The organism is Bacillus sp. PAMC26543 (genome assembly GCF_014250375.1).
Taxonomy (GTDB): domain Bacteria; phylum Bacillota; class Bacilli; order Bacillales; family Bacillaceae; genus Bacillus; species Bacillus halotolerans.
Window position 1 is genome coordinate 2,137,411 of record NZ_CP060193.1, and the last position, 57,671, is coordinate 2,195,081.

26 protein-coding genes and 4 pseudogenes (2 of these 30 only partly in view) are annotated in these 57,671 nt (G+C 45.4%); 22 read left to right on the top strand and 8 right to left on the bottom strand.

Features of this window, described 5'->3' with window-relative positions; translation table 11 throughout:
• From fenC to H7F27_RS11105, 16 genes and pseudogenes are all read left to right on the top strand, one after another.
• Window positions 1-548 carry the 3' portion of a fengycin non-ribosomal peptide synthetase FenC gene (gene fenC, locus H7F27_RS11030; RefSeq protein ID WP_185847906.1) on the top strand. Its footprint begins 7,135 nt before the window's first position, so the window shows 548 of its 7,683 coding nt (coding positions 7,136-7,683); its start codon lies beyond the left edge, outside the window; its stop codon occupies window positions 546-548.
• A 25-nt stretch (window positions 549-573) separates the two neighbouring features.
• A pseudogene (gene fenD, locus H7F27_RS11035) lies at window positions 574-8,290 on the top strand (fengycin non-ribosomal peptide synthetase FenD).
• 16 nt (window positions 8,291-8,306) lie between these two features.
• Window positions 8,307-15,971, top strand: coding sequence for a fengycin non-ribosomal peptide synthetase FenE (gene fenE, locus H7F27_RS11040; protein ID WP_185847907.1), 7,665 nt, complete (start codon window positions 8,307-8,309; stop codon window positions 15,969-15,971).
• 25 nt (window positions 15,972-15,996) lie between these two features.
• Window positions 15,997-26,793: a fengycin non-ribosomal peptide synthetase FenA gene (gene fenA / locus H7F27_RS11045; protein WP_185847908.1), complete on the top strand. Its 10,797-nt coding sequence runs from the start codon at window positions 15,997-15,999 to the stop codon at window positions 26,791-26,793.
• Between the two features lie 28 nt (window positions 26,794-26,821).
• Window positions 26,822-30,647: pseudogene (gene fenB, locus H7F27_RS11050) on the top strand (fengycin non-ribosomal peptide synthetase FenB).
• A 123-nt stretch (window positions 30,648-30,770) separates the two neighbouring features.
• On the top strand, window positions 30,771-31,163 hold the full coding sequence (locus tag H7F27_RS11055) for a DUF1360 domain-containing protein (protein ID WP_185847909.1): 393 nt from the start codon (window positions 30,771-30,773) through the stop codon (window positions 31,161-31,163).
• Window positions 31,164-31,307: 144 nt separating this feature from the next.
• Window positions 31,308-32,843 carry a glycoside hydrolase family 10-like protein gene (locus H7F27_RS11060; RefSeq protein WP_185847910.1) on the top strand — a complete coding sequence of 512 codons (1,536 nt, stop codon included), beginning with the start codon at window positions 31,308-31,310 and terminating at the stop codon, window positions 32,841-32,843.
• Window positions 32,844-33,169: 326 nt separating this feature from the next.
• Entirely contained in the window at window positions 33,170-33,310 is a 141-nt protein-coding gene (locus H7F27_RS21135; protein ID WP_260627254.1) for a TetR/AcrR family transcriptional regulator, read from the top strand.
• A gap of 169 nt (window positions 33,311-33,479) precedes the next feature.
• Window positions 33,480-34,622, top strand: a complete 1,143-nt coding sequence (locus tag H7F27_RS11070; RefSeq protein ID WP_185847911.1) for an acyl-CoA dehydrogenase family protein — start codon at window positions 33,480-33,482, stop codon at window positions 34,620-34,622.
• Window positions 34,623-34,663: 41 nt separating this feature from the next.
• Window positions 34,664-36,313, top strand: coding sequence for an AMP-binding protein (locus H7F27_RS11075; RefSeq protein ID WP_185847912.1), 1,650 nt, complete (start codon window positions 34,664-34,666; stop codon window positions 36,311-36,313).
• A gap of 13 nt (window positions 36,314-36,326) precedes the next feature.
• The gene (locus H7F27_RS11080) at window positions 36,327-37,661 is read left to right on the top strand and encodes an acetyl-CoA carboxylase biotin carboxylase subunit (protein WP_185847913.1); all 1,335 of its coding nucleotides are present in this window, start codon (window positions 36,327-36,329) and stop codon (window positions 37,659-37,661) included.
• Window positions 37,662-37,675: 14 nt separating this feature from the next.
• Window positions 37,676-37,897 (top strand): acetyl-CoA carboxylase biotin carboxyl carrier protein subunit, encoded by a 222-nt coding sequence (locus H7F27_RS11085; RefSeq protein WP_024121611.1) that lies wholly within the window; start codon window positions 37,676-37,678, stop codon window positions 37,895-37,897.
• A 15-nt stretch (window positions 37,898-37,912) separates the two neighbouring features.
• A complete protein-coding gene (gene ldeG, locus H7F27_RS11090; protein WP_185847914.1) occupies window positions 37,913-38,815 on the top strand; it encodes a hydroxymethylglutaryl-CoA lyase in 903 nt (300 codons plus the stop codon).
• A gap of 16 nt (window positions 38,816-38,831) precedes the next feature.
• On the top strand, window positions 38,832-39,614 hold the full coding sequence (locus H7F27_RS11095) for an enoyl-CoA hydratase (RefSeq protein WP_185847915.1): 783 nt from the start codon (window positions 38,832-38,834) through the stop codon (window positions 39,612-39,614).
• Window positions 39,615-39,633: 19 nt separating this feature from the next.
• Window positions 39,634-41,163 (top strand): acyl-CoA carboxylase subunit beta, encoded by a 1,530-nt coding sequence (locus H7F27_RS11100; RefSeq protein ID WP_185847916.1) that lies wholly within the window; start codon window positions 39,634-39,636, stop codon window positions 41,161-41,163.
• A gap of 166 nt (window positions 41,164-41,329) precedes the next feature.
• Window positions 41,330-42,529 carry a DHH family phosphoesterase gene (locus H7F27_RS11105; protein WP_106021635.1) on the top strand — a complete coding sequence of 400 codons (1,200 nt, stop codon included), beginning with the start codon at window positions 41,330-41,332 and terminating at the stop codon, window positions 42,527-42,529.
• Window positions 42,530-42,587: 58 nt separating this feature from the next.
• On the opposite strand, the gene H7F27_RS11110 is transcribed toward H7F27_RS11105, so the two are convergent.
• The 3 genes from H7F27_RS11110 to H7F27_RS11120 all read right to left on the bottom strand — a co-directional run bounded on the left by H7F27_RS11110 (window position 42,588) and on the right by H7F27_RS11120 (window position 44,616).
• The gene (locus H7F27_RS11110; protein WP_014113955.1) at window positions 42,588-43,184 is read right to left on the bottom strand and encodes an undecaprenyl phosphate transporter UptA; all 597 of its coding nucleotides are present in this window, start codon (window positions 43,182-43,184) and stop codon (window positions 42,588-42,590) included.
• A 73-nt stretch (window positions 43,185-43,257) separates the two neighbouring features.
• A complete protein-coding gene (gene galU, locus H7F27_RS11115; RefSeq protein WP_024121606.1) occupies window positions 43,258-44,151 on the bottom strand; it encodes a UTP--glucose-1-phosphate uridylyltransferase GalU in 894 nt (297 codons plus the stop codon).
• Between the two features lie 6 nt (window positions 44,152-44,157).
• Window positions 44,158-44,616, bottom strand: coding sequence for a GtrA family protein (locus H7F27_RS11120; protein ID WP_081638314.1), 459 nt, complete (start codon window positions 44,614-44,616; stop codon window positions 44,158-44,160).
• Between the two features lie 221 nt (window positions 44,617-44,837).
• Between H7F27_RS11120 and H7F27_RS11125 the strand changes: the two are divergent.
• The 4 genes and pseudogenes from H7F27_RS11125 to H7F27_RS11145 all read left to right on the top strand — a co-directional run.
• Window positions 44,838-44,987, top strand: a pseudogene (locus H7F27_RS11125) (6-carboxyhexanoate--CoA ligase); the annotation flags it as partial.
• Between the two features lie 525 nt (window positions 44,988-45,512).
• Complete coding sequence (gene xynD, locus H7F27_RS11135; protein WP_024121602.1) at window positions 45,513-47,051, top strand: alpha-L-arabinofuranosidase; 1,539 nt, start codon at window positions 45,513-45,515, stop codon at window positions 47,049-47,051.
• A 173-nt stretch (window positions 47,052-47,224) separates the two neighbouring features.
• The gene (locus tag H7F27_RS11140) at window positions 47,225-48,496 is read left to right on the top strand and encodes a glucuronoarabinoxylan endo-1,4-beta-xylanase XynC (protein ID WP_024121601.1); all 1,272 of its coding nucleotides are present in this window, start codon (window positions 47,225-47,227) and stop codon (window positions 48,494-48,496) included.
• Window positions 48,497-49,042: 546 nt separating this feature from the next.
• A complete protein-coding gene (locus H7F27_RS11145; protein ID WP_185847917.1) occupies window positions 49,043-50,188 on the top strand; it encodes an alpha/beta hydrolase in 1,146 nt (381 codons plus the stop codon).
• A 398-nt stretch (window positions 50,189-50,586) separates the two neighbouring features.
• Here the strand turns inward: H7F27_RS11145 and H7F27_RS11150 are convergent, their stop codons facing one another.
• From H7F27_RS11150 to H7F27_RS11160, 3 genes are all read right to left on the bottom strand, one after another.
• On the bottom strand, window positions 50,587-50,847 hold the full coding sequence (locus H7F27_RS11150) for a YnfE family protein (RefSeq protein WP_024121599.1): 261 nt from the start codon (window positions 50,845-50,847) through the stop codon (window positions 50,587-50,589).
• A 76-nt stretch (window positions 50,848-50,923) separates the two neighbouring features.
• A complete protein-coding gene (locus H7F27_RS11155; RefSeq protein WP_024121598.1) occupies window positions 50,924-52,423 on the bottom strand; it encodes a cellulase family glycosylhydrolase in 1,500 nt (499 codons plus the stop codon).
• A gap of 333 nt (window positions 52,424-52,756) precedes the next feature.
• Window positions 52,757-54,154 carry an alanine/glycine:cation symporter family protein gene (locus H7F27_RS11160; RefSeq protein WP_101861293.1) on the bottom strand — a complete coding sequence of 466 codons (1,398 nt, stop codon included), beginning with the start codon at window positions 54,152-54,154 and terminating at the stop codon, window positions 52,757-52,759.
• A gap of 457 nt (window positions 54,155-54,611) precedes the next feature.
• On the opposite strand from H7F27_RS11160, the gene H7F27_RS11165 reads away from it, so the two are divergent.
• Together H7F27_RS11165 and H7F27_RS20870 are read left to right on the top strand one after the other, a co-directional pair.
• The gene (locus H7F27_RS11165) at window positions 54,612-54,962 is read left to right on the top strand and encodes a hypothetical protein (RefSeq protein ID WP_101861292.1); all 351 of its coding nucleotides are present in this window, start codon (window positions 54,612-54,614) and stop codon (window positions 54,960-54,962) included.
• Window positions 54,963-54,986: 24 nt separating this feature from the next.
• On the top strand, window positions 54,987-55,112 hold the full coding sequence (locus H7F27_RS20870) for a hypothetical protein (protein WP_010334426.1): 126 nt from the start codon (window positions 54,987-54,989) through the stop codon (window positions 55,110-55,112).
• Between the two features lie 50 nt (window positions 55,113-55,162).
• On the opposite strand, the gene parC is transcribed toward H7F27_RS20870, so the two are convergent.
• Both parC and parE read right to left on the bottom strand, forming a co-directional pair.
• On the bottom strand, window positions 55,163-57,580 hold the full coding sequence (gene parC / locus H7F27_RS11170) for a DNA topoisomerase IV subunit A (RefSeq protein ID WP_024121595.1): 2,418 nt from the start codon (window positions 57,578-57,580) through the stop codon (window positions 55,163-55,165).
• A 3-nt stretch (window positions 57,581-57,583) separates the two neighbouring features.
• Window positions 57,584-57,671 (bottom strand): annotated as a pseudogene (parE, locus tag H7F27_RS11175) (DNA topoisomerase IV subunit B) (it continues 1,881 nt past the right edge of the window).

Consider the following 57,671-nt stretch of genomic DNA (forward strand, 5'->3'; position numbering starts at 1 on the left):
TTGATATTTCACGAACAGTAGGTTGGTTCACTTCTATTTATCCTATCCTTCTGGACATGAGTGCACCGCATTCATCTGAAGATCAGCTCGGTTACAGAATCAAAGCGACAAAGGACAGGCTGAGAAGAGTGCCGCAAAAGGGAACGGGCTACGGCTTATTAGTACAAAAGGGAGCCATACAGCATAAAGAGCCTGAGATCAGCTTCAATTATCTTGGACAATTCAGCGAAGGTGAGGGTTCTGATTTGTTTCAACTGTCTTCTTATCAGCCTCGTTACGAAATAGCGGGGGAGAGAGAAAGAGAGTACGAGCTCGATATTAATGCTTTGATAACAGACGGACGCCTGCAAGTTAAAGCAGTATACACCCGGGTGTTCCGCGAAAACACAATTCAGTGTTTGATGGACAGCTTTCACAGTCATCTTATCGAGATCATTGAGCATTGTACAAAGAAAAAAGAACGAGAAAAAACGCTGAGCGATTTCAGCAACAAAGAACTAACGCCATCCGCATTATCTAGCATCGAAAATCTCGTTAAAGATCTTTAACTTTTGGAAAAGGTGTGTGGAATTGATGACGCAAGCAACGCAGATCCAAGATATTTATCCGTTATCGTACATGCAGGAAGGGATGCTGTTTCATTCACTGCTTGATTTCAGCTCTAAAGCCTATGTGGAACAAACCTCGTTTACCATTACAGGCAGCCTGTGTATCGATTCGTTTCAAAAGAGCTTAAATCTTCTTGTTTCCCGATACGATATTTTCAGAACCATATTCCTTAAGGAGGTTCCAGACCTCACTGGGCCGCAGCAAGTTGTGCTGACAAACCGTGAATTGACCGTACAAAGGGAAGATCTTTCTCACCTGAAAGATGATGAGCAGCTTGCTCTGATAGAAGACTTTATGCAGCAGGACCGGGAAAAAGGGTTTCACTTGCAAAAAGATCCGTTAATGCGGCTCATGCTTTTTGATAGAGGAGACAGCACATATACATGTGTCTGGACGCATCACCATATCATCATGGATGGCTGGTGCCTGGGCATCATCCTCAAAGAATTCTTCAGCATGTATGACTCACTTAAAAATAACAGGCCTGTACAGCTCGGCAGCATGGTGCCGTATAGCCGTTATATTGAATGGCTCGGAGAACAAGATAAAGAAGAAACCGCTGCATACTGGAGAGATTATCTGCAGGAGTACGGCAATACCGCTTCTATTCCTAAACTAAAAAGCCGCTCAGCGAATGGGGAATATGAAGCCGCAAATATCCGTTTTTCTTTAGAGCCGGCTATCGTTCAGAAATTGACAGCAGCTGCTCAAAATTGGGGAGTTACATTAAACACTTTATTTATGAGTCTATGGGGTGTTCTTCTCCATCGTTACAACGGTACGGATGACGCGGTCTTCGGCTCTGTTGTTTCCGGACGTCCGTCAGCGATTGACGGGATCGAGTCAATGGTCGGCTTGTTTATTAACACTGTTCCGGTGCGTATTCGATCTGCAGAGAAAATGGCATTTTCTACGCTTGTCAAATCCGTGCAGGAGGATACTTTACGTTCTGAGCAGCATGGTTATTATCCGCTTTATGAGATTCAAAACCGCAGTGCTTTGAAGCAAGGATTGATCGATCATATTCTTGTCTTTGAAAATTATCCTGTACAGCTTCAGCAGGCAGTCAATAGGCAAAGCGAAAATGACGAAAACGCATTGAAGCTAGATGACATTTCTATGTCAGAACAAACCAGCTATGACCTTAACGTTGTCATCGTTCCAGGTGAATCATTTTATATTAAATTCAGCTACAATGCCGCCGTTTATGAACGTGAAGAGGTGCTTCGGATTCAGGGGCACCTCATGCAGGCAATGGATTGTATTTTGTCAAATCCCGATATTGCTGTCGACAGCATCAGCATTGTGCCTCCTGAAGAACGTAAGCTCATTCAATCGTTTAACGAAACGGAGCGCCATTATCCAAGCAAAACGCTATCCCAATTGTTTGAGGAACAGGCTCTCAAAACACCTGACGCGGCTGCTTTGAGAATGGGAGATGAGTGCCGGACATATCGGCAATTAGATGAAAGAGCCAATCAGATTGCACACGCCCTGATAGAAAAGGGAGCTGGATCTGGCGGGATTGTCGCTGTGATGATGGAACGGTCAATGGACATGGCTGCTGCCCTGCTTGGAATTTGGAAAGCCGGAGGCGCTTATCTGCCTCTTGATCCAAGTTATCCGAAAGAGCGGCTTTCTTTTCTGCTGCATGACAGTCAAGCAGCTCTCTTACTGACAGAAGAAGAACTTATTTCATCCATCCCGTCAGGCTATAAAGGCAGAATTGTGACATCAGGACATACAACACATTACAGAACGGATTCTCCTGATGCATCGATTGGTGAGCTTGCCTACCTGATCTATACGTCAGGAACGACAGGACGGCCAAAAGGAGTGCTCGTTGACCATCAAGGAATTGCAAATACCTTGCAGTGGAGACGGGAAGAGTACGGCATGAGCGAAGGGGATACAGCACTTCATCTGTTTTCCTATGTTTTCGACGGCTGCGTGACAAGCTTGTTTACTCCGCTTCTGTCCGGCGCATGCGTGCTGCTGACAACAGATAACGAAGCGAAGGACGTGCTCGCCCTTAGACGGATAATAGCTCAATACAAGGTTAGTCATATGCTTATTGTTCCTTCCTTGTACCGGGTGTTATTAGAAGTGCTGACTGCTGAAGATGCACAAAGTCTTCGTATCGTGACATTTGCGGGCGAGGCAGTGACTCCTGACCTGCTTGAGACTAGCAGAAAGATTTGTCCCTCCGCTGAACTTGCAAATGAATATGGACCGACAGAAAACAGCGTGGCAACAACAATCCTTCGTCATCTGAACGAAGAAGAGAGAATCACGATCGGACACCCGATCGCCAATACAAAAGTATATATTTTACAAGGAGAGCAACTGCAGCCGATAGGCGCGGCGGGTGAACTGTGTATTTCCGGCGCGGGTCTCGCACAAGGGTACTATAAGCGCACAGAGCTAACAGAGAAAGCATTCACAGACCATCCATTCCTCAAAGGGGAACGTTTATATCGAACCGGAGATGCAGGGCGCTTCCTGCCTGATGGCACGATTGAATATATTGGACGTTTTGATGATCAGGTAAAAATCAGGGGATATCGCATTGAATTAAGTGAGATTGAAACTGTTCTTCGGCAAGCATCTGGAGTGAAGGAAGCTGCAGTGCTGGCCCGTGATGTTTCTGATGAGGAAAAGGAACTCGTTGCTTATATCGTTCCGGAAAAAGGAAACGGCCTTCCGAATCTGCACCAGCATCTTGCCGGTACATTGCCGTCCTATATGATTCCCGCAAGCATCATCAAAATCACTCAAATGCCGTTAACATCCAGCGGGAAGCTCGACCGTTCCGCACTTCCGGAACCAGAAAACACAACTAACTTAACGTACATGCCGCCACAAACCTTAATGGAAACTGAACTGGCACGCATTTGGGAAGAGGTGCTGAACAAAAATCAAATCGGTATACGCGATGATTTCTTTCAATTAGGCGGACAGTCCTTAAAAGCAGCCACACTCGTATCAAGAATACATAAACGGCTGAATATCGAGCTGCCGCTCAGTGACGTTTTTTCTTATCCGACCGTGGAAAGTATGGCAGCCAAACTGATGAGTTTACGTGAGCATGCTTTTACGCAGATTGAACCTGCGGATTTTAGAGATGTTTATCCGCTGTCTTTCTCGCAAAAAAGATTATACGCTCTTTACCAGTTGGCAGATGACAGCACAGGCTACAACATGCCGGCGGTACTGGAACTGCGAGGACATTTGGATCGCGGAAGATTGAGAAAAGTTCTCACAGAGCTTGTGAATCGGCATGAATCATTGCGTACGGCATTTGAACTGAACAACGGAGAGCCAGTGCAAAAGATTCATCCGGCGCTGGCAGCTGATCTGAAAGAGCTTGAAATTGAATCAGAGCAAATGCTGCAGTCTGCGATCTCGTCCTTTATCAAACCGTTTGATCTTAGCGTGGGACCGCTTTTTAGAGCAAGCTTGATATCTCTCGAAAAAGAAAGAGCCTATTTGTTGCTTGATATGCATCACATCATTGCTGACGGAATCTCTATGAGTACACTCGTCCAAGAATTCACTGATCTTTATTGCAGAAAAGAGCTTCCAGCTTTAAACCTGCATTATAAGGATTTTGCGGTTTGGCAGCAAGAGAAGTTTCCGGAAACGCATTACAGCAAACAGGAGGCCTACTGGCTGAAGCAGCTTGGCGGCAGCCTTCCAGTATTGGATTTACCGCTTGATAAAACGAGGCCGCTTCTGCCTGATTTCAGCGGCGGAACATTTGAAGTAAACATTGATAAAAGAACGGCGGAAGAACTGCACCGCTTGATGTTTGAAACGGGAACGACGATGTATATGCTCCTTCTGGCTGTCTATTCCATCCTACTTTCCAAACTGAGCGGGCAGGAGGATATCGTTGTCGGCTCGCCTGCTGCCGGGAGACCGCACGCTGATCTGGAGCGAGTCATCGGGATGTTTGTCAATACATTAGCTATGCGATGCCAGCCTGAGGGCCGCAAAACGTTCAGCTCTTATTTGCAGGAAATTCGCGAACTTGCTCTGACTGCATACGAGCATCAGGATTATCCTTTTGAAGAGCTCGTCAATAAGCTTGAAACGAAACGGGAGGTAAATCGCAATCCGCTGTTTGACGCGATGCTCGTGCTTCAAAACAGCGAAGATTTCCGGTTTGAAGTGCCTGGTTTATCTATCTCGTCTGTAACGCTGTCACACAATGTATCTAAATTCGATTTGACATTACACGCTGAGGAGCATTCCGATGGCATTCGCTGCCGCTTCGAATACAGTACCGCGCTGTTTGAAGAAGAGACCATTGCAAGATGGGCTTCCCATTTTATTGAGCTGGTGAAAGGAATAACGTCTGATATCCATATGAAGCTTTCGGAAATGCAATTGCTTTCTGCTCCAGCGCGCGAATTGCTTCTTGAAACGATGGGTCAGTATGCTGACTATCCAAGAGATGAAAGCATCGTTCGTTTATTTGAAAAACAAGCAGCTGAACATCCCGAACATACCGCAGTCGTATGCGATCATATACGGCTGACTTATCGCGACCTGAATGAAAAAGCAGAACGGACAGCGGCTATGCTGATGAAACAAGGAGCCCGATCAGGGGATATTATCGGTTTATTGTTTGATCGATCGCCTGATATGGTGATTGGCGTTTTATCTATTCTAAAGGCCGGAGGGGCATACTTGCCGATTGACCCTGAATATCCTCAAGAACGCATCAGCTTTATGCTGAATGACAGCGGGGCAAGAATTCTCCTGACAGAGCACGGACACAACAAGCCGGCGGATTACCATGGGCAAATTTTATACCTGAATGACGCCGAAAACGAATTGATTTCGCCTGATTTGAAAGCGCAAGAAACATTAGCAGACCAGCCAGCTTATGTGATTTATACATCTGGAACCACTGGGCAGCCAAAGGGCGTCGTTGTCGAGCATCGCAATGTGATTAGTCTATTGAAGCATCAGGACCTGCCTTTTGATTTTGGCAGTGAGGACGTTTGGACTTTATTTCATTCATATTGCTTTGATTTCTCAGTATGGGAAATGTTCGGAGCATTGCTGAATGGAAGTACGCTGGTTCTTGTCTCCAGAGAAACAGCCCGCGATCCAAACGCATTCCGCTTATTGTTAAAAAACGAAGGCGTCACAGTACTCAATCAGACTCCAACTGCTTTTTACGGACTCATTCATGAAGAAGAAAACCATACGGACCGATTACATGTGCGATACGTTATTTTCGGCGGAGAAGCTTTACAGCCCGGCATGCTTGTAACCTGGAACGAGAAATACCCTGATACTGATCTGATCAATATGTACGGCATTACTGAAACAACTGTACATGTGACATATAAGAAATTGTCCTCAGCTGATATAGAAAAAAATAAGAGCAATATCGGAAAACCGCTGGCAACTCTTCAGGCTTATGTGATGGATGCTCATATGAATCTTCAGCCTACAGGAGTTCCAGGAGAGCTGTATATTGGCGGAGAAGGGGTAGCCCGGGGATATTTGAACAGAGATGATCTGACCGCGGCCCGATTTGTACCTAATCCTTATCTTCCGGGAGACAGATTATACCGAACCGGAGACCTTGCAAAGCGTCTGGCAAGTGGAGATCTGGAATATATGGGCCGCATTGATGATCAAGTAAAGGTGAGAGGACACCGCATCGAGCTCGGCGAAATCCAGGCGTCTCTGCTTCAGCTTCCAATAATCAAAGAGGCTGCTGTCATCACAAGAGATGATGAACAAGGCCAATCCGCTGTATATGCTTACTTGGTTGCGGAAGATGGACAGGTCGTAAATGAAGCAGATATCAGGGCTGCCCTGAGAGCCGTTCTGCCTGATTTTATGGTGCCTGCCCGCTTGATCCAGATTGACAGCATCCCGCTGACGGTTAACGGCAAGCTCGACCAGAAAGTCCTGCCGGAACCAGATAAGCGCGCTCAAACTGAGAATGATATCAGCCCTAGAAATGAGATTGAAAAGGCGATGGCTGACATTTGGGAGGAACTGCTCGAAGCGGAGGAGATAGGTGTCAACGCGAATTTCTTTGAGCTTGGAGGGGATTCAATAAAAGCGTTGCAGGTGTGTGCACGGCTGAAGCAGCGAGGCTATGAAACGACAGTGCGTGAGATGTTTGAGCATCAGACGCTTGGTGAACTGTCCGCCCGCGTTCGAAAAGCCGTACGCGTAATTGACCAAACGCCAGTCGAAGGCGAGCTGCCTTGGACACCTGTACAGCAATGGTTTTTTTTCACAATCATTGGAAGCCCATCATTTTAATCAATCTGTCATGCTCTACCGGGCTGAACGATTTGATGACATTGCACTCAGAAATGTGCTGAGAAGCTTGGTGACTCATCATGACGCACTGAGAATCATATGCCGTTACAAAGATGGCAAGCCTGTACAGGTTAACAGAGGAGCAGATCTTCCGGATGAGGAGCTATATGCCTTCGATCTGTTTGATATAAGAGATCATCGTTCAAATACAGCCGGAAATGCACAGGGCTTGTCAGCCGAAGCACACAAACAGATTGAAGAAATGGCAAACCAAATTCAGCAAACCATTCGATTGGAGACTGGCCCTTTGCTTCATGCTGGTTTGTTTAAAGCCGATGATGGAGACCATTTGTTTCTGACGATCCATCCCTTAGTCATTGATGCCGTTTCATGGCGCATTTTATTTGAGGATTTTTCAATTGCTTACGAACAGGCAGTCTCAGGAAAACCCATCGTACTGCCGGAAAAAACGGATTCATATTTCACCTATGCACAAACATTGGCTGACTATTCAAAAAGCCGTCGTCTGCAGCGTGAAATCGCGTATTGGAATGAGCGGGAGGACCGGCATATTGAGCGTATTCCCAAAGATCATTCGATCACATCGAACTCATTCAAAGATACAGAAGTAATTGATTTCGAGCTGTCTCGTGAAGATACAGAATTGCTGTTAACTGGTGCAAACAATGCATACAACACGGAAACGAATGATATCCTTCTGACTGCTTTAGGCCTAGCTTTGCAGGAATGGACGGGACTTGACCATTTCAAAATCAGTATGGAGGGCCACGGCAGAGAAGATTATCTTGACAATATTGACATGAACAGAACAGTAGGCTGGTTCACTTCTATTTATCCTGTATGGCTTGATATGAGTGATTCTGACCATACGGATGAAGGTGAGCGGCTAGGACGACACATTAAACAGACAAAAGACATGCTGCACCGCATACCTCATAAAGGCGCAGGCTATGGAGTGCTGAAATATATCAACAAAATTTGGGATTCTGAGTACAGCGACCCGGAAATCAGCTTTAATTACTTAGGCCAGTTTGATCAGGATGTTCAATCAAAAGCTTTTGAGATTTCTGATATTAAGACAGGGGATGAAATCAGCCCGGATTGGGAGCGGCCTTATGTGTTAGATATCAGCGGAGCCGTTTCATCAGGATGCCTGCACATGCACATTATTTATAACCGTCTTCAATTTAAGAAACAAACCATACAAGCATTAGCCGATCATCTTAAACATGCGCTTGAAAACATGATTCAGCATTGCGCGGGCAAAGAAAACCGCGAATGGAGTGCCGCTGATTTTACTGATGAGGATTTAACGCTGGAGGATTTAAGTGAGATTATGGGGGCCGTCAACAAACTATAGGAGAGGAGATTCATTGATGCCGCAGCAACCCGAAATACAGGATATATATCCCTTGTCTTTTATGCAGGAGGGGATGCTTTTTCATTCGCTGTATGATGAACAGTCGAGAGCTTATTTTGAACAGGCGTCTTTTACAATCAATGGGCAGCTTGACTTAGACCGTTTCCAGAAAAGTATGGACGCTGTTTTTGACAGGTATGAAATCTTTCGAACGGCTTTTATCTACAAAAATGTAGCCAAACCTCGTCAGGTGGTGCTTAAAAACCGTCCTTGCCATGTTCATTTTGAAGATATTTCTCATCTTAATGAGAGAGAAAAAGAACATTGTACAGAAGCATTCAAGGAACAAGATAAAAAAAGGGGCTTTGATCTTCAGTCGGATGTACTGATGAGAATATCCGTTTTAAAATGGGCGCCTGAGCGTTACGTGTGCATCTGGAGCCATCACCATATTTTAATGGACGGATGGTGCTTAGGCATCATCATCAAAGACTTTCTCCACATTTATCAAGCGCTGGGAGAAGGGCGGCTTCCATATTTGCAGCCAGTTCAGCCGTACGGAACGTATATTAAATGGCTGATGCAGCAGGATCGTGAAGAGGCAGCTGCATATTGGAAAAAGCGGCTGCAGCATTTCGAGAAAGCTTCTTCTTTGCCAAAAAGAAACGAGCAAGTATCAGAAGGTGAATTACAGCAGGTCACGTTTACCATCTCTGAAAAAGAAACGTCCGATTTGCAGAAAATCGCAGCAGCATCCGGTGCAACGCTTAACACCGTTTTCCAAGCTTTGTGGGGGATTTTGCTGCAAAAATTCAATCGCTGTGACGATGCCGTGTTCGGATCAGTCGTCTCAGGCAGGCCCTCTGAGCTGGAGGATGTAGAAAATATAGTCGGCCTTTTTATCAATACCATTCCCATCCGGGTCCAAAGCAAAGCTCTTTCTTTCTCTGGCCTGGTCAGCCGGATACAAAAGGAAATGACTGAAGCAGAAGCATACAGTTATTTCCCTCTATATGACATTCAAGCACAGAGTGCTCTTAAACAAGAGCTCATTGATCATATTATCGTGTTTGAAAACGTGCCGACCCAGCAAGAAATTGAAGGACTAAACCAGACTGGATCGTTCGGTTTCTCAGTGGAAAACTTTGCGATGGCGGAGGAGACTAATTATGGATGCAGCGTCAAAGTGATTCCAGGCCGCACATTGTTCGTGCGCATCAATTTTCATACAGGTTTATATGAGCCTGGCTTAATAGCTGAGATAAAAGATTATTTACAGCATATGATTTCAGCTGTCATCTCTGATCCTTCTCTTCCTGTTTCAAAGATGACGTTACTAGATAAAGACAAAACACAGAAAATGGTTGCTGAATATAATACGACGGGAGCTGTTTCAGCGTTAGCTCCGACGCTGCACGGGCTGTTTGAACGTCAGGCGGCTTTGACGCCGGATCGGACGGCTTTGCGCTTTTCTGGCGGCTCGCTGACTTACGCGCAGCTTGACATGTACGCCAACAGGCTGGCAGCGCGCCTTACGGCGCATGGTGTCACGAAGGAAAGCATTGTCGGTGTTCTAAGCGAGCGGTCGCCGGACATGCTGACAGCCGTTCTCGCCGTATTAAAGGCAGGCGGAGTTTATGTGCCGCTTGATCCTGTATATCCAGAGGAGCGGCTGAGCTATATGCTGAAAGACAGCGGGGCAGCATTGTTGCTGACGCAGCCGGGATTAAAGGCACCTGATTTTTCCGGAAAGACACTTGAAGTGGATATGACGGCTCTTGCGAATGAAGAATCCGAATATCACTCTCTTCATCAAGCGGACAGCGATTCTCTCGCCTATGTAATCTATACGTCGGGCTCCACTGGACGGCCGAAAGGGGTCGCCGTGGAGCACCGCCAGGCTGTTTCCTTTCTGACCGGCATGCAGATGCAGTTTCCTTTAGAGGAAGACGACATCATTATGATGAAAACGTCTTTTTCCTTTGATGCATCTGTCTGGCAGCTGTTTTGGTGGACGCTTTCAGGTGCTTCGGCCTATCTGCTTCCGTCCGGCTGGGAAAAAGATCCGGCATTGATGGTAAAAGCCATTCGGGAGGAAGGCGTTACAACGGCCCATTTTATTCCGGCCATGCTGAACAGCTTTTTGGATCAAGCGGAAATAGAGGCACCGAGAAGCCTGAAGCGCGTATTCGCCGGAGGTGAACCGCTGGCACCCCATACGGCAGCCCGTTTCGCTTCTTTGCTGCCGGAGACATCACTGGTCCACGGCTACGGGCCGACAGAAGCAACCGTTGATGCGGCATTTTACGCGTGTAATCCTGAGTTGGACAAGGATCGCTTGCGCCTTCCGATCGGAAAACCCGTGCCTGGCGCGCGTCTGTATGTGTTAGATCCTCATTTAGCCGTACAGCCTGTCGGCGTAGCGGGAGAATTGTATATCGCCGGAGCCGGGGTTGCCAGAGGCTACTTGAATCGTCCGGAATTAACAGAAGAACGTTTTCTTGATGATCCATTTTATCCGGGTGAACGCATGTACAAAACGGGTGATTTGGCGCGCTGGCTGCCAGACGGACAGGTTGAATTCCTCGGCCGTCTGGATGACCAGGTGAAAATCCGCGGCTACCGGATTGAGCCGGGAGAAATCGAAGCGGTGCTCAGAAGCATAGAAGGCGTGCGGGAAGCGGCTGTGACTGTTCGTACAGAATTCGGCGAGTCGGAATTATGTGCGTATGCGGAAGGGCTCGGCAGAAATGAAGTGCGCAAGCAGCTTGAGACATTGCTGCCGGGCTATATGATTCCTGCTCATATCATTGAAATGGAACAATGGCCGGTTACCCCGAGCGGAAAGCTCGACCGAAAAGCGCTGCCTGCTCCTGACGGAGCGGCAGATCGGGAAACCTACACAGCGCCGAGAAATCTGACAGAGATGAAGCTTTCCCAGCTGTGGGAGGAAGTGCTGAAAAGCGGACCTGTCGGCATTCACGACAACTTTTTTGACCGGGGCGGCCATTCCTTAAAAGCCACCGCGCTTGTTTCCCGGATCGCTAAGGAATTCGGCGTCCAAGTGCCGCTGAAGGATGTGTTTGCCCATCCGACGGTAGAAGGTTTGGCTTCTGTCATCAGCGAAGGAACGGAAAGTCCGTATGAAGCCATTAAGCCGGCTGAAAAACGCGAGACCTACCCGGTTTCCTCCGCCCAAAAGCGGATGTATGTGCTCCAGCAGCTGGAGGATGGAGGCACAGGCTACAATATGCCGGCAGTCTTGGAGCTGGAAGGAAAGCTGGATCTTACAAGAATGGAGGCCGTATTCAAAAAGCTGATCAAACGCCACGAGTCACTGCGGACGTCCTTTACAACGGACACAGGCGGCGAACCGGTTCAGCGCATCCATGACGAAGTGCCGTTTACATTCCACACCTCTGTGCTCGGCGGACAAACTGAACAGGAAGCCGCGGCAGCTTTTATTCAGCCGTTTGACCTCAGCCAAGCTCCGCTGTTTCGAGCGGGGATCGTCAAGGTATCAGACGGGCGGCATCTATTACTGGTCGATATGCATCACATTATTTCAGACGGTGTGTCAGTCAATACGCTCATTCGGGAATTCGGGGAGCTGTACGCCAATCAGGAGCTACCTGCGCTTCACATTCAATATAAAGACTATGCCGTATGGCAGGAGGCCTTTAAAAAAGGAGACCCGTACAAGACGCAGGAGGCATACTGGCTGAAGCAGCTCGAAGGCGAGCTGCCCGTACTGGACCTGCCGGCTGATTACGCCCGGCCGCCGGTGCGAAGCTTCGCGGGTGATCAAGTTTCATTTACGCTCGATCAAGAACTCACAGCCGGGCTTCACAAACTCGCACGCGAGAACGGAAGCACCCTGTACATGGTGCTCCTGGCAGCTTACACAGCGTTATTGTCGCGCTTAAGCGGACAGGAAGACATCATCGTCGGGTCACCAATTGCCGGACGTCCTCACAAAGACCTTGAGCCGATACTTGGAATGTTCGTCAACACCCTGGCGCTTCGGACACGCCCGGAGGGCGGGAAGCCATTTGCGCAATTTTTGCAGGAAGTGCGTGAGACCGCATTGGAAGCTTACGAACACCAGGATTATCCGTTCGAAGAGCTTGTCGACAAGCTCGGCATGACGAGGGATATGAGCCGAAATCCGCTGTTTGATGTGATGTTTGTGCTTCAGAATATGGACCAAGAATCCATGCAGCTGAAGGACCTGTGTCTCCGGCCCGCAACAAATGTGGAACATCAAGTATCAAAGTTCGATTTAACCCTGTATGCGTACGAGGAAGCCAATGGATCTATGATGTTTCAAATGGAATATAGCACTGATCTCTATCAGAAAAATACGATTGAAATGTGGCTTCACTATTTAATGAATATGCTACGCGCCATCATCCAAGACAGCGAAGCAGCACTTGGAACAATACATGTATTGGACGAGAATGAAACCCATTTCCTTATCCATGAACTCAACTGCACAAAAAGAGAGTATCCGAGACATGAAACCATCAGCAGGCTGTTTGAGTTACAGGCTGCACAAACGCCTGATGCCATAGCTGTGGGCGGCGATGAACAAACATTAACGTATAAGGAGCTGAACATCCGGGCAAACAGGATTGCTGCTGTTCTTCGGAGAAAAGGAGTCGGACCTGAAACTGTAGTTGCATTATTGACAACACGTACTCCAGAACTTGCAGCAGGAATGCTCGGCATTTTGAAAGCTGGAGGAGCCTATTTGCCTATCGCTAAGGATCTTCCCGCTGACCGGATATCATATATGCTGTCAGACAGCGGTGCAAAAATACTCCTTCAATCTGAAAAAGCAAACAATCAACGATTAGACTTAGAACTTACATGTGAGCAAATCGTCATCGAAGAGATTCAAGGACAAGGAGAAACGAAGAACTTTGAATCTCCAGCAGGGCCAAGTTCACTCGCTTATATCATCTATACCTCAGGATCAACCGGCAAACCGAAGGGTGTCATGATTGAGCAGCGAAGTGTGATCCGTCTTGTCAAAAACAGCAATTACATTGAATTTACACCTGAAGACCGGCTTCTGCTGACTTCTTCACTCGGTTTTGATGTCGTTACATTTGAAATACTCGGGCCGCTGCTAAATGGCGCTGCTTTGCATCTCACAGATAAAGAAACATTTCTGGATTCCCATCAGCTTAAGAGATACATAGAACAAAACGGAATCACCACAATGTGGCTGACTGCATCTCTTTTCAACCATTTAACAGAACAGAATGAGAAAATATTTTCCCGGCTCATAAATCTGATTATTGGCGGAGAAGCTCTGTCAGCCAGTCATGTCAATCGAATCAAGCAAGCATGCCCGGAATTGTCAATCTGGAACGGATATGGGCCGACTGAGAATACAACATTTTCGACTTGTTTTCACATTGAAAAACTGTATGAACATTCCATTCCGATCGGCCGGCCGATTGGTAATTCAACCGCATTTATCTTAAATAAATGGGGAATGCTGCAGCCGATCGGAGCTGTCGGTGAACTGTGTGTCGGCGGAGATGGTGTGGCAAGAGGCTATCTTGGTCGACCAGACCTGACGAAAGAGAAATTTGTGCCAAATCCATTTGCGCCCGGCGAACAAATGTACCGTACCGGTGATCTGGCACGCTGGCTACCGGACGGCACAATTGAATATGTAGGCCGTGTCGATGATCAGGTAAAAATAAGGGGGTACCGGGTTGAGCTCGGTGAGATTGAATCAGCGCTTCGTCATATAGACGGTGTCAAAGAAGCAGCTGTATTGGCGCGAACAGGACAATTAGGCAGCAAGGAGCTTTACGCCTATATAAGCGTAAAAGAGGGGACAGATGCTGAACAAGTGCGTACTCACCTTTCTCAAATGCTGCCAGGCTATATGATGCCGGCCTATGTGATAGAAATGGATGCTCTCCCGCTCACTGCCAACGGAAAATTGAACCGAAAAGCACTGCCTGAACCAGATATTACATCTAAACAAACGTACGTCCCGCCTCGAAATGACCTTGAAGAACAGCTTGCGATCATATGGCAGGAGGTTCTCGGGACACAGAGGATCGGAATAGAAGATTCGTTTTTTGAACTAGGCGGAGATTCAATTAAGGCTCTTCAAGTATCCGCGCGCCTCGGACGTTATGGGTGGAGCTTGCATGCAAGCGATTTATTCCGCCATCCGAACATAAAAGATTTATCAGCAGTCATCCGGAAGACAGAAAGAGTAATAGACCAAGGATCTGTTCAGGGAGCTGTCCCATGGACACCTATTCAGCATTGGTTCCTCTCTCAGGATATAGAAGATAGACACCATTTTAACCAGTCTGTCATGCTGTTTAGTCCTGATTGTTTGTCGGAAAATGCACTGCGCGCATCATTAAAAAAACTGGCAGAGCATCATGATGCCCTGCGGATGATTTATCGGGATGATAGCGGACAACAGATACAAATCAACCAAGATATTCATGAATCCAAACTGTACAGCTTAAGGATTTCTGATTTTTCAGATCCGGGAATCGATTGGGAAACGAGCATTAAAGAAGAAGTGGCAAATCTTCAGCAAAGTATCAATCTCCAACAAGGACCATTACTGCATGCCGCTTGGTTTAAAACGCTGTCCGGAGATTATTTATTTCTCACGATTCATCATTTGGTCGTTGATGGGGTATCATGGAGAATTTTACTGGAGGACCTGTCAGCGGCATATCATCAAGCAGCTTCAGGACAGGCTATACAGCTTCCGCCTAAAACAGATTCCTATCAGGAATACGCACGGCGAATTCAAGATTATGCCCAAAGCAGCAAGCTGATTCGCGAGGAAACGTACTGGCGGACGGTTGAAGAGGAAAAAGCAGCGGAACTGCCATACGAAATGCCTTATATGGAGAATATGAACAGCAGTGTAAGGGAAACATTGCGCTTTTCACTCACTGAAGCAGACACCGCGGTCTTGCTGCAAAAGGTAAACCACGCTTATGGCACAGATACACAAGATATTCTATTGACGGCGGCTTCCTTAGCGATTTGTGACTGGACAGGGGGCAGCAAGCTCCGTATGGCAATGGAGGGACATGGGAGAGAACACATTCTGCCGGATTTAGACATCAGCCGGACGGTTGGCTGGTTTACATCCATTTACCCCGTCCTTATTGACTTTGAAAATCAAGCGGATGAGCTTGGAACCGCAGTTAAAACCGTGAAAGATACATTGGGCCGGATACCGAACAAAGGGGTAGGGTACGGCATGTTGAAATATCTTACACATCCCGAACATAAAAGCATGGTGTTTTCAAAAACACCTGAAATCGGCTTTAACTATTTAGGGCAGTTCAACGACATAGAAAGTCAAGACCGTTTCCGCCCATCCGGTCTTGGGAGCGGTAAGGACATCACTCCTACTTGGAAGCGGGAGCAGCTTATTGAGATGAGTGCGATGGCAGCAGAAAATCAGCTTCATTTTCAGCTCAGCTATCCGCCGGCACGGTTTCACAGGGGTACAATGGAGCGGCTCATCACCATGATTGAATGCTATTTGCAGGATATTATGAAACACTGTGCTGAAAAACAGAACACAGAAAAGACGCTGAGCGATTTCAGCAGCCAATCATTAACGGCAGAGGATTTGGACAGTATATCCAGCTTGGTGGAAGATTTGTAGAAAATCGTGACAGGGAGATATGAACATGACAAAAGCGAATTCAATACAGGATATTTATCCGCTGTCTTATATGCAGGAAGGAATGCTTTTTCATTCCCTCCTGCAAAAAGATTCACGGGCATATGTTGAACAAGCCTCTTTTACAATAGAGGGAGAAGTCAATTTGCAGTTTTTCCAAGAGAGCATCAATGCTTTAGTAGCAAGACATGACATTTTCAGAACGATTTTCATCAGCCAAAATGTCTCTTCACCTCAGCAGGTTGTCCTGAGGGAACGGACTGTCAGTGTACTGGAGGAGGACATTGCTCATTTAGATGAAGCGGGCCAATCTGCGTTTGTCGAACAAATAAAAGAAAAGGACCGCGCCAAAGGGTTTCATCTGCAAAAAGATATGCTCATGCGCATCACACTTATTCGAACCGGAAAGCGGCAATATACTTGTATTTGGACCTTTCATCACATCATGATGGACGGCTGGTGCCTCGGCATTGTACTAAAAGAATTCCTTCAGATTTATGCATCAAAAATAAAACGGGCTCCATTATCATTGGAGCCCGTTCAGCCATACGGAACTTATATCAATTGGCTGATGGAGCAAGACAAAGAGAAAGCTGTTTCCTATTGGGACAATTATCTTTCCGGCATTAAGCAGCAAACCTTGCTCCCGAAGCAGAAAAAAACAAAGAGCACAAGCAGGCAGGAGCAAATTACATTTTCATTTTCAAAAGAAGACAGCAGCAGGCTGTCAGAGCTTGCCGTAAGAGAAGAAGTCACACTCAGTACAATTTTCCATACCCTATGGGGAATTCTTCTTCAAAAATATAACAATAGTGATGACGCGGTATTCGGTTCTGTCATTTCAGGAAGGCCCTCAGACATTGAAGGAATTGAACAAATGGTCGGGCTTTTCATCAACACGATTCCCATACGGATGCATGGATCAAAAACGCCATTTTTACAGCTCGTAAAAGACATGCAAAAGGATCGCCTTGCTGCAGAAGCATACAGCTACCATCCTCTATACGAGATACAGTCCCGTTCAGCAGTCAAGCAAGGTTTGATTGATCACATTCTTGTATTCGAAAACTATCCGGTGCAGAAAGAAATAGAAATGCTGAACAGCCAGGAGCCTGATTCAGATCTTTTTCAGATTCATAACTTTACAGTAGCGGATGAAACCAATTACAGCTTTTATCTTATGGTGGCGCCAGCGGAAGAAATCCATATAAAAATGAGCTATGATGCAGCACTGCACGACCGATCCTTTGTGCTTTCTGTTAAGGAGCATCTTTTGAACACTGTTTCCCAAATCTTAGATCATCCGCACCTCTCACCCGAAGACATCGATATCACAACAGACACTGAAAAGCTGCAGCTGATTGGGGAAATCAAAGATCACAAACCAGTTTATGAAACCATCCATGCCATGTTTGAAAAACAGGCAGAAAGGACGCCTGACGCGCGGGCTGTGATTGATCAAGCGCATTCTCTGACCTATAAAGAATTGAACGAATCCGCCAACAGATTGGCACGGCATTTGCGGAAAAAAGGCGTTATGAGGCAGGAACCTGTCGCAATCATGATGGAACGCTCAACTGAGTTCATTACAGGTATTCTCGGTATATTGAAGGCTGGAGGCGCCATTGTTCCAATCGATCCCCATTATCCGTCTGACAGAATAAATTATATTCTAAATGACTGCGGCTGCTCTCATGTCGTTTCACAAGCGCATTTTGCACCTTTGCTTGAGACTGGCCTGAATGTTACCTATATAGAAGATATTCAAATCGAAGACGGCAGCTGCTTACATTCAGTGAATAGTGCGGACGACCTGCTCTATATGATTTACACATCAGGCACAACGGGAAAACCAAAAGGCGTTCAATTTGAACATCGAAATATGGCTAACTTGCTGCAGTTCGAATTCACTCGCTCTGGCATTGACTTTGAAAATGATGTTTTGCAATTTGCAACTCCTGCTTTTGACGTCTGCTATCAAGAAATATTTTCAACATTGCTGGGAGGCGGCACACTTCATATCGTGCCTGAAGCTATAAAAAGAGACGTGCCGCAGCTGTTTGCATTTATAAAAGAGCATCAGACGACTATTGTGTTTCTCCCAACGGCTTTTATCAAAATGATTTTCAGCGAACAGGAATTTGCGAACGCGTTTCCTCATGATGTAAAACACCTGATTACAGCCGGGGAGCAATTAATCGTTTCCAGTCTCCTCAAAGATGTTTTGCGTCAGCGCAGCATGTACTTGCACAATCATTATGGACCTTCAGAAACTCATGTAGTGTCGGCATATACCATACATCCGGGTGACCAAATTCCGGAGTTTCCTCCGATCGGAAAACCGATTGATTGTACTGATCTGTATATTTTAAATCGCCAAAAACAGCTGCAGCCTCGGGGAGTATCAGGAGAACTTTATATTTCCGGTTCAAGTGTGGCCAGAGGTTATATCAATAACGATAAACTGACGCGAGAGAAATTTTTACCCGATCCCTTCAGGCCCGGAGCGGTCATGTACCGAACGGGAGATGTAGCGAGAATTCGTGAAGACGGCAGCTTTGAATATATCGGTCGAGCCGACGATCAAGTGAAAATCAGAGGTTATCGAATCGAGCCGCAAGAAATAGAAATCGCGTTAATGAATCATCCAGAGGTCAAAGAAGCTGCTATTCTTATCCGGCCAAATCAAGGTGAAGAACATGAGTTATGCGCTTATTATTGCAGTATGCACAGGCTGGATGCCTCGGCTTTGCGACAATATCTGGCAAATGAGCTCCCAGAATATATGATTCCGGCCAAATGGGTCTGGGTTAACAGCATTCCTTTGACGCCGAACGGAAAAGTCGATCAATCAGCTCTTCCAGAACCGGAAGCTTCAATCAGCAGTAATACATACGCTGCTCCGCGGAACCTGTTAGAGGTAAAGCTTTCGCAGCTGTTTGAAGATGTGCTGAAGGAAGCCCCGATCGGCATTCACGACAACTTTTTTGACCGCGGCGGACACTCGTTAAAAGCAACGGTGCTTGTGTCGCGAATCGCCAAGGAATTTCATGTTCAAGTCCCGCTGAAGGACGTATTTGCCCATCCGACAGTGGAAGGATTGGCTCTCATTATTCGACATGCAGAGGAAAATCCCTATGCGTCGGTTGTACAGGCAAAAGAACAACCGACGTACCCAGTATCATCAGCTCAAAAGCGGATGTACGTGCTCCAGCATCTAGATAATGGCGGTGTCGGCTACAACATGCCGGCAGTTTTAGAACTGGAAGGGAAGCTTGATCGCGAAAAACTGGCTGCTGTATTCAAGGAACTGATCAGCCGGCATGAGCCGCTTCGAACGTCCTTTGTGCCGGGAGAAGATGCCGAGCCCGTACAGCGTATTCACAGTGAGGTTCCGTTTACGTTAAGTGAAGAAGCCTCTGCTGCTGGATTTGTCCGTCCATTTGACCTCAGTCAAGCGCCGTTATTCAGAGCTGGCCTTGTGAAACTAGCGAACGAGAAGCATTTGCTGCTGGTGGACATGCATCATATCATTTCCGATGGTGTATCCGTTCAGCTTTTAATCCGCGAATTCACTGAGCGCTATGCAGATCGGACGCTTAAGCCGTTACGAATCCAATATAAAGATTATGCCGTTTGGCAGCAGGAATTTCAAAAGCAAGACACATACAAAAAGCAGGAGACTTACTGGCTGAGACAGTTTAGCGGTGAGCTGCCGGTGCTCGAGCTCCCAACAGACAAGCGCCGACCGGCAGAACGGAATTTTACAGGCGGCAAAGTTTTATTTCAAATGAATGAAGAAATCACGTCCCGCCTGAAGCAGCTAGCCCGCAAAAATGGGAGCACGCTGTACATGACGCTACTCGCATTGTATTCAGCTTTTTTGTCGCGGTTAAGCGGTCAGGAAGACATCGTGATCGGTTCGCCTATTGCCGGACGCCCGCATGCCGATCTTGAATCGGTCCTTGGCATGTTCGTCAATACATTAGCGCTCCGGACGCACCCAGCCGGCAATAAGACATTTACGGATTTTCTGAAGGAAGTCAAGCAGACTGCACTGGAAGCCTATGAGCATCAGGATTATCCGTTTGAAGAGCTGGTTGATCAACTCGGTGTGCAGAGGGAAATGAGCCGGAATCCGCTGTTTGATACAACACTTGTGCTGCAAAATATGGAAAAGCAAACGCTGAAAATGAATGATTTGCTGCTTAGATGGAACGATTTGCAGCATCCGATATCTAAGTTCGATATTTCCCTGTATGTCACGGAGCATGAAGCTGAGCTGTACTGTCAGTTTGAATACAGTACCGCTTTGTTTGAAAAAGATACCGTTCAAAGATGGGCCGACCTTTTTATGACACTTGTGGAAAACACAGCTTCCAGTCCTGACATGGAATTGGACAATATCCCGATCCTGACAATAGAAGAAGAAAGGTCTTTCATTGACTCGTGCCATCCGCTTGAGGAGACAGGCTATCCGTTGAAACAGACCCTGCACCATGCACTCGAACAGCAAGCGGCAAAAACACCTGACCAACCGGCCGTGATCGTTGAAGACGGAGAGATAACCTACAAGGAATTGAACGAACAGGCTAACCGTGTAGCCTGGGAGCTGATCGACCGCGGAGTAAAAGCCGAAACGACTGTTGCCATTATGGGTAGGCGTTCCCCTGAAATGCTGATCGGGATTTATGCGATTCTAAAAGCAGGCGGCGCTTATCTTCCTATTGACCCGGATTATCCAGAGGAACGGATCCGCTTTTTGCTGAAGGACAGCGATTCTGGCATTCTCCTTATTCAATCTGACAATCTAGACATTCCGGCTTTTGATGGAGAAATCGTTCATCTCAGTCAATTAAACAGCGGGCTGAAACGTCGTCTGTCCAATCCAAATGTTGAAGTCTATCCGGATTCTTTAGCCTATATGATTTATACATCCGGCTCTACTGGAAGACCTAAGGGTGTACAGGTTGAGCATCAATCTGCAGTGAATTTTTTAAATTCCCTTCAGTTCCGCTATCCTTTGAACCAATCGGACGTCATTTTGCATAAAACGTCGTATTCCTTCGATGCTTCGATATGGGAGCTGTTTTGGTGGCCGTATGCTGGCGCCTCTGTTTATCTGCTTCCTCAAGGAGGCGAAAAAGAACCGGACATGATATTGAAGGTCATAGAAGAACAGCAGATTACAGCGATGCATTTTGTGCCTTCTATGCTTCATGCGTTTTTAGAATATCTAAAAAATGGCCCTGTACCGATCAAAACGAACAGGCTGAAGAGGGTGTTTTCTGGAGGCGAACAGCTGGGGGCACATCTTGTCTCTCGGTTCTGTGAATTGCTGCCAGATGTTACATTAACCAATTCCTATGGGCCTACCGAAGCTACTGTAGAAGCGGCATTCTTTGATTGCCCGCTGGATGAAAAACTTGACCGCATTCCCATTGGCAAACCTATTCATCATGTCAGATTGTATATTCTGAACCAGAAGCAGAGGATGCTGCCTGCTGGATGTATCGGAGAATTGTACATCGCCGGGGCCGGGGTTGCCAGAGGCTACTTGAATCGGCCGGAATTAACAAAAGAACGTTTTCTTGATGATCCATTTTATCCGGGTGAACGCATGTACAAAACGGGTGATTTGGCGCGCTGGCTCCCAGATGGTCAGGTTGAATTCCTCGGCCGTCTGGATGACCAGGTAAAAATCCGCGGCTACCGGATTGAGCCGGGAGAAATCGAAGCGGTGCTCAGAAGCATAGAAGGCGTGCGGGAAGCGGCTGTAACCGTTCGTACAGAAAGCGGCGAGGCGGAATTATGTGCATATGCGGAAGGGCTCGGAAGAAATGAAGTGCGCAAGCAGCTTGAGGCATTGCTGCCGGGCTATATGATTCCTGCTCATATCATTGAAATGGAACAATGGCCGGTTACCCCGAGCGGAAAGCTCGACCGAAAAGCGCTGCCTGCTCCTGACGGAGCGGCAGATCGGGAAACCTACACAGCGCCGAGAAATCTGACAGAGATGAAGCTTTCCCAGCTGTGGGAGGAAGTGCTGAAAAGCGGACCTGTCGGCATTCACGACAACTTTTTTGACCGGGGCGGCCATTCCTTAAAAGCCACCGCGCTTGTTTCCCGGATCGCTAAGGAATTCGGCGTCCAAGTGCCGCTGAAGGATGTGTTTGCCCATCCGACGGTAGAAGGTTTGGCTTCTGTCATCAGCGAAGGAACGGAAAGTCCGTATGAAGCCATTAAGCCGGCTGAAAAACGCGAGACCTACCCGGTTTCCTCCGCCCAAAAGCGGATGTATGTGCTCCAGCAGCTGGAGGATGGAGGCACAGGCTACAATATGCCGGCAGTCTTGGAGCTGGAAGGAAAGCTGGATCTTACAAGAATGGAGGCCGTATTCAAAAAGCTGATCAAACGCCACGAGTCACTGCGGACGTCCTTTACAACGGACACAGGCGGCGAGCCGGTTCAGCGCATCCATGACGAAGTGCCGTTTACATTCCACACCTCTGTGCTCGGCGGACAAACTGAACAGGAAGCCGCGTCAGCGTTTATCCAGCCGTTTGATCTCAGCCAAGCTCCGCTGTTCCGGGCGGGGATCGTCAAGGTATCAGACGGGCGGCATCTATTACTGGTCGATATGCATCACATTATTTCAGACGGTGTGTCAGTCAATACGCTCATTCGGGAATTCGGGGAGCTGTACGCCAATCAGGAGCTACCTGCGCTTCACATTCAATATAAAGACTATGCCGTATGGCAGGAGGCCTTTAAAAAAGGAGACACGTACAAGACGCAGGAGGCGTACTGGCTGAAGCAGCTCGAAGGCGAGCTGCCCGTACTGGACCTGCCGGCTGATTACGCCCGGCCGCCGGTGCGAAGCTTCGCGGGTGATCAAGTCTCATTTACGCTCGATCAAGAACTCACAGCCGGACTTCACAAGCTCGCACGCGAGAACGGAAGCACCCTGTACATGGTGCTCCTGGCAGCTTACACAGCGTTATTGTCGCGCTTAAGTGGACAGGAAGACATCATCGTCGGGTCACCAATTGCCGGACGTCCTCACAAAGATCTTGAGCCGATACTTGGAATGTTCGTCAACACCCTGGCGCTTCGGGCACGCCCGGAGGGCGGGAAGCCATTTGCGCAATTTTTGCAGGAAGTGCGCGAGACCGCATTGGAAGCTTACGAACACCAGGATTATCCGTTCGAAGAGCTTGTCGATAAGCTCGGCGTAACAAGGGATATGAGCCGAAATCCAGTGTTTGATGCCATGTTAGTCGTTCAAAATACAGAGCAACAGTCTTTGGAGCTGGATGACATACAACTCCAGCCGGCCGGCGTTTCTCATCATGTTTCTAAGTTTGATATCACATTGCAGGCTTCTGAGGGTGACGAGCAAATTCATTTGCAATTTGAATATTCGACTGCACTTTTTCAAAAAGCAACGATAAAACAATGGACATATCACCTGACAAATTTGCTGAGTCATATTGTCAAAAATCCGAACACACTTCTTAACAATATCGACATTCTGACTCATGAAGAGCGAAACAAACTGCTGAATGAGTTTAACAGCGGGCAAGAAAATGAACATAAAGTGCAAACAATCGATCAGCTGTTTGAAAAACAAGCAGCGCTGACTCCGAATGCTCCTGCACTCGTCAGCAAAGAAAACACGCTCACCTATCAGGAACTGGACGAATGGTCCAATGGCATTGCATGGGCCCTGCGAGACCGCGGGGTTAAGCCGGACACACCAGTCGGAATTATGATGCCTCGTTCATTCAGCATGATTGCAGCCATTCTGGGCGTTTGGAAAGCCGGCGGCTGTTATGTCCCGATTGATCCGGAATACCCGGCGGAACGGAAACGCTATATACTCGGCGACAGCCGAACCAAACTGCTCATCACTTTACCTGCTGCGGACCAAGAAGCACTTGAAGATTTTGAAGGTGAGATATTCGCCATAGAGAACGCGGAGACATACGACGGATCACCGCTTCCGCAAGTGTCACGCCCTCAGCATTTGGCTTATATCATTTACACTTCAGGAACGACAGGCCAGCCAAAAGGCGTGATGGTCGAGCATAAAGGAATAGCCAACACCCTGCAGTGGCGGCGAAATGCTTATGCTTTGAATGAGACAGACACAGTCCTTCAGCTCTTTTCTTTTTCGTTTGACGGCTTTTTAACAAGTATGTTCACACCGCTTTTGTCAGGTGCAAAGACAGTGCTGCCTGGTGAAAACGAAGCGAAAGATATTTTGTCCATTAAGCATGATCTATCTCATCATCGGATTACACATATGATTATCGTCCCTGTTTTATATCGGGCACTTTTGGACGTCATACAGCCGGAAGATGCGAAGACGCTTAGAGTAGTCACGCTTGCAGGAGAAGCAGCTGACCGGGAATTGATAGACCGCAGCATGGCAATATGCCCGAATACAGAGCTAGCAAATGAATATGGGCCGACAGAAAACAGTGTGGCAACCACAGCCATGAGACATATGGAACGGCAAAAAAACGTATGCATCGGCCGGCCGATCGACAATACTGAAGTGCTGATTTTAAACGGGGATCAGCTTCAGCCAATCGGCGTTGCCGGCGAGCTTTGTATAGCAGGAACAGGGCTTGCGAGAGGATACGTCAATCTTCCGGAACTGACAGCAAAAACGTTCGTTCAGCACCCATTCCAGCCCGAAAAACGCATGTACCGAACAGGTGACACAGCCAGATGGATGGCAGACGGTACAATCGAATACTTAGGACGAATGGACGATCAAGTCAAAATCAGAGGCCACCGTGTAGAAACGAAAGAAATTGAATCAGTTATCCGCCGTATAAACGGAGTAAAAGAGGCTGTTGTCCTTGCTCGCGAAACAGCGCCTGCTCAAACCGAATTGTGTGCTTACATTGTGGCAGAGCAAGACTTTAATACAGAAATGCTGCGTGCCGAATTAAAAAAACAGCTGCCTTTGTATATGATGCCGGCGTTTATTCAAACGCTGGACTCGCTTCCTTTGTCACCAAATGGCAAGCTGGATCGCCGGGCACTTCCAGAACCGGCATTCAATCAAGTACGTACATTTCATGCACCGAACAGCGAGATGGAACAAAAACTGGCAGATATATGGGGTGAAGTGCTCGGTGCAGAGAAAATCGGAATTGATGATTCGTTCTTTGAGCTCGGAGGAGATTCCATTAAAGCGTTACAGGTGTCAGCACGGCTTCATCGAATCGGGAAACAAATGTCGGTTAAAGATTTATTCAGTCATCCGACAATTAAAGAACTGGCAGCATATATCCGTGATTCCGATACTAGTGCCAGCCAAGCTCCGGTTGAGGGAGAAGTACAGTGGTCACCTGTTCAAAAATGGTTCCTTTCTCAAGATATAAAAGAGAAACACCATTTTAATCAATCTGTTATGCTGCATCGGAGCACCTCCGTTCAAGAAGACGCGCTGCGCAAAACGTTAAAAGCCATCACAATCCACCACGATGCGCTGCGAATGGTGTTCACACAGTCTGAGCAAGGCAAATGGGTTCAATATAATCGGCCGGTCAGTCATTCAGACGACGCGCTGTACAGCCTTCAGATCATCAATCTTAAAGGTTCAGAAGTCAATGAATATGAATCTCTGATTAAACATCATGTACGTGACATTCAGCAGAACATAGATTTGGAAAAAGGGCCGCTATTGCAGGCCGGACTTTTCCGTACAGATAATGGAGACTTTTTGTTCCTAACGGCTCATCACTTCATCGTTGACGGCGTCTCATGGCGTGTCCTGCTGGAGGATTTGGCAACCGGATACCGTCAGGCTGTAAACGGAGAAGACATTGATTTGCCGCCTAAAACAAGCTCTTTCAAAGCATATACGGAAAAACTCGCTGACTATGCTGAAAGCCGTCAGCTTATGAAACAGCTCGCATATTGGCGCGAAGCTGAAGAGTATCAAGCAAAAGCACTGCCGTTTGATCAAATGAACGCTCAAACTTTAAATGAGAGAAAACGGGATACAGTTTCATTCTCTCTAAATACAAAAGAGACGGATGCGCTTTTAAAAAGCGTCAACAGTATATATAACACAGATACGCAAGATATGCTGCTGGCTTCCGTGATTCTAGCTTTGCGGGATTGGACAAAACAATCCGCCGTCAAATTGTCATTAGAAAGCCACGGACGCGAGGATGTGTTAGACGGCATAGATGTCAGCCGCACGATTGGATGGTTTACCGCCATTTATCCATTATTCGTCAAACTAGATTCAGACTTGACCGACAAGGATCAAGAAGAATACTTGGTTCATGTGTTAAAAACAACAAAAGATACACTGAGACGCGTTCCGGACAAAGGATTCGGCTACGGTGTACTCAAATATTTGACCCCGCCTGAGAAAACTGACCTTGATTTCACCGGCACGGCGGAAATCAGCTTCAACTATCTGGGTCAATTTGAAAACAGCCGTACAACTGAAGCGCCTGATGAAAACACCTTCTCGTTTTCTCCGCTCGGGACCGGAGAAGATATCAGCACTTCTTGGAACCGTGAGCAAACGCTTGACATCAGTGCGATGGCAGCAGAAGGAAAAATGACAGTCAACATGACGTACGTAACATCCCGTTTCCAGCATAAAACAATCGCACAGCTTTGTGAGAATTGCCATCACTATTTACTGAAGCTGATTGATCACTGTCTGAACAAAACAGAAACAGAAAAAACCATCAGCGATTTTGATGATCATGAACTGACCGAGGACGCACTCCAAGAAATCGCTGATATGCTCAGTTTTCACTAATGAAACCGTATAGAAAGGTGCAGGCGATATGGTTAAAACCAAAAAAATCAAGAACATTTATCCTCTGAGTCATATGCAGGAGGGAATGCTGTTTCATTCCTTCCTCCATAAAGAGGAGGGAGCTTATGTTGAGCAGTCGCTCTTTACGATAAAAGGAAGCCTTAGCTATGAGATGTTTCAGCGCAGTATTCAAGCCATCATCGACCGCCATGATATTTTCAGAACTGTATTTCTGCCGCACGTCCCCAATCTGTCGGGGCCTCGGCAGGTCGTGATGACAGAACGGAAATTCCATTTGCACACTGAGGACATTTCCAGCCTGCAAACGAATGAGCAGAATGATTATATTGAACAGTTTAAGGAGAAAGATAAGAAAAAAGGGTTTGATTTGCAAAAAGACATGCTGATGCGGATTTCTCTGCTCAAAACAGCAGAAAATGAGCATGTCTGTGTCTGGAGCCACCATCACATCTTAATGGACGGCTGGTGTCTCGGAATCATTCTGCAGGAATTTATGCAAATCTATCAATCTATCCATACAGGAAATCACCTTGCTTTGGAGCCTGTTCGTCCCTACAGCACCTATATTTCTTGGCTGACAAAACAAGACAAAGAAACGGCAGCAGACTACTGGCGTGCTTATCTGAAAAACTACAGCACCCCCTCACAGCTGCCTCGGGTGACGGACAGAGAAGCAAAAGAAGGGTATTACCGTGAAGAATTAACTTTCACTCTGAATCAAAAGCTGACGGACAAGCTAAAAGAGACCGCCAAACAAACAGGCGTCACGCTTGCCACCTTTATTCAAACGGTCTGGGGTGTCATGCTCCAGCGCTACAACCGAACGGACGATGTCGTTTTTGGCGCGGTCGTTTCAGGCAGACCATCTGAAATTCCGGGTGTTGAGTCAATGATCGGATTGTTTATCAATACAGTTCCGGTTCGTGTTAAAACAGGCAAAGAAGAAACGTTTGCAGAACTGCTCAGCCGCTGTCAACAAGATATGCTGGACGCTGAGCCGTTTACCTGCCATCCTTTATTCGATATTCAGGCAAACACCGCCTTAAAACAGGAACTGATTGACCACATTATTGTCTTTGAAAATTATCCGTTACAGCAAAAAATGGCTGACTCAGCTGATCAGATTGATTCACCTCTGCAAATAGACAATGTAAAAGTGTCTGAACAGTCAGGATACAATTTCAACTTTGTCGTTGCTCCCGGTGATGAACTCGTCATCAAGTTCAGCTATAATGCGCACGTGTATGATGCTGCCTGGATGACCTGCATCCAAAGACAGCTGACACAAGCGTTACAAGCAGCTGCAGATCACCCTGACATTCCCGTTGCAGACTTTTCCTTTCTTGATCCGAAAGAAAAAGAGCAGATTTTAACACAATGTAATGACACTTCGACGGAGTATCCGAAAAACAAATCAGTAATAGATATATTCCGCGAACAGGCAGTAAAAACACCAGATCAAACAGCTCTAGTTTACGGAAATAGGTCCATTTCGTATCGTGAACTCGATCAAAAATCGGATGCACTGGCCAGAACATTGTATGAAAACGGGCTGCGCCGAAACGGAACAGCCGGTATTTTGGCTGGTCATTCTCCTGAATTCATCATTAGTGTACTGGCTGTTTTAAAAGCAGGGGGGACATACCTTCCTCTTGACGCGGAGCTTCCGCCTGAACGTATCAGCTATATGCTCGACGAAACAAAAGCCGCTATGCTGATTGTTCAAAAAGGACTGGAGCCAAACACAGCGTTTGCTGGAACCTTCATTTCTGCAGATGCAGAGGCGATGATTGAAGAACATACGAAACCTTTGGAAATCGTCACTGGCCCGGATGATCTCGCGTACATCATGTATACTTCCGGTTCGACAGGCCGGCCTAAAGGCGTCATGATTACCAATCGCAATGTCGTGTCCCTTGTTTGCAACAGCAATTACACATCAGCTTCTGTAAATGACCGGTTTATCCTGACAGGGTCCATCAGCTTTGACGCCGTCACCTTTGAAATGTTTGGAGCGCTTTTAAAAGGAGCAACTCTGCATATCATTGATAAATCAACAATGCTGACACCAGATCGTTTTGGCGCGTATTTAATTGAAAACAACATCACTGTGCTGTTTTTGACAACCGCTCTTTTTAATCAGCTGGCACAAGCTCAAGCTGACATGTTTCATAGGCTTCATACGCTATATGTCGGGGGCGAAGCGCTGTCGCCTGAGCTTATAAACGCTGTCAGGCGCGCGTGTCCGAAGCTTTCGCTTTATAATATCTATGGACCGACAGAAAACACGACGTTCTCAACCTTTTTTGAGATTAAAAGAGACTATGCCACTCCCATCCCGATCGGGAAACCGATCAGCAATTGTACCGCTTTCATCTTAGATGCAAAAGGATGTCTCTTGCCAATAGGCGTTCCCGGAGAGCTATGTGTCGGCGGTGACGGGGTGGCAAAAGGCTATTTAAACAGAGATGATGTAACAGCTGCCGTTTTTTCTTCTGATCCTTTCATACCTGGAGAAAGAATATACCGTACCGGTGATTTGGCGCGGTGGCTGCCTGATGGGAACCTAGAATATATCAGCCGGATTGACAGACAGATTAAAATTCGCGGAAAACGGATTGAGCCCGCTGAAATTGAAGCGCGGATGTTAGAAATCGAAGGGGTACGTGAAGCGGCAGTTACTTTGCTGGAAACAGATGGAGAGGCGCAGCTATACATGCATTATGTTAGTGATGAAAGCAGAAACGAAAAGGAAATTCGCGCTGCATTAGCACGAGTGCTTCCTGACTACATGATTCCGCAGCGCTGGGTTCGAGTTGACCGTATGCCGCTTACCGGAAACGGAAAAATCAATCGCAGCGCACTCCCTGTTCCAGAAAACGAGTCTGAAAATCGTCAGGACCTCACACCGCCCAGAAACTGGGTCGAACAGGAATTGGCGCAAATTTGGAAAAGCGTACTCGGCGTTAAAACGATCGGAATACATGATGATTTCTTCGGTCTTGGCGGACATTCACTAAAAGCGCTTCAAGTGATACACATGCTTAAACATCATCAGCATATTGATATACCGATTGATGTCTTATTCGAAAATCCGACGATCGCCCAGCTTGCGGAAAAGCTTTATTCTAATCAGCTGTCAGCGGCCGGTGAACAGCATGTGATCCAACTGAACCAGCAAGGCGGAAAAAAACCTGTTCTGCTTCCCGCCGATTTCAGGCTTCGGGATTTATTTTAAAGACCTGGCATTGCAGCTGAATCACAAAGCAGCCGTGTATGGCTTTCATTTTATTGAGGAAGACAGCCGCATTGAACAATACGTCAGCCGCATTACCGAAATACAGCCAGAAGGGCCGTACGTTCTATTAGGCTACTCCGCGGGCGGAAACTTGGCTTTTGAGGTCGTACAGGCTATGGAGCAGAAAGGACTAGAAGTCAGTGACTTCATTATCGTAGACGCCTACAAAAAGGATCAGTCTATGACAGCAGATACCGAAAACGACGACTCAGCCGCATACCTGCCGGAAGCAGTCAGAGAAACAGTGATGCAGAAAAAAAGGTGCTATCAGGAATATTGGGCTCAGTTAATAAATGAAGGCCGTATCAAGTCAAACATTCATTTCATTGAAGCTGGCATTCAAACCGAAACGAGCGGGGCTATGGTATTACAGAAATGGCAAGACGCCGCTGAGGAAGGCTATGCCGAATACACCGGATACGGCGCGCACAAAGACATGCTGGAAGGTGAATTTGCTGAAAAGAATGCAAATATTATCCTCGATATTTTAGACAAGATCAATTCAGATCAAAAAGTGCTGCCAAATAAGCATTAAACAAATACTTGCCGGACAGAAGCGTATCTCTGTCCGGTTTTCTTTTTGCAAGAGTGTCGCGCATAAGAATGGATGCAAAAAAGCGGGGAATGATAACATCATCCTTTTTCTTGGAGGCTTGTCATGGAACATCTTTCTTGGCTTACTTTTTTTATGCTGATACTGGCGAGTTACAGGCTGACACACTTAATTGTATTCGACAAAATTACAGAATTCATCCGAAAACCTTTTATGAAAAAGAAAAGAACTGTTGATGCAAACGGGCACGTGAATGAAAAAAACGTGCCGGCCTCAAACTTTGGCTATATGTTAAATTGCTACTGGTGCGCGGGCGTTTGGTGTGCCATCCTGATCGGGCTTGGCTATCTTTTTTTACCTGATATCGCTGTTCCGGTGATTTTCATATTATCGATCGCAGGCGCACAGGCCATTCTTGAATCAGCTGTCGGCGTAGGCGTAAAACTCGTAGACGTGTTAAAAAGTATCCAAATTCTCATAAATGATAAAAAGTCCTAAAGCAGGGTAAAGAGGCTTCGGGACTTTTTTACGTTCAGCCGGTTATAAATCCGGTTTCTTCAATCCGATTAAGCACCCTTTTACAGCCCGGGAATACCGTAATAACGAATAGTGAAAGCGATGTAATGGGGGAGAAGAAACAGAATGAAGGGTTGTCAAAAGCCGATTGTACGTATTCTTGTCAGCTTGCTCATCGGAACGTTAATCATATCCGTTCCTTATCTGGCCAAAGCACAAACGGACAGGGAACTGAGAGCCGTATGGATTGCATCCGTACTAAACCTTGATTGGCCGTCAAAAAAAGGCTTATCGATTGAAGCGCAAAAACAGGAGTATCTCAGCCTGCTGGATGACGTTCAGTCAATGGGAATGAATGCCGTCATCGTTCAAATTAAGCCGACGGCCGATGCCTTTTATCCGTCCGCTTACGGGCCTTGGTCTGAATATTTGACTGGTGTTCAAGGAAAAGACCCAGGTTATGATCCGCTCGCTTTTATGATTGAAGAAGCCCATAAACGAAATCTTGAATTTCACGCTTGGGTTAATCCTTACCGTATTACGATGAACCATACAGATCTCAATAAATTGTCTGATGATCACCCGGCAAGAAAGCATCCGGACTGGGTCGTGGCTTACGGAAAGCAGCTTTATTATAATCCCGGCATTCCTGAAGCGAGGGATTTTATCATCGAAGGCATTGAAGAAGTCGTAAAGCATTATGACGTTGATGCCGTTCATATGGATGATTATTTTTACCCTTATAAAATAGCCGGACAGGAATTTCCTGATACCGTACAGTATGAACAATACGGGAAAGACACGTTTCCCGTTATTGATGACTGGCGAAGAGATAATGTAAACCAGCTTGTCAGCCAAATCAATCAAACAATCAAAGCTGAAAAACCATATGTCAAATTCGGCATCAGTCCATTCGGTGTATGGAGAAACGCAGAAGACGACCCAACCGGATCGAATACCAAAGCAGGTGTCAGAAATTATGACGACCTTTATGCAGATACGAGACACTGGATCCAGCAAGGCGACATCGACTATATTGCCCCGCAAATTTACTGGAGCATCGGCTTCAACGCAGCCGCTTATGACGTGCTGGCTGATTGGTGGAGCAACGAGGTCAAAAACAGACCCGTTCATTTATACATCGGGCAGGCAGCCTATAAAATCAATAACAATTTTGACCCGCCTTGGTCCGACCCTGAAGAATACGCCAGACAAATCAATCTCAACCGTCAGCTGGAGCTGGTGAAAGGAAGCATGCATTTCAGCCTCAAAGACCTCAATAAAAATCCGCTCGGCATCAAAGACAGACTCATCACCGACCTGTACAGCAAGCCTGCATTGGTACCCGAAATGCCTTGGCTCGACAGCAAAGCACCGAAAAAACCGAAACTGACCAAAGTAACCGCAGACGATAACGGAAACCTCCTGCACATACAAGACCACCCATCAAATCGAAAAACAAAGGAAACAGCCTATTATGCGATATACAGGGCTGAAGGAAAACAGGAGCAAACATTGCTGGCCACAGCAAGAAAAACAAACGACAAGCAAACCTTCCTGGATGACACGGCAGAACCAAATAAAACATATACGTATTATGTCACGTCCGCAGACCGGCTTCATAACGAAAGCAAGGCCTCGAAAAGAAAAATAAAACAATAGCCCGCAGAGACGGCTGTTACTAGCCGTCTTTTTCAACAAATTGCGTTTTTATGAATGAGCAAGAAACGTATTGCCGGTGCTGAATTACTAAGAGAAAATGATTTTTAATGATTTCCCTGTATTGGAATCTGAGCATTTCGTATTAAAAAAGATCGAAGAGGCACACTTGCAAAATATATTTTCAATCTATGAACATGACGAAGTATTTAAAAACTGCGGCATCATTCCTAAACATAACATAAAGACAGTACATAAAATGATTAGCCATTTTGATCGAGATGATCAGAAAAAAGTGGGGGATTTATGAGAAGTATCAAGGGACTACAATGACGTTAAAATCAGTTGCCGAACAAGCAAATGTCACGCAAAGAACCGTTTATTATCATTTTCGCACAAAAGAGAACCTGATGCTGGAGGTGGTTCGTCATGTGTGCGACAGTTCATGGGCAAACGTAAAGAACAATTAGCGTCCGCCAACCGAAAAGCTAAAATCAGCAAAAGCCCGAACAAAGGAAAATGCTTATTATCACCGGTTAATTTTAACGCTGACGTTTTAATTTTCAGACTTCTTTTGTCAGGGAATGATTCCTGAATTCACTTAATAGGATGTTACAAAGATGTGAAGGAGGAAACCAAGTGAATTTTGACCTGACAAAAGAACAGCAAATGGTTCGTGAAATGGTAAAGGATTTTGCAAAGAGAGAAATTGCTCCTCACGCAGAACATGTAGATCAAACGGGTGAATTCCCGATACAAACGTTTCAAAAAATGGGTGACCTCGGACTGATGGGCATCCCCTTTCCTGAGGAATATGGAGGATCAGGCGGAGATACGATTTCCTATGCCTTAGCTGTTGAAGAAATCGGCAAAGCATGCGGCAGTACAGGATTAAGCTATGCAGCTGCAGTTTCACTCGGTGCAAGCCCTCTATATTACTTCGGGACAGAAGAACAAAAACGGGACCATTTGATTCCTCTGGCTTCCGGAAAAGCACTCGGATCATTCGGCCTGACAGAACCAAATGCCGGCTCTGATGCAGGAGGCACGCAAACGAAAGCGGTGATAGATGGTGATGAATATGTGATTAACGGCGAAAAATGCTGGATCACAAATGCCAGCTATGCACGTACGGTGATTGTGACGGCAGTGACAGGCAAAAATGAGAGCGGAAATAATATCATCTCCGCATTAATTGTTCCGACAGACACACCCGGCCTTACCATAACGAGCCCGTACGATAAAATGGGTGTGCGCGGATCAAATACAGCGGAAATTTTGCTTGAGGATGTCCGTGTACCCGCAAGTTACCTGCTCGGCGACCCTTCAAAAGGATTTAAACAGTTTCTTCATACCCTGGATGGCGGACGCATTTCAATTGCCGCTCTTGCAGTCGGCATTGCCCAAGCGGCACTTGAAGCCTCCTTAGCCTATGCGAAAGAACGAAAGCAGTTCGGACAGCCGATCTCTTCCTTTCAGGCCATTCAGTTTAAACTTGCCGACATGGCGATGGAAATCGATCTTGCCCGGCAAATGGTATTAAAAGCTGCCTGGCTGAAAGATCATAAGCGCCCGTTTACGAAAGAAGCGGCTTATGCCAAGCTGTTTGCCTCTGAAATGGCAACAAGGGCATGCAACCAAGCGATTCAAATCCATGGCGGTTCCGGCTACATGAGAGAATATGCGGTTGAACGGATGCTGCGGGATGCAAAATTGATGGAAATTGGAGAAGGCACATCAGAAATTCAGCGTATCGTGATCGCCAGACAGCTTCTAAAATAAAATGTAAACGCTTTCTGATCTCGTGAAAGGAGGACCGACACATGTCTGAACTCATCCATTGCACAATCGGCAGGCTGCTGGAACAAACGGCAGCAGCCTATCCTGATCAAGAAGCGGTTGTCTATCCCGACCGGAATCTCCGCTATACGTACGCGCAATTCAACAGGCTGTGCCGCCAAACCGCTAAAGGGCTCATGGGGATGGGAATTAGAAAAGGAGACCACGTGGCCATATGGGCCTCGAATATACCGGAATGGCTTGCTGCTCAATTCGCCACCGCAAAAATCGGGGCTGTGCTCGTTACCGTAAATACAAATTACCAATCCCAAGAGCTTGATTACTTGCTGAGACAATCAGATGCGGATGCACTTATCGTCATGGATTCATATCGCGGCACTTCTTATACAGAGATCCTGAACAGCTTAATTCCCGAGCTGAAGGAAGCAGAGCCCGGGCAGCTGCAATCAGAACGCTATCCGTGTTTAAAAACATTGATTTATATCGGTGAAAAACGTTTACCTGGTATGTATCATTGGGACGATACAGAGATGTTGGCACAAACAGTGTCAGATGCCGAGCTGGAAGCAAGAATGAGCAGCCTTGAAAAAGATGATGTCATTAACATGCAATACACGTCAGGAACGACAGGATTTCCTAAAGGAGTGATGCTGACTCATTTTAATGTCATCAACAACGCCGCAAATATCGCTGAATGTATGAAATTAACCTCATCTGACCGCATGTGCATTCCGGTTCCGTTTTTCCATTGCTTCGGCTGCGTGCTTGGCGTTTTGGCATGTGTGTCCGTCGGAGCAGCCATGGTACCTGTTGTAGAATTTGAACCTGCTACAGTCCTTACAACGGTTGAAAACGAGACATGCACAGCACTGCACGGTGTACCGACGATGTTTATCGCGGAGCTTCATCTTCAAGATTTTGATTCTTATGATCTGTCATCGTTGCGAACAGGCATCATGGCAGGATCATCCTGTCCGAGTGAGGTGATGAAAGCTGTCATTGAAAAAATGGGCATGACAGACATCACAATCGCCTACGGACAAACGGAAGCTTCGCCGGTGATCACACAAACAAGAGCTAATGATTCCTTCCAAAGAAGAGTGGAAACAACCGGCCGAGCCTTGCCTGAGGTCGAAGTGAAAATTGTGGATCCCGGCACGTTTAATGAGGTTCAAAGAGGCGTACAGGGAGAGCTTTGCACCCGCGGGTATCATGTGATGAAGGGCTATTATAAAGACGAAGAAGCTACGCAAAAGGCAATCAACCCAGAAGGATGGCTCTTTACCGGTGATCTCGCTGTGATGGATGAAGACGGATACTGCCGCGTCACCGGGAGATTAAAAGACATGCTCATCAGAGGCGGTGAAAACGTTTATCCGAGAGAAATAGAAGAATTTTTATACCGCCATCCTAATATTTTAGATGTACAGGTAGTTGGTGTGCCTGACGAAAAATACGGGGAGGAGGCAGCTGCCTGGATTAAGCTGAAAGAGGGAAAAACAGCTTCATCCGAAGAGCTGAAAACCTATTGCAAAGGGAAAATCGCCCGCCACAAAATTCCGCGTTATTTCATCTTTACAGACGAGTATCCTATGACGGCCTCAGGCAAAATTCAAAAATACAAGCTTCGTGAAAAAACGATTCAGCTGTTTCACTTACCATCAAGTCAATGAGGGGTGATTTCATTTGTTTACAAAAGTGCTGATTGCCAATCGCGGAGAAATCGCAATGAGAATCATACGTACGTGCAGCCGCCTTGGGATCAAAACGGCAGCGGTATATTCTGAAGCAGACAGAGATGCGCTCCATACAAAGGCAGCAACAGAGGCTTATTATATCGGAGAATCGAGAGTCAGTGAGAGCTATTTAAATATTGAGAGAATCATAGAGGCGGCGAAAAAGGCAAATGCCGACGCCATCCATCCGGGATATGGATTATTGTCAGAAAACAGCCGTTTCGCGCAACGCTGCAAAGAAGAAAACATTGTATTTATCGGTCCTTCACCCGCTTTGATTGCCAAAATGGGAAGTAAAATTGAAGCACGAAAGGCAATGGAGGAGGCAGGTGTTCCTGTAGTGCCGGGTGTTTCCGAATCCCTTGGAGATATTCAGGCAGCCTGCCTCGCCGCGAGTGAAATCGGCTACCCCGTTATGCTGAAAGCTTCAGCAGGGGGAGGAGGCATCGGAATGCAGCTCGTTCCTGACGAAGAAGCATTGATAAAGGCGTATGAAGGAAACAAAAAACGAGCAGCAGATTTTTTCGGAGACGGGTCCATGTATATAGAAAAGGTGATTGAACACGCCCGCCACATCGAAATTCAAATTCTTGCCGATCACCACGGGCATGCCGTGCATCTGTTTGAACGTGATTGTTCTGTCCAGAGGCGCCACCAAAAGGTCATTGAAGAAGCCCCATCTCCATTTGTTGATGATGAGCTGAGAATGAAGATAGGAGAAACGGCAGTGAAAGCAGCCAAAGCGATTGGCTATGCCAATGCGGGAACGATCGAATTTTTAGTCGATGAGAATAAAAACTTTTATTTTCTGGAAATGAATACGAGATTGCAGGTAGAACATCCCGTGACTGAAGAAATTACAGGTTTAGATTTAGTTGAGCAGCAATTAAGGGTTGCGGAGGGACAGACTCTCAGATTCGCTCAGCAGGACATAAAACGAAACGGGCATGCCATAGAGGTCAGAATATATGCGGAAGATCCGAAAACCTTCTATCCGTCACCGGGAACAATCACCGCTTTTTCTCTCCCGGAACAATATGGAGTCCGACACGAATGTGCAGTAGCAACAGGGAGCGCAGTTACGCCTTTTTACGATCCGATGATCGCCAAAATGATCGTCAAAGGCCAAAACAGAGAGGAAGCGATTGAGAGGCTAAAGGAGGCGCTCCGTGACTATCGGATAGAAGGGATCAAAACGAATATTCCGCTTCTCTTACAGGCTGCTTCATCAGAAGCATTCAAAAAAGGAGACGTCACAACTGATTTTTTGAAAAACAACTTATAAAGGAGGCAGCTGTCATGACGATACACATTCAAATGGCAGGGAACCTGTGGAAGGTGCATGTCAAAGCCGGAGACCACGTTGAAAAAGGCCAGGAAGTCGCCATTTTAGAATCAATGAAAATGGAAATCCCGATTGTTGCAGAGAGAAGCGGAACAGTCAAAGAAGTGAAAAAAAAGGAAGGTGATTTCGTGAATGAAGGTGATGTGCTGCTCGAACTGAACGATCCAACTCAATAATCGGGGAGGCTTACCATGTCCTATCCTAAAAAAGTCATGTTAAGAGAAGTCGGCCCGCGGGACGGCTTGCAAAACGAACCGGTGTGGCTTGCAACAGAAGACAAAATCGCTTGGATCAACCAGCTTTCCCAGACAGGACTCTCCTATATCGAAATAACATCCTTCGTTCATCCAAAATGGATTCCCGCGCTTCGAAATGCTCTAGATGTGGCAAAAGGCATCAGCCGGGTAAAAGGCATCACGTACGCAGCACTTGTCCCTAATCAAATGGGACTGGAGAATGCGCTGGAAGGGGGTATTGACGAAGCTTCTGTCTTTATGTCCGCAAGCGAAACACACAACGTAAAAAACATCAACAAATCCACTGCTGACACTCTCCAAGTTCTCAAACAAGTAACAGACGACGCAAAAAAAGCAAATCTTACAGTAAGAGCCTATCTCTCCACAGTTTTCGGCTGTCCGTATGAAAAACATGTACCGATCGAACAAGTGATTCGCCTGGCAGAATCTTTATTTGAATTCGGAATTTCTGAACTATCGCTTGGAGATACGATCGGCGCGGCAAATCCTGTACAGGTTGAAATCGTACTTGAAGCGCTTTTGAAACGATTCCCGGCAAGCCAGCTCGCACTCCACTTTCATGATACAAGGGGAACGGCTCTCGCCAACATTCTCACCGCTCTGCAAATGGGCATCACCACATTTGACGGCTCAACGGGCGGGCTTGGCGGCTGCCCATATGCTCCAGGTTCATCGGGAAATGCCGCGACAGAAGATATCGTGTACATGCTTGATCAAATGGGAATCGAAACAAACGTAAAGCTCGCCAAGTTACTTCCAGCAGCCAAATGGATCGAGGAGAAAATCGGGAAACATCTTCCGAGCCGAAACTTACAGGTGTATAAATCATCTTTATAAAAGAAAGGAAATACCAATGGGAGAATCTATTCTTTTCACTGCAAAAACAGAACACATTGCTGTCATCACCCTTAACAGGCCCCATGCGGCAAATGCCCTTTCGGCAGAAATGCTTAGAGACCTGCAATCCATTCTCCATGAAATTGAATTCAACACGAAAATCCGCTGCGTCATCCTGACAGGCGCCGGTGAAAAAGCGTTCTGTGCGGGAGCAGACTTAAAAGAAAGAATAAAAATGAAACAAGATCAGGTTCTCAAAAGTGTATCCTTCATTCACAGAACCGCTGCTTTACTCGAAGCCTTGCCGCAGCCGGTGATAGCAGCCATAAACGGAAGTGCTTTAGGAGGCGGGCTTGAATTGGCATTGGGATGCGACATCCGAATAGCAGCAGAGAACACTACGTTAGGCCTTCCGGAAACGGCTTTAGCTATTATCCCAGGCGCAGGAGGGACACAAAGACTTCCGCGTCTGATCGGCAGAGGAAAAGCAAAAGAACTCATTTATACAGGCAGACGCATAACCGCACATGAAGCCAAAGAGATAAACCTTGTAGAGCATGTTACGGCTTCTTGTGAGCTTATGGCGAAAGCAGGGGAACTGGCAGAAGCCATTTCAGCTAACGGACCAATTGCCGTCCGCCAGGCTAAATTCGCGATCAATAAAGGATTGGAAACAAACCTTGCAACGGGATTATCAATTGAACAAAAAGCATATGAACACACGATCCCGACAAAGGACAGGACAGAGGGACTTCAAGCCTTTCAAGAAAAAAGACGTGCCGTATACACGGGAGAATAAAGATCGGAGGGAATGCCTTATGGATTATGAAAAAGAACGAACAGAACGGGCGGAAAGGATACAAAAAGGCGGAGCGAAGAAGTATCATCGCAGCAACCAAGAAAAAGGCAAGCTCTTTGTTAGAGAGCGGCTTGCCCTTTTATTTGACGATGACATCGAGCTTGAGGACGCTTTTTTTGCAGAATGTATGTCAGACGGGCTTCCCGCCGACGGAGTCGTAACCGCCATTGGTAAAATCGGCGGCCAAACCGTCTGCGCCATGGCAAATGATTCTACAGTGAAAGCAGGCTCCTGGGGAGCAAAAACAGTCGAAAAAATCATCAGAATACAAGAAACAGCAGAAAAATTAAACTGTCCGCTCATTTATTTAGTCGATTCGGCAGGCGCCAGAATCACCGACCAGATCAATGTATTTCCGGGCAGAAGAGGCGCAGGGAGAATTTTTTACAATCAGGTCAAATTGTCAGGGCGCATTCCCCAAATCTGCCTTCTATTCGGCCCGTCCGCAGCTGGGGGTGCGTATATTCCTGCCTTCTGCGATATTGTCGTCATGGTAGACGGTAACGCGTCCATGTATCTAGGCTCGCCGCGGATGGCGGAAATGGTGATCGGCGAAAAGGTGTCACTTGAAGAGATGGGAGGCGCCCGCATGCATTGTTCAGTTTCCGGCTGCGGAGATATTCTCGCTGAAACTGAACAAGAAGCCATTCACTTGGCACGCTCATATTTATCTTACTTTCCGGCAAATTATAAAGAAAAAGCGCCTGTACAAGAAAAACGGCCGCCAAAGCCCTTTGACATACCGCTTTCCGACGTTATTCCGCAAAACCAAAATGCACCTTTTAATATGTTTGAGCTGATCGATCGTGTAATAGATGAAGGCTCTTTTTTTGAAATCAAAGCTTTATTCGCACCGGAAATCATTACAGGTCTTGCGAGGATTCACGGACAGCCTGTCGGAATTATCGCGAATCAGCCAAAAGTAAAAGGCGGTGTCTTATTCCACGATTCAGCGGACAAAGCCGCTAAATTTATCACATTATGCGACGCCTTTCATATTCCTTTGCTGTTCTTAGCGGACATTCCCGGCTTTATGATCGGCACAAAGGTAGAACAGGCCGGAATTATCCGCCATGGAGCCAAAATGATTTCAGCGATGTCAGAAGCAACCGTCCCCAAGCTTTCTGTGATCGTGAGAAAAGCCTATGGGGCGGGGTTATATGCTATGGCCGGACCGGCTTTCGAACCGGATTGCTGCATAGCGCTTCCAACCGCACAAATCGCCGTAATGGGCCCTGAAGCAGCCGTAAACGCTGTCTATGCCAAAAAAATCTCCGATCTGCCGAAAGAAGAGAAGGCTCAATTTATCAGCAGCAAACGTGAGGAGTACAAAGAGGACATCAATATATACCGCTTGGCTTCAGAGATGATCATTGACGCGGTAATCCCAGCCAATTCATTGCGCGAGGAATTGCACAAACGGCTTATGGCGTACATGACAAAGGAAGTGACATTCACCAATCGAAAACATCCGGTCTATCCAGTTTAAAAGGAAGTACCAGGAGCGTGATAAGCGCTCTTTTTATTGTTTTAGATAATTTTATTATGTAAACTAATCAACTGTGCATAAAACCCTCTGTTTTTTACAATAGTAAATAAAGGCTGCCGCACACCTATAGCGGCAATCTCCAGTATGATAAAAAGGGGCCTTTATTATGTACCATTTATATTCACATAACGACTTGGACGGAGTAGGGTGCGGGATCGTTGCGAAATTGGCTTTCGGGAAAGAAGTTGAGGTCCGTTATAACTCTGTCAACGGCTTAAATGCTCAAGTCCAATACTTCTTAGAAAAAGCAAAAGAGAGCAGCAGACACGATGCCTTATTTATCACGGATCTTGCTGTCAATGAAGAAAATGAAAAGAGGCTGAACGAGTATGTCCATGCGGGCGGAAAAGTGAAACTGATTGACCACCATAAAACAGCCCTTCATTTGAATGAGCATGAGTGGGGATTTGTCCAGGTGGAATACGATGACGGACGTCTTGCATCGGCCACATCTCTTTTATACGACTATCTTGTCCAAAATGATCTGATGAAGCCGACAAACGCCTTAGATCAATTTACAGAGCTCATCCGCCAATACGACACTTGGGAATGGGAGCAGTACGATCAAAAACAGGCAAAGCGGCTCAATGACCTTTTCTTTTTGCTTTCAATCGATGAATTTGAACAAAAAATGATTCAACGGCTTTCTGCCCATGACGAATTCTTCTTTGATGAATTTGAAGTGAAACTGCTTGATTTAGAAGAAGAGAAAATCGAGCGCTACCTTCGCAGGAAAAAAAGAGAAATGGTGCAAACCTTTGTTCACGAACACTGTGTAGGTATCGTTCACGCAGAATCGTACCATTCTGAACTCGGAAACAGACTCGGAAAAGACAATCCGCATCTTGATTACATTGCCATTTTAAGCATGGGATCAAAACGAGCCAGCTTGCGCACCATTCATGATTACATTGATGTTTCAGAAGTAGCAGGCCGGTACGGAGGCGGGGGGCATGCGAAGGCTTCAGGCTGTTCCATAACGGACGAAGTATACGATTTGTTTGTAGCTGAAGCATTCCGAATGGAACCGGTCCGCCCAGATGCATTCCGTAATTTCTATAATCTGAAAGGGTCGGCAAACGGCTCATTATACGAAAATCGCGAACAAATGAGATTCTTCCTGTTTCCTTCGGACAACGCATGGAACATTCAAATTAACGGGGAGACACAGGATGAAACCTTCTCGGCTTTTGAGGAAGCAGAATGGTTTATTAAAAGGAATTACGCGGCATCTCTTGTACGAGATGAAGTGTTTGTCGCATTTTTAGCGGAACATATGAAGCTTTCAAATCATCATCGAAAATAACAAAAAAATATGCATAGGGGAGAGTCCTCCCTATGCATATCCATTAGCTATCGTTTAGCTATCGTTTAAAAATGGCTGTGCGTTTTTTTATGACAAAATAAAGTGCAATGACCACTATAGCCAGTATCATAATCGGTGTTGTATAAGTGCCCGCAATGTTCTCAACGTCATCCCACTGGCTTCCGAGCTGAATGCCTAAATAAACAAACAGGATAGACCACGGAATGATAGCAAGTACAGTCAGTACCACAAATTTGAGAAACGGCATTTTGGCAATGCCTGCGGGAATTGATATCGCATGTCTGACAACCGGTATAAAACGTGCCGAGAAGACAACCCCCGTACCGTACTTTTGAAACCAGTTTTCTGACATGTCAATGTGATGCTTTTTAATCAATAAGTACTTCCCGTATTTGTCCAAAAACGGCCTGCCGCCATAGCGTCCGATCCAATAAATAAAGATCTGGGCAATGGTGCCCCCGATAACCCCCGCAATGATGGCGCCGATAAATCCAATCGTGCCTTCCGATACCATATAGCCGCCATAGGCCAATACAATTTCACTCGGTATGATTTCGATCATCAACCCAATTGCAATGCCCGCATATCCCATATTCGTCAGCCAAGTTAAAATTTCGCTTATCAAACTGCCCACATTCTTCACAACCTGTCCTTATCTTTTTCACTATTATATGACTGATTGACGAGCAAGATGGTTACAAATTTTTTTATCGCAGCACTTCTTTTGTTTCCCGTTTGAGCACTTCTTCTAAATAAGCTAAAAGCTGAGATCTCATTTCAGGACGCATTAAGCCGATTTCGGTGCTTGCTTTAAAACAGCCCAATTTATCGCCAATGTCATATCGTTTTCCTTCCAGAAGCCGCGCATGAATAGGCTGGGTACGGCAAACCTCACGAAGTGCATCTGTTAATTGAATCTCATTGCCTGCGCCTCTCCCGATCGACTTCAAAACAGGGAAGATAGAAGGATTCAGTACATATCGTCCCATCACTGCAGTTTCGGAAGGGGCTTCTTCCGGAGACGGTTTTTCAACTAAATCGTTCACTTCATACACATGGCCTTGAGAGCCTGATGTCTGAATAATGCCATATTTGCTGACATCCTCAGGGAGAACAGACTGTACGCCGACAACCTCTGTGCCATAATCGGCGTATACATCCATTAATTGCCGAAGAGCCGGCTTTTCAGACACCATAATATCATCGCCTAATAGAACGGCAAAAGACTCATCTCCGATAAAATGCTCCGCACACAGCACCGCATGACCTAAGCCGAGGGGTTCTTTCTGGCGGATATAGTGTATGTTGGCCAAATCGGCAATCTGCTGTATTTCCTTAAGCGTCTCCGTCTTGCCTTTTTCCCGCAGATTGAATTCCAATTCCGCCGACCGGTCAAAATGATCTTCAATCGAGCGTTTGTTTCTCCCTGTAATAATCAGTATATCTTCAATTCCTGACTCTACGGCCTCTTCTACAATGTATTGAATTGCCGGTTTGTCTACAATCGGGAGCATTTCTTTCGGCTGCGCCTTTGTCGCCGGCAGAAATCTCGTTCCTAAACCCGCTGCGGGAATAACCGCTTTTCTCACTTTTTTTCTCATTCATCTTCACTCCTGATCCTGTATGTTTTTCAGCGAATCTCCAAATACCCAGATTCGGTTTCCGATAAAATTCATCATCATTCCGCCGATAGTGGCGGCGAACTTACTCACCAAAAGCGAACAGCCGCCTTTTTGAAATAAATATAGCAGCAAAAAGGTGATCCCCGACGCGGCAATATTAATCATGAGAAAGCGCACGATCTCTTTTCCGTCAGCCTTACGGTTTACACGAAACGTCCAATTCCGGTTCCACACATAGCTGTTGATGATACCTGCCGAATAGGAGCAGATCTGTGCCGGCAGATAAGGGACATGACAAGCGGTGAGAAGAAAGAAGACACCAAAATCTATCAGCGTATTTCCGACGCCCACGGTGCAAAAACGGCCTAATGTTTTTATTTTTTCTTTCAACATAACCGCACCCGGTTTTGACCTCCCTTCATAAAAAATGCAGATGGCTGTCACATTTGTTGATATGAATTACTTTAGCGGACAGTGTTGAATAAACAATTACTAAAATATGAACAAAACATGAAAAATAATGAGGCCTTGCAGATTCATTAAGTTAATAGTTTGATCTTGTAGGTTGACATATTTTACGAGGAACACTAATATTCTGAACAAGTGTTAACCTTTAATAAATTTAGTTAACATTCATTCTCAAGGTTAGAAAGGAGGGGAATATGATGCAGGAAGAAACATATTACAGCGTCAGAATGAGAGCTTTCCAGGACGCCCCCTATGAACAAGGCGGAGAACGGGTCATCACTTACAGCGGTTTACAGGAAGGGGTGAATGGCTTATTACATAAAGGCTTCTCGCACTCGAGAGGGACAGCGACAAAGCAAAAGGCATCACAGGTCAGGCCGTAGTTATGGACGGCGGGTATACCGCAATAGTTCTTGTACTCTAAAAAAAACAGCCGCTCTGAACGGCTGTTTTTTTGCGCCTGAAAACCTTTTAAGACTGATTTTCCCACCTTATATATTCAATGAATAAATGTATCCAGTTTCTTTGTAAAACCGAACAATAATTCCTCCGAAAGTATTCTATACACATTTATTATAATCATGCTAGGATGTTAGATAAAGGGATATTTTGTATAATATTGCATCTCTATTCAATGTGATCGGAGGGAACTCTTGAAAAATCCTGCCTTTTTATTTCCTGCCAGCAGCATGCATCGGCAAGCTGTGGTACGTGTCATCAGGATGGCGGAGGAAAAAGGGGGGGCTAAATATACTTATTTGAATGTCAGTGCGCTTTTCACAGTTCGATGATATGATCGGCATCCGATTTATGTGTCCTTCATGACCTGTGTGATCACCCCCCATTTTTAGAAAAAAGGAGGATGTTAAGTCATGAGTAAAAAGTGTAGCGTATGTTTATGGGTTCTTGCTTTATTATTGAGTTGCTTATTTGGGGAGTCTGCGTATGCAGCCAGTACTACAATTGCAAAACATGCAGGGAATTCAAACCCCCTTATAGACCATCATTTGGGAGCAGATCCGTTTGCGCTGACCTATAACGGAAGAGTCTACATCTATATGTCAAGTGATGACTATGAATATAATAGCAACGGAACGATTAAGGATAACTCATTTGCCAATTTGAATAGAGTATTCGTCATCTCTTCAGCGGATATGGTGAACTGGACAGACCACGGAGCCATTCCGGTAGCAGGTGCCAACGGGGCTAATGGCGGCCGGGGGATTGCGAAATGGGCAGGTGCGTCCTGGGCCCCGTCAGTCGCAGTTAAAAAGATAAATGGTAAGGATAAATTCTTCCTTTATTTCGCAAACAGCGGCGGAGGTATCGGGGTTCTCACCGCAGACAGCCCGATTGGCCCATGGACCGACCCAATCGGAAAAGCGCTCGTAACGCCAAGTACGCCAGGAATGTCCGGTGTTGTATGGCTTTTTGATCCGGCAGTATTTGTAGATGATGACGGCACCGGTTACCTGTATGCCGGGGGGGGCGTTCCTGGCGGTTCAAATCCAACGCAGGGACAATGGGCCAATCCTAAAACAGCAAGAGTCATGAAATTGGGGCCTGATATGACCAGTGTTGTTGGAAGTGCAGCTACAATTGATGCGCCTTTTATGTTTGAAGATTCGGGAATGCATAAGCATAACGGAAAATATTACTATTCCTATTGCATCAATTTCGGGGGCACGCACCCGGCCGATAAACCCCCAGGTGAGATCGGCTATATGACCAGCTCAAGTCCCATGGGTCCCTTTACATATAGAGGGCACTTCCTGAAAAATCCGGGAGCATTTTTCGGAGGTGGCGGAAACAACCACCATGCTGTTTTCAATTTAAAAAATGAGTGGTATGTGGTGTACCATGCTCAAACTGTCAGTTCCGCTCTGTTCGGGGCCGGCAAAGGATACCGTTCTCCCCATATTAATAAGCTGGTGCATAATGCAGATGGATCCATTCAAGAGGTTGCGGCAAATTATGCAGGCGTAACACAGCTTTCCAATTTGAATCCATTTAACCGGGTAGAAGCTGAAACGTTTGCCTGGAATGGACGCATATTGACCGAGAAATCTTCAGCAACCGGCGGGCCGGTAAATAATCAAAATGTAACAAGCATTCATAACGGAGACTGGATTGCTGTAGGAAATGCAGACTTCGGGGCGGGCGGTGCCAGAACGTTTAAAGCAAATGTAGCATCCACTATAGGCGGGAAAATAGAAGTGCGTCTAGACAGTGCAAACGGTAAGCTTGCAGGAACCCTGAATGTACCTTCCACAGGCGGAGCGCAAACCTGGAGAGAAATAGAAACTGCGGTAAGCGGTGCAACCGGTGTACACAAAGTTTTCTTTGTATTTACCGGAACAGGTACAGGAAACTTGTTTAATTTTGATTACTGGCAGTTTACGCAAAGATAGCACCGTAATGGCTCCGCTTAAGAAACGAGAAGGGTGCAGAACTGACCAACGCCGGAGCAGCCCCCATTATGGATATAAGGAAAAGTTTGATATACAACCTTTTGTTTGCAATATAAAAGAAGACAGATCAGATTCTTCTAATACCGTAAAAGACATATGAAGGAGAGGAAAAAATGATTTCAAGCGTAAAAAAACCAATTTGTGTATTATTGGTATGTTTCACTATGCTGTCAGTCATGTTAGCCGGGCCAGGTGCTACTGAAGTTTTAGCAGCAAGTGATGTAACAATTAATTTATCTGCAGAAAAACAAGTGATCCGCGGTTTTGGAGGCATGAACCACCCGGCTTGGATTGGAGATTTGACAGCAGCTCAAAGAGAAACCGCTTTTGGCAATGGACAGAATCAGTTAGGTTTTTCAATCTTAAGAATTCATGTGGATGAAAATAGAAATAATTGGTACAGAGAAGTGGAGACTGCAAAGAGTGCGATCAAACATGGAGCAATCGTTTTTGCTTCTCCCTGGAATCCTCCAAGCGATATGGTTGAGACTTTCAATCGTAATGGTGACACATCAGCTAAACGGCTAAGATACGATAAGTACGCCGCATACGCGCAGCATCTTAACGATTTTGTTACCTACATGAAGAATAATGGCGTGAATCTTTATGCGATTTCTGTTCAAAACGAGCCTGATTATGCGCACGAATGGACGTGGTGGACTCCGCAAGAAATACTTCGTTTCATGAGAGAAAATGCCGGTTCCATTAATGCACGTGTCATTGCACCAGAATCTTTTCAGTACTTTAAAAATATATCGGACCCCATTTTGAACGATCCACAGGCGCTTAGGAATATGGATATTCTCGGAACTCACCTGTACGGTACTCAGGTCAGTCAGTTTCCTTATCCTCTATTCAAACAAAAAGGAGCAGGGAAAGAGCTATGGATGACGGAAGTATACTATCCAAACAGTGACAACAATTCAGCGGATCGCTGGCCCGAGGCATTAGGCGTTTCAGAGCATATTCACCATTCAATGGTGGAGGGAGATTTTCAATCTTATGTTTGGTGGTACATCCGCAGATCTTACGGTCCTATGAAAGAGGACGGTACGATCAGCAAACGCGGTTACAATATGGCTCATTTCTCGAAGTTTGTGCGTCCCGGCTATGTAAGGGTAGATGCAACGAAAAATCCTAATGCGAACGTTTACGTGTCAGCCTATAAAGGTGACAACAAGGTCGTTATTGTTGCCATTAACAAAAGCAATACAGGGGTCAACCAAAACTTTGTGTTGCAGAATGGATCTGCTTCTCAGGTATCTAGGTGGATAACAAGCGGAAGCAGCAATCTTCAACCTGGAACGAATCTCAATGTAACGGGCAATCATTTTTGGGCCCATCTTCCAGCTCAAAGCGTGACAACATTTGTCGCAAATCGTTAAGGGGACCTCAGGCAAGCGGGCCCGCGGACATGTTTTGCCAAAAATCCATATAGCAAAACCAGAGAAGAGGAATAAACTAGAGGAAGAAATTATATATTTAATTTGATGGGTTTTTTTGAATTTTTGGTAATACAATTCTGTTTCTGAAAATGACAGAGTTGTATTACCCTTTATTATTTGGGAAAGTAAAAGTGGATCCATTCTGAACGACCGATGCACTATCACTGAGATATTATGAATATTTATAGAAGGGTATTGTAGAACCTTGTCGAAATTTTATAGAAAAATCTTGTTAAAAGAGATGTGCACATGTATTCGCTCATTAAGTATTCGCTCATTAACATGAAAAGAAGCAGCAAGTTTGGAAATAATTATTGGGAATTATATAGTCCTTAACTAAAAAGGAATGTTCGCTTGTTCAGTGATCTAGAATACGATTTTTGGGTTCTTGTTGAAACAGACCCTAAAACAGTTTTGAAAAGCGCTTATAGCGCAATGTATGTATTTCACATTCGCCACTTTTATTAATGAAGGGGGAACAAGAAAGTGAAAACTTATGACGCATTTCCAGAACCAATTGGCGGCTATGCTGTTGGTCGAACCCAGATGGATGTTGAGTACACGGCATCAGATCACTCAAAAAGAGAACTGACGGCGTTTGTGTATTATCCATCTGACAGCAGCGAAGGGAAGACTACATCAACGTACATGTTTTCTGAAGTCTATGAGATGCTTAATGAGCAGCCACTTGTCACTGCGTATCTTAAAGGGAAGGATGTTTTCTCTATAGATATCAAGACCCAGTGTTACGACGACCTTGCTCTCTCCGGGAAGGAAAAGCGCTATCCGGTGTTATTCTATGTTTGCGGCGGGGGCGGTTCTCCAGAATGGGGTACAGTGATCTGTACAGACTTGGCAAGCATGGGATATGTTGTGGTAAGCATTGGCCATCAGAATAGCACGATGTATAAGCGTAAAGATGGGCGCCTGTTTAATGTTTCAAAGGATTTTTCGGATGTCATTATGGCGTTTTCTGAAGATCCGGAGATGCTGGCGTTGGCTGGTAAGATGGAGATGCGGCCTGACGATGAAACTGCCATTGAGATGTGCCATAACGTGCTTACACTGCCGATACTTGCCAAGTTAACAGAGTATAGTGAATTACAGGCAGAAGATGTAAGGTATGTAGCCGATTATCTTTACAAATTGGATTCTGGAGAGCTGAATTCCATCTTTAAGGGCAGATTGTTGCTTGACATCGGCATGGGCATAGTCGGACATTCTTATGGAGGGCCTACGACGGCGATTGTTTGCCGGGACGACGACCGGTTCGCCTGCGGGATTGGCTTGGATAGCGGTGCGTTCGACCTTCTCGACAGCGACCTTAAGAAACCCTTTTTGCTACTGTTTTGTGAACCTAACTATAACATGAATGCGATAATTGGCGCTAACAATAGCATGGAAACCTATTATTTCTCTGTTGATCGTGTTGCGCATTTAGATTACTGCGACATCGTGTTTACCAGTGTTAATGAGGAACTCAGAGGCGAACGGGATGCTATAGAGATGCGAAATCTTGTTACAGACTATACGAAGAACTTTTTTGATCATTACATACTGCAGAAGGCTGCAAGTGTGGAGAGTCTGGCATACGATGGCGTGGACTTGATCAAGAAAACCAGCAACAAGTGACATAACCGAATTGGGCATTGGAAGCGGCAAAACAATTAAAAAAATCAACTGACGAAATAGATTATTATTACAAGCTCAAGGGTGCAATGATTTGTCAAATTTCATTGCACCTAAACAATTATTGTTTTCGCGAGCTACTTTAAAGTTTTTTTCTTATACAGATAATAATCCTGGCATAAGAGAGGCTGAACAACAATGGTGTGGATTTACGACTTATTTTAGTTAACATAATATATATTCTAGGAAGTAATTAATTTCAAAGAAATTCTGTCTCAATAACAAAGTATACTTAAGTTAGTGAGACAGAATAAGAAAATTACTTGCAGGTTGGCCAATTTCGATTGCTTTTCATTTCAAGTGTCAAATGCCTGAGCTTCAGCAAGTCTTATTAAGAAACTTTAAAATGGCGAAGTCAATCCATAATATACGGCTTCCAGCTCTTCCAATGTCATATCACCGTATGCGCATTTGATCACCGAATCAGCAAACTCATCATAATCATAATCGCTGGTAAAGCCTTGCTGCAGAAGTTTTTCGTAGGCTTCAATCTGTTCTTTTTGGTTTTGGATTTCTTTTTCCTTTCCTGGATAGTCCGGTCCGTTAACCAAGTCGCTGTTTTGTTTGAACAGCAACATATACTGTTTCAATGTTTCGTTCACAGCTTGTACCTCCTTGTTCTGCCGCTTGTTAGATAGTGAAAACGGACACCAATTGTGATGTCCGTCAAAACAGTCACTATTTGGGTTCTGTTCCCCAAATCAGTTTTCCGTTATTATATAATGTGATTTTTTTTGTATCTTTAAACGTATTCGACTGGAAAAAAGAATAATCACCGGCTTGTGAATAATTGCTCCAGTCCTCATTGTGAAGACGAATTTGAATTTCTCCGGTGCTTGCTCCCGGTGACAGCGTCCCGTTTCTAAACCCAAGTTCCAGATAGGCATCTGCACCTTTTACAGGTTTATGTAATGTCACAAACTTGTGCGTCACATTGCTGCATCCGATCTTCGCGTAATCACAGTCGAAGTTTTGGCCTTTGTTTTTCGTGTTATACCAGTAGCGGACAGTTACATTTTTTAAGTTAACGGTGGTCTTGCTGTTGTTTTTCACATTGATCTGAGGACGGATTTGGTTGCTGTTCACACTTCCATCCCCTGTTCTGTATTGCACAGAGATGCTGTTTTCCTGTGCGGGTTTCTCTTGCTTTGGCGTCTCAGATCTGTCTTCACTCGAATTTTGGGAGCCGCGAATGTTTTCTCTTACAAATGTCCCTGAAGCGGATAAATCTGATAACGGCCAGCCGCCTGTTTTAGATGCCCCCGGCTTTAAAGCTGAGGATGATTCCTGCTTATCAGAAAGGTTCCAGTTTACCCAGCTGATTTTCTTGCTGTCGAGATAATTCAGCCATTCCCTCGACTGGTCAAGGTATACCCCTCCATTTCCGGAAGCGTCACTCGTCCCCCATTCCGTTACAAAAATCGGAGCTCCTTTGCTGAGCGCATAGTCCGCTTTATCCCTTAAAAACTGGCCGTGTGTACCGGCATAAAAATGAAGCGCGTACATGACGTTTGCATCCTTAAGCTGATCATCCGCAGCATCGTTGACATCCTGGCTCCAAGTGCCTGTTCCGGTAATAATGATGTTATCCGGGTCATTTTTACGGATAACAGAAATCACTTCTTCCGCATACGGTTTGATATCGCGCTTCCAATTTACATCACCGTTCGGTTCATTAGCAATTTCATATATAACGTTTGGTGAGCTTCCGTAAAGGCTTGACATTTCCTTAAAGAATTCCTTCGCCTTCTCTTTATTTTGATTTGGATTGCCGTCATTTAAAATATGCCAGTCAATGATGACATATATCCCGAGCTCTTTTGCCGCTTCAACAGCTTCTTTGACTTTATTTTTCACAGACGGATTCTCGATATAACCGCCGTCAGCCGTGTACATTGCCGCCCGGAAGACGGTAATTCCCCAATCGTCTCTTAGCCATTTTAAAGTGTCTTTATTGACATAATCGCCGAACCACTGCAAACCGTGTGAGCTGATCCCCTTCAGCTGCACCGGTTTTCCGTTTTGATTGACTAGCTGAGTACCTTTAATGCTAAGCTGGCCATTAAGGGCTACAGGCGTTTTCGCCCCTGCTGCAGATGCTTCTGGTGCCGCGACACCGCTAATTGTTAATACTGTCATTAATAAACATGCGATAAAGATAGAGACTGAACGTTTCATATAGCATTCTCTCCTCCTTCAAATAATCATGTAGAACGTATGGCTAATAGCTGCCGTTCTCCCTCCCTTTCTTTTTTTAAACACGCACTCATTGTAAAAATCTTTCTCATGATTGTCTATCAACCTAATTTCTTGTTTTTAGGCGGCTTAAAAGCCTGTCTATTGACTCTTTTTGTGTTGCTTCCTATACAGCTGACACGTGTATATCAGGGATAAAAGTGTTTGATCAGGACTTTACACGTTATTTTTTGATGAAATCAAAAGATTCCGCTTTTTTTTCGGCAAATAAAAAGCTGCATTCAAGTCATTGAATGCAGCCGTATTCTTTATAAATTATGCTTCTTGTTTCTCATCTTCCCAAGTTTCAGCGTGTTTCAATCCTGGGATATTTTTTGCTTTAAACACAGGATCCAGTCCTTGTTTGCGCTGTTTCGCGTAATCTTTATAGACTTTGTATGCTACGTTTGACAGCAGTGTGATCACAACTAAGTTAATCAGCGCCATGAGCCCCATAAAGAGATCCGCCATGTCCCAAACAAGTTGAAAGTCTGCCATACATCCGTAAACAACCATAAAAATAACCGCGATACGGTAAATATTCAGCCATAGCTTGCTAGTTTTAATAAATTCAATATTTGTCTCACCATAATAATAGTTTCCGACAACTGAACTAAATGCAAACAAGAACATTGCGATGGCTATAAAAGTCGGCGTCCAGCTTCCAATATGGTGATTTAATGCAGCCTGTGTTACTTGAATACCGTCACCTTTTGGCGTTACGCTGTAAAGTAATACGATAAACGCAGTGGATGTACAGACAATAAATGTATCGAAAAATACACCCAATGTCTGAATAAGACCCTGTTTTGCCGGGTGCGAAACATGAGCTGTCGCAGCTGCATTCGGCGCGCTTCCCATTCCTGCTTCGTTAGTGAATAGTCCCCGTTTTGCGCCGGTTATAATGATACCTCCTAAACCGCCGCCGACAATTTGTTCGAAGCCGAAAGCGTTCTTGACAATTGTTGCGATAATTCCCGGGAATGCAGAAATGTTAGTAATCACTACATATAAAGCAATAAGAATATAAATGCCTGCCATTACCGGAACAATTAATTGTGATACCGCCACAATACGTTTTAAACCGCCAAAAATAATAAACGCAGTTAAAACAGCAAGAACGATGGCTACTGCTGTTTTATTCACATGAAAAGCGCCATCTAAGGCACCCGCTATTGTGTTAGTTTGAACAGCGTTAAAGATTAAACCGAACGATACAGTAATTAAAACAGCGAATACAATGCCGAGCCATCTAGCTCCAAGACCCTTTTGGATATAGTAGGCCGGTCCGCCGCGGAAATCCTCCCCGTCTCTCACCTTATAAAGCTGCGCTAACGTACTCTCAACAAAGCTTGAAGCCATCCCTACAGCAGCTACAACCCACATCCAAAATACAGCTCCTGGTCCGCCTGTCGCAATTGCTAAGGCCACACCAGTCAAATTTCCTGTACCAACTCGGGATGCCGCAGAAATAAAGAACGCCTGCATAGATGAAACGCCTTTATTTCCTTCAGGCTTCTCACCTACTATTCTAAACATTTCAATAAAATATCGGAATTGGATAAAACCAAAACGAATTGTAAAAAATAATCCAAGCCCTACTAAAATATAGACTAAATAATCCCAAATAAAGGCACTTGGAATATTAATCATTTTGCTGAAAAAAGACTCCATACTTACCTCCCGTTTTTGCAATTCATGCTGAATTCATTTTTGATGTTAGATTTTTTAACACAACGAGTATTATTATATCACAATATGTCGAATTAGAAAGTTTTTTCGGAAGAATATTATGTTGGTTTGATTTTTTATTTTCTATGAATAAAATCATTAGAAATCAATAAAAAGAGTCTCCCTTTCTATTCATTCTCCGCTTGTTTCTCCCTAACCTTAGGGTGTATATCGTGATAATGTTTGAGCTGCAAACATATCTTTAAAATATGTTTTGAATCACACCCTAGATCGGGTATACATATACTAATAAAAGACATTTCACTTTAAAATGGAACTGAAACGATATATACTTAACAAAGTGAATTTTATTTTTAAATTTAATAAATCAGGTTTACTTTTAAGATGGTCTGGGGTATCATTATAAAAATATTCAGTAATATCGAAGGGGGGAGATCATTTGAAAAAAGTAACGATACTTAAAGCGTCCATCTTATTTTTGGCGATTGCCAGTTTTCATTTGTTCTCAATTCCCCACGCCTTTGATATTGGCCATCATTATAAAGCGGTAGCCGACCAGCAGGAAATGCATGAGATGAAAGCTGGCCAAAATGCAGATGATGAAAAGAAATCCATCACCGGAACTTTTGCGCTGACTGCCTTCTCAATGGCTGTGCTGCTGATGACCGCGGAAAACAAAGATATATGTTACTCCCGGAGACGGCAGCGAAGAAAAAGCTTTATACTGGCGAAATTTTATCAATCGTCTTATTTCGACAAACTTCATGTTCAACATCACCCGAATATATAACGAAAATATGAGGAGGCTGTTAACATGTTGTTTATCTTAAGAATGGTGATTTTAGGCTTGTTCTCTTTCACAGCGCTGAACTTATTTGTATGGCAAGGTATTGAAGTCATTCATGCCGTGACAGACTTATTCACCAGCCATGAAAGCTGATGAAAAACAAAATATACCCGCTCACGATATGTGGGCGGGTTTTTTAATGGTTATTCAGTTGTAAGACGCCAGACAGCTGTGACCTTGCCTGATTCTTCTTCATCAATAAAGAATGAACCATTGCTGTATCTGTCGTTTGTTCGCAGCTCTTTAGCCTGCAGTTCTTTTCTGTCCCCTTTTTCCGTTTCTGCCATAAATCGCTCATCAAGTCCGCACGCGAACAGCGAAACGACACGATGTGGATTTTTCTTCAGTTCACGCAGCATAACGACTCCCCGTTTTGCACGGGAGGTCTTTTCAAACTCAGAAAGACTCATACGTTTGACCGCTCCCCGCTGTGTAAACAATACGAGAGAATCAGACTCATTCAGAATTTCTCCTGACACAACAAAGTCTCCATCTTTCAAGTTAATTCCTTTAACGCCAGCTGCACGTGCGCCCACAACATTTACTTCATCTTCTCCAAACCATAGGCCATACCCCAGATGTGACGCCATCAAGATCTGACTGTCACCATTTGTCACATGTACATCAATCAGCTCGTCTTCACCCTTTAGATTTAACGCCACAAGTGCTTTAGAATAACGCTGTGCTTTGTAATGGGTGAGTTCTGTCTTTTTCACCATGCCGTTTTTCGTGAAGAATAAAAGATAAGCAGTTGGATCAAACTCTTTTATCGGTATGGCCTTTACAATCGTTTCGTCACGTTCAATCGTGATTATGTTAGAAAAGTGCTGGCCCATGTCCTTCCATCTGATATCAGGCAGCTGGTGAACCGGACAATAGATATAGCTTCCCTTATTCGTGAAAAGCAGCAGCACATCTGTCGTATTCATTTCAAACTGGTGCAGCATCCTGTCTGTGTCCTTCATTCCAAAATCCTGTCCGTTTGAAGCGGCAAAGGAACGCTGGCTTGTGCGCTTTAAGTAGCCATCTTTTGTAACGGTCACGTATACATCCTCAGAGGCAACCATGACTTCAAGATTAATTTTGATTTCCTCAATTTTTTCTTCAATGACAGAGCGTCTAGTGTCCGAATATTTCTTTTTCAGCGCTTTTAAGCTGTTTGTAATGACCTTTAACAGCTTTTTATCATTGCTCAAAATCGATTCAAGCTCTTCAATATTTTTGCTGAGCTCTTCAGCCTCTTCCTTGAGCGCTGTGATATCGGTATTTGTTAAACGATATAGCTGCAAGGACACGATAGCTTCAGCCTGAGGCTCAGTGAATTCATATTTCGCCATTAAATTGTTTTTGGCGTCACGTTTATCGCTTGAGGAGCGAATCGTTGCGATAACTTCATCCAAGATCGATAAAGCTTTCATAAGACCTTCTACAATGTGATGTCTGTCTTTTGCTTTTTGAAGCTCGTAAACGGATCGGTTTGTCACAACTTCTTTTTGGTGGCCGATGTATGCATCTAAAATAGATGGCAGACTCATCAGCATTGGACGGCGGTTGTGGATCGCCACCATATTAAAGTTATACGTAATCTGTAAATCAGTATTTTTATATAAGTAATTCAAAATGCCCTTGGCATCTGCTTCTTTCTTTAGTTCTACGACCACTCTAAGGCCGGTTCGGTCTGTTTCGTCTCGAACCTCGGAGATGCCCTCAACCTTTTTATCAATACGGTACTCGTCCATTTTTTTCACAAGGTTGGCTTTATTGACTTCAAACGGAATTTCTGTAATCACAATTTGCTCACGTCCGCCTCTGATCGTTTCGATCTCAGCTTTTCCGCGGATAATAATTTTCCCTTTTCCGGTTTCGTAGGCTTTTCTAATGCCATCAACGCCCTGGATAATTCCGCCTGTCGGAAAGTCAGGCCCTTTGATCACTTCCATGAGATCGTCTACAGAGCATGACGGCATTTGAATGCGTTTAATAACAGCATCAATGACCTCTCCTAAATGATGAGGCGGTATATCAGTCGCGTATCCTGCAGATATACCGGTAGATCCGTTGACCAGCAAGTTAGGGAACATAGCCGGAAGTACAACAGGCTCCTTGCTTGTATCATCAAAGTTTGGGACAAATTCAACAGTATTTTTGTCAATATCCCGCAGAAGCTCTGATGCAATCGAAGACAACTTCGCTTCTGTGTAACGCATGGCCGCCGGAGGATCTCCATCTATACTTCCGTTATTCCCGTGCATTTCAATTAATACATTCCGCACTTTCCAATCCTGGCTCATCCGCACCATTGCTTCATACACCGAACTGTCACCGTGCGGATGGTAGTTACCGATGACATTACCGACCGTTTTGGCCGCTTTTCTGAAATTTTTATCAAATGTGTTTCCGTCCGTATGCATCGCATACAGAATTCTGCGCTGTACGGGCTTTAAACCGTCGCGCGCATCAGGCAGCGCCCTGTCTTGAATAATATATTTACTATAGCGTCCAAAACGGTCGCCGATCACCTCTTCTAATGGTAAATCATGAAATAATTCTGGCTGTGACAATCATTAAACCTCCTCAGCGACCGATAAGTTTTCATTTTCTAAAATATTGCTTTCTTCATCCAAGCCGAAAGCTACATTTTTCTCAATCCAC

What these genes read in the sequence shown, in the direction of transcription:
- fenE (WP_185847907.1), top strand. Translation starts at nt 8,307, where the DNA reads ATGCCGCAGCAACCCGAAATACAGGATATATATCCCTTGTCTTTTATG.
- fenA (WP_185847908.1), top strand. Translation starts at nt 15,997, where the DNA reads ATGACAAAAGCGAATTCAATACAGGATATTTATCCGCTGTCTTATATG.
- H7F27_RS11055 (WP_185847909.1), top strand. Translation starts at nt 30,771, where the DNA reads ATGGAACATCTTTCTTGGCTTACTTTTTTTATGCTGATACTGGCGAGT.
- H7F27_RS11060 (WP_185847910.1), top strand. Translation starts at nt 31,308, where the DNA reads ATGAAGGGTTGTCAAAAGCCGATTGTACGTATTCTTGTCAGCTTGCTC.
- H7F27_RS21135 (WP_260627254.1), top strand. Translation starts at nt 33,170, where the DNA reads ATGACGTTAAAATCAGTTGCCGAACAAGCAAATGTCACGCAAAGAACC.
- H7F27_RS11075 (WP_185847912.1), top strand. Translation starts at nt 34,664, where the DNA reads ATGTCTGAACTCATCCATTGCACAATCGGCAGGCTGCTGGAACAAACG.
- H7F27_RS11085 (WP_024121611.1), top strand. Translation starts at nt 37,676, where the DNA reads ATGACGATACACATTCAAATGGCAGGGAACCTGTGGAAGGTGCATGTC.
- ldeG (WP_185847914.1), top strand. Translation starts at nt 37,913, where the DNA reads ATGTCCTATCCTAAAAAAGTCATGTTAAGAGAAGTCGGCCCGCGGGAC.
- H7F27_RS11095 (WP_185847915.1), top strand. Translation starts at nt 38,832, where the DNA reads ATGGGAGAATCTATTCTTTTCACTGCAAAAACAGAACACATTGCTGTC.
- H7F27_RS11100 (WP_185847916.1), top strand. Translation starts at nt 39,634, where the DNA reads ATGGATTATGAAAAAGAACGAACAGAACGGGCGGAAAGGATACAAAAA.
- H7F27_RS11105 (WP_106021635.1), top strand. Translation starts at nt 41,330, where the DNA reads ATGTACCATTTATATTCACATAACGACTTGGACGGAGTAGGGTGCGGG.
- galU (WP_024121606.1), bottom strand. Translation starts at nt 44,151, where the DNA reads ATGAGAAAAAAAGTGAGAAAAGCGGTTATTCCCGCAGCGGGTTTAGGA.
- xynD (WP_024121602.1), top strand. Translation starts at nt 45,513, where the DNA reads ATGAGTAAAAAGTGTAGCGTATGTTTATGGGTTCTTGCTTTATTATTG.
- H7F27_RS11140 (WP_024121601.1), top strand. Translation starts at nt 47,225, where the DNA reads ATGATTTCAAGCGTAAAAAAACCAATTTGTGTATTATTGGTATGTTTC.
- H7F27_RS11155 (WP_024121598.1), bottom strand. Translation starts at nt 52,423, where the DNA reads ATGAAACGTTCAGTCTCTATCTTTATCGCATGTTTATTAATGACAGTA.
- H7F27_RS11160 (WP_101861293.1), bottom strand. Translation starts at nt 54,154, where the DNA reads ATGGAGTCTTTTTTCAGCAAAATGATTAATATTCCAAGTGCCTTTATT.
- H7F27_RS20870 (WP_010334426.1), top strand. Translation starts at nt 54,987, where the DNA reads ATGTTGTTTATCTTAAGAATGGTGATTTTAGGCTTGTTCTCTTTCACA.